50 protein-coding genes and 1 pseudogene (2 of these 51 running past the window's edge) are annotated in these 57,441 nt (G+C 70.5%); 21 read left to right on the top strand and 30 right to left on the bottom strand.

From position 1 onward, the window contains the following. Window positions 1-1,281: the 3' portion of a hemolysin family protein gene (locus ACILSK_RS13410; RefSeq protein ID WP_395727661.1), read on the top strand. The gene continues 6 nt to the left of window position 1, outside the view; the window shows 1,281 of its 1,287 coding nt (coding positions 7-1,287); the start codon falls outside the window, past its left edge; its stop codon occupies window positions 1,279-1,281. A 187-nt stretch (window positions 1,282-1,468) separates the two neighbouring features. Here ACILSK_RS13410 and ACILSK_RS13405 read toward each other — a convergent pair whose 3' ends face one another. Both ACILSK_RS13405 and serS read right to left on the bottom strand, forming a co-directional pair. Beyond that, a complete protein-coding gene (locus tag ACILSK_RS13405) occupies window positions 1,469-2,779 on the bottom strand; it encodes a DUF1254 domain-containing protein (RefSeq protein WP_395727660.1) in 1,311 nt (436 codons plus the stop codon). Between the two features lie 109 nt (window positions 2,780-2,888). After that, on the bottom strand, window positions 2,889-4,151 hold the full coding sequence (gene serS / locus ACILSK_RS13400) for a serine--tRNA ligase (protein ID WP_395727659.1): 1,263 nt from the start codon (window positions 4,149-4,151) through the stop codon (window positions 2,889-2,891). Window positions 4,152-4,216: 65 nt separating this feature from the next. On the opposite strand from serS, the gene ACILSK_RS13395 reads away from it, so the two are divergent. Beyond that, window positions 4,217-4,564 carry a metallopeptidase family protein gene (locus ACILSK_RS13395; RefSeq protein WP_395727658.1) on the top strand — a complete coding sequence of 116 codons (348 nt, stop codon included), beginning with the start codon at window positions 4,217-4,219 and terminating at the stop codon, window positions 4,562-4,564. 6 nt (window positions 4,565-4,570) lie between these two features. Here the strand turns inward: ACILSK_RS13395 and ACILSK_RS13390 are convergent. Further along, window positions 4,571-4,708 (bottom strand): annotated as a pseudogene (locus ACILSK_RS13390) (nuclear transport factor 2 family protein); the annotation flags it as partial. Between the two features lie 242 nt (window positions 4,709-4,950). Between ACILSK_RS13390 and ACILSK_RS13385 the strand changes: the two are divergent. The 4 genes from ACILSK_RS13385 to ACILSK_RS13370 all read left to right on the top strand — a co-directional run bounded on the left by ACILSK_RS13385 (window position 4,951) and on the right by ACILSK_RS13370 (window position 9,134). Then, complete coding sequence (locus ACILSK_RS13385) at window positions 4,951-5,904, top strand: PfkB family carbohydrate kinase (RefSeq protein WP_395727657.1); 954 nt, start codon at window positions 4,951-4,953, stop codon at window positions 5,902-5,904. Between the two features lie 281 nt (window positions 5,905-6,185). Next, window positions 6,186-6,776, top strand: a complete 591-nt coding sequence (locus ACILSK_RS13380; protein WP_395727656.1) for a TetR/AcrR family transcriptional regulator — start codon at window positions 6,186-6,188, stop codon at window positions 6,774-6,776. Window positions 6,777-6,786: 10 nt separating this feature from the next. Continuing rightward, complete coding sequence (locus ACILSK_RS13375) at window positions 6,787-7,605, top strand: maleylpyruvate isomerase family mycothiol-dependent enzyme (RefSeq protein ID WP_395727655.1); 819 nt, start codon at window positions 6,787-6,789, stop codon at window positions 7,603-7,605. A gap of 197 nt (window positions 7,606-7,802) precedes the next feature. Beyond that, window positions 7,803-9,134 (top strand): uracil-xanthine permease family protein, encoded by a 1,332-nt coding sequence (locus ACILSK_RS13370; protein ID WP_395727654.1) that lies wholly within the window; start codon window positions 7,803-7,805, stop codon window positions 9,132-9,134. Window positions 9,135-9,235: 101 nt separating this feature from the next. Here ACILSK_RS13370 and ACILSK_RS13365 read toward each other — a convergent pair whose 3' ends face one another. The 4 genes from ACILSK_RS13365 to ACILSK_RS13350 form a co-directional block, all read right to left on the bottom strand. After that, complete coding sequence (locus ACILSK_RS13365; RefSeq protein ID WP_395727653.1) at window positions 9,236-9,892, bottom strand: DUF1707 domain-containing protein; 657 nt, start codon at window positions 9,890-9,892, stop codon at window positions 9,236-9,238. A gap of 14 nt (window positions 9,893-9,906) precedes the next feature. Next, the gene (locus tag ACILSK_RS13360; protein ID WP_395727652.1) at window positions 9,907-10,689 is read right to left on the bottom strand and encodes a histidine phosphatase family protein; all 783 of its coding nucleotides are present in this window, start codon (window positions 10,687-10,689) and stop codon (window positions 9,907-9,909) included. Window positions 10,690-10,691: 2 nt separating this feature from the next. After that, a complete protein-coding gene (pheA, locus tag ACILSK_RS13355) occupies window positions 10,692-11,618 on the bottom strand; it encodes a prephenate dehydratase (protein WP_395727651.1) in 927 nt (308 codons plus the stop codon). 133 nt (window positions 11,619-11,751) lie between these two features. After that, a complete protein-coding gene (locus tag ACILSK_RS13350) occupies window positions 11,752-13,020 on the bottom strand; it encodes a polysaccharide deacetylase (protein ID WP_395727650.1) in 1,269 nt (422 codons plus the stop codon). Between the two features lie 180 nt (window positions 13,021-13,200). On the opposite strand from ACILSK_RS13350, the gene ACILSK_RS13345 reads away from it, so the two are divergent. Next, the gene (locus ACILSK_RS13345) at window positions 13,201-14,037 is read left to right on the top strand and encodes a CPBP family intramembrane glutamic endopeptidase (protein ID WP_395727649.1); all 837 of its coding nucleotides are present in this window, start codon (window positions 13,201-13,203) and stop codon (window positions 14,035-14,037) included. A 134-nt stretch (window positions 14,038-14,171) separates the two neighbouring features. Here ACILSK_RS13345 and ACILSK_RS13340 read toward each other — a convergent pair whose 3' ends face one another. The 3 genes from ACILSK_RS13340 to ACILSK_RS13330 form a co-directional block, all read right to left on the bottom strand. Beyond that, window positions 14,172-15,137: a DUF5926 family protein gene (locus ACILSK_RS13340; RefSeq protein WP_395727648.1), complete on the bottom strand. Its 966-nt coding sequence runs from the start codon at window positions 15,135-15,137 to the stop codon at window positions 14,172-14,174. Between the two features lie 77 nt (window positions 15,138-15,214). Beyond that, complete coding sequence (locus ACILSK_RS13335; protein WP_395727647.1) at window positions 15,215-16,207, bottom strand: DUF4328 domain-containing protein; 993 nt, start codon at window positions 16,205-16,207, stop codon at window positions 15,215-15,217. Window positions 16,208-16,240: 33 nt separating this feature from the next. Then, a complete protein-coding gene (locus ACILSK_RS13330) occupies window positions 16,241-16,570 on the bottom strand; it encodes a rhodanese-like domain-containing protein (RefSeq protein WP_395727646.1) in 330 nt (109 codons plus the stop codon). A 148-nt stretch (window positions 16,571-16,718) separates the two neighbouring features. Here ACILSK_RS13330 and sthA point away from each other — a divergent pair, with 148 nt between their 5' ends. Further along, window positions 16,719-18,149 (top strand): Si-specific NAD(P)(+) transhydrogenase, encoded by a 1,431-nt coding sequence (gene sthA / locus ACILSK_RS13325; protein WP_395727645.1) that lies wholly within the window; start codon window positions 16,719-16,721, stop codon window positions 18,147-18,149. Between the two features lie 114 nt (window positions 18,150-18,263). Next, window positions 18,264-18,830, top strand: coding sequence for a low molecular weight phosphatase family protein (locus tag ACILSK_RS13320; protein WP_395727644.1), 567 nt, complete (start codon window positions 18,264-18,266; stop codon window positions 18,828-18,830). 8 nt (window positions 18,831-18,838) lie between these two features. Here ACILSK_RS13320 and ACILSK_RS13315 read toward each other — a convergent pair whose 3' ends face one another. Further along, window positions 18,839-19,723 carry an Fpg/Nei family DNA glycosylase gene (locus ACILSK_RS13315; protein WP_395727643.1) on the bottom strand — a complete coding sequence of 295 codons (885 nt, stop codon included), beginning with the start codon at window positions 19,721-19,723 and terminating at the stop codon, window positions 18,839-18,841. A gap of 132 nt (window positions 19,724-19,855) precedes the next feature. Continuing rightward, window positions 19,856-20,779, bottom strand: coding sequence for an alpha/beta hydrolase family esterase (locus ACILSK_RS13310; protein ID WP_395727642.1), 924 nt, complete (start codon window positions 20,777-20,779; stop codon window positions 19,856-19,858). 246 nt (window positions 20,780-21,025) lie between these two features. On the opposite strand from ACILSK_RS13310, the gene ACILSK_RS13305 reads away from it, so the two are divergent. Continuing rightward, entirely contained in the window at window positions 21,026-22,054 is a 1,029-nt protein-coding gene (locus ACILSK_RS13305; RefSeq protein ID WP_395727641.1) for an NAD(P)H-dependent glycerol-3-phosphate dehydrogenase, read from the top strand. 4 nt (window positions 22,055-22,058) lie between these two features. Here ACILSK_RS13305 and ACILSK_RS13300 read toward each other — a convergent pair whose 3' ends face one another. Together ACILSK_RS13300 and ACILSK_RS13295 are read right to left on the bottom strand one after the other, a co-directional pair. Further along, the gene (locus ACILSK_RS13300) at window positions 22,059-23,390 is read right to left on the bottom strand and encodes a class I SAM-dependent methyltransferase (protein WP_395727640.1); all 1,332 of its coding nucleotides are present in this window, start codon (window positions 23,388-23,390) and stop codon (window positions 22,059-22,061) included. 354 nt (window positions 23,391-23,744) lie between these two features. Beyond that, on the bottom strand, window positions 23,745-24,704 hold the full coding sequence (locus ACILSK_RS13295; RefSeq protein WP_395727639.1) for an L-lactate dehydrogenase: 960 nt from the start codon (window positions 24,702-24,704) through the stop codon (window positions 23,745-23,747). A 315-nt stretch (window positions 24,705-25,019) separates the two neighbouring features. Between ACILSK_RS13295 and ACILSK_RS13290 the strand changes: the two genes are divergently transcribed. The 3 genes from ACILSK_RS13290 to ACILSK_RS13280 all read left to right on the top strand — a co-directional run bounded on the left by ACILSK_RS13290 (window position 25,020) and on the right by ACILSK_RS13280 (window position 29,975). Then, window positions 25,020-25,796, top strand: a complete 777-nt coding sequence (locus ACILSK_RS13290; RefSeq protein WP_395727638.1) for a hypothetical protein — start codon at window positions 25,020-25,022, stop codon at window positions 25,794-25,796. 12 nt (window positions 25,797-25,808) lie between these two features. Then, a complete protein-coding gene (locus tag ACILSK_RS13285) occupies window positions 25,809-27,959 on the top strand; it encodes an Rv1355c family protein (RefSeq protein WP_395727637.1) in 2,151 nt (716 codons plus the stop codon). 93 nt (window positions 27,960-28,052) lie between these two features. After that, window positions 28,053-29,975 (top strand): putative bifunctional diguanylate cyclase/phosphodiesterase, encoded by a 1,923-nt coding sequence (locus ACILSK_RS13280; RefSeq protein ID WP_395727742.1) that lies wholly within the window; start codon window positions 28,053-28,055, stop codon window positions 29,973-29,975. Window positions 29,976-30,018: 43 nt separating this feature from the next. Here the strand turns inward: ACILSK_RS13280 and pruA are convergent, their stop codons facing one another. The 3 genes from pruA to ACILSK_RS13265 form a co-directional block, all read right to left on the bottom strand. After that, window positions 30,019-31,650 (bottom strand): L-glutamate gamma-semialdehyde dehydrogenase, encoded by a 1,632-nt coding sequence (gene pruA / locus ACILSK_RS13275; RefSeq protein WP_395727636.1) that lies wholly within the window; start codon window positions 31,648-31,650, stop codon window positions 30,019-30,021. 42 nt (window positions 31,651-31,692) lie between these two features. Continuing rightward, the gene (locus tag ACILSK_RS13270; RefSeq protein ID WP_395727741.1) at window positions 31,693-32,640 is read right to left on the bottom strand and encodes a proline dehydrogenase family protein; all 948 of its coding nucleotides are present in this window, start codon (window positions 32,638-32,640) and stop codon (window positions 31,693-31,695) included. A 113-nt stretch (window positions 32,641-32,753) separates the two neighbouring features. Beyond that, window positions 32,754-33,254, bottom strand: coding sequence for a hypothetical protein (locus ACILSK_RS13265; protein WP_395727635.1), 501 nt, complete (start codon window positions 33,252-33,254; stop codon window positions 32,754-32,756). 73 nt (window positions 33,255-33,327) lie between these two features. Between ACILSK_RS13265 and ACILSK_RS13260 the strand changes: the two genes are divergently transcribed. The 3 genes from ACILSK_RS13260 to ACILSK_RS13250 all read left to right on the top strand — a co-directional run bounded on the left by ACILSK_RS13260 (window position 33,328) and on the right by ACILSK_RS13250 (window position 35,523). Continuing rightward, a complete protein-coding gene (locus ACILSK_RS13260; RefSeq protein ID WP_395727634.1) occupies window positions 33,328-34,089 on the top strand; it encodes an SDR family NAD(P)-dependent oxidoreductase in 762 nt (253 codons plus the stop codon). 116 nt (window positions 34,090-34,205) lie between these two features. Continuing rightward, the gene (locus ACILSK_RS13255) at window positions 34,206-34,772 is read left to right on the top strand and encodes a DUF6474 family protein (protein WP_395727633.1); all 567 of its coding nucleotides are present in this window, start codon (window positions 34,206-34,208) and stop codon (window positions 34,770-34,772) included. A 22-nt stretch (window positions 34,773-34,794) separates the two neighbouring features. Next, a complete protein-coding gene (locus ACILSK_RS13250) occupies window positions 34,795-35,523 on the top strand; it encodes a copper resistance protein CopC (protein ID WP_395727632.1) in 729 nt (242 codons plus the stop codon). Here ACILSK_RS13250 and ACILSK_RS13245 read toward each other — a convergent pair. The 5 genes from ACILSK_RS13245 to ACILSK_RS13225 all read right to left on the bottom strand — a co-directional run bounded on the left by ACILSK_RS13245 (window position 35,503) and on the right by ACILSK_RS13225 (window position 41,135). Next, a complete protein-coding gene (locus ACILSK_RS13245) occupies window positions 35,503-36,444 on the bottom strand; it encodes an SDR family NAD(P)-dependent oxidoreductase (protein ID WP_395727631.1) in 942 nt (313 codons plus the stop codon). The genes ACILSK_RS13250 and ACILSK_RS13245 overlap by 21 nt on opposite strands. 28 nt (window positions 36,445-36,472) lie before the next feature. Continuing rightward, a complete protein-coding gene (locus tag ACILSK_RS13240) occupies window positions 36,473-37,789 on the bottom strand; it encodes an AI-2E family transporter (RefSeq protein WP_395727630.1) in 1,317 nt (438 codons plus the stop codon). A gap of 56 nt (window positions 37,790-37,845) precedes the next feature. Beyond that, complete coding sequence (locus ACILSK_RS13235) at window positions 37,846-38,187, bottom strand: GNAT family N-acetyltransferase (protein WP_395727629.1); 342 nt, start codon at window positions 38,185-38,187, stop codon at window positions 37,846-37,848. Window positions 38,188-38,271: 84 nt separating this feature from the next. Continuing rightward, window positions 38,272-39,696, bottom strand: coding sequence for a diguanylate cyclase domain-containing protein (locus ACILSK_RS13230; protein WP_395727628.1), 1,425 nt, complete (start codon window positions 39,694-39,696; stop codon window positions 38,272-38,274). Window positions 39,697-39,737: 41 nt separating this feature from the next. Then, complete coding sequence (locus tag ACILSK_RS13225) at window positions 39,738-41,135, bottom strand: diguanylate cyclase domain-containing protein (RefSeq protein WP_395727627.1); 1,398 nt, start codon at window positions 41,133-41,135, stop codon at window positions 39,738-39,740. 378 nt (window positions 41,136-41,513) lie between these two features. On the opposite strand from ACILSK_RS13225, the gene ACILSK_RS13220 reads away from it, so the two are divergent. The 3 genes from ACILSK_RS13220 to ACILSK_RS13210 all read left to right on the top strand — a co-directional run bounded on the left by ACILSK_RS13220 (window position 41,514) and on the right by ACILSK_RS13210 (window position 45,159). Next, a complete protein-coding gene (locus ACILSK_RS13220; protein ID WP_395727626.1) occupies window positions 41,514-43,178 on the top strand; it encodes an FAD-binding dehydrogenase in 1,665 nt (554 codons plus the stop codon). Window positions 43,179-43,207: 29 nt separating this feature from the next. Further along, window positions 43,208-44,002 carry an LLM class F420-dependent oxidoreductase gene (locus ACILSK_RS13215; RefSeq protein ID WP_395727625.1) on the top strand — a complete coding sequence of 265 codons (795 nt, stop codon included), beginning with the start codon at window positions 43,208-43,210 and terminating at the stop codon, window positions 44,000-44,002. Window positions 44,003-44,214: 212 nt separating this feature from the next. Further along, window positions 44,215-45,159 carry an alpha/beta fold hydrolase gene (locus ACILSK_RS13210; protein ID WP_395727624.1) on the top strand — a complete coding sequence of 315 codons (945 nt, stop codon included), beginning with the start codon at window positions 44,215-44,217 and terminating at the stop codon, window positions 45,157-45,159. A gap of 19 nt (window positions 45,160-45,178) precedes the next feature. Here the strand turns inward: ACILSK_RS13210 and ACILSK_RS13205 are convergent, their stop codons facing one another. From ACILSK_RS13205 to ACILSK_RS13180, 6 genes are all read right to left on the bottom strand, one after another. Then, window positions 45,179-46,594 (bottom strand): GH1 family beta-glucosidase, encoded by a 1,416-nt coding sequence (locus tag ACILSK_RS13205; RefSeq protein ID WP_395727623.1) that lies wholly within the window; start codon window positions 46,592-46,594, stop codon window positions 45,179-45,181. Between the two features lie 20 nt (window positions 46,595-46,614). Beyond that, entirely contained in the window at window positions 46,615-48,900 is a 2,286-nt protein-coding gene (gene yicI / locus ACILSK_RS13200; RefSeq protein ID WP_395727622.1) for an alpha-xylosidase, read from the bottom strand. Between the two features lie 27 nt (window positions 48,901-48,927). After that, entirely contained in the window at window positions 48,928-49,863 is a 936-nt protein-coding gene (locus ACILSK_RS13195; protein WP_395727621.1) for a carbohydrate ABC transporter permease, read from the bottom strand. Beyond that, entirely contained in the window at window positions 49,860-50,801 is a 942-nt protein-coding gene (locus ACILSK_RS13190; protein WP_395727740.1) for a carbohydrate ABC transporter permease, read from the bottom strand. Before ACILSK_RS13190 ends, ACILSK_RS13195 begins: the two co-directional genes overlap by 4 nt. Before the next feature lie 136 nt (window positions 50,802-50,937). After that, entirely contained in the window at window positions 50,938-52,284 is a 1,347-nt protein-coding gene (locus ACILSK_RS13185) for an extracellular solute-binding protein (RefSeq protein WP_395727620.1), read from the bottom strand. A gap of 135 nt (window positions 52,285-52,419) precedes the next feature. Next, window positions 52,420-53,454, bottom strand: a complete 1,035-nt coding sequence (locus ACILSK_RS13180; protein ID WP_395727619.1) for a LacI family DNA-binding transcriptional regulator — start codon at window positions 53,452-53,454, stop codon at window positions 52,420-52,422. A gap of 473 nt (window positions 53,455-53,927) precedes the next feature. Between ACILSK_RS13180 and ACILSK_RS13175 the strand changes: the two genes are divergently transcribed. Then, window positions 53,928-54,191: a nuclear transport factor 2 family protein gene (locus ACILSK_RS13175; protein WP_395727618.1), complete on the top strand. Its 264-nt coding sequence runs from the start codon at window positions 53,928-53,930 to the stop codon at window positions 54,189-54,191. Between the two features lie 276 nt (window positions 54,192-54,467). Here the strand turns inward: ACILSK_RS13175 and ACILSK_RS13170 are convergent, their stop codons facing one another. Then, on the bottom strand, window positions 54,468-54,875 hold the full coding sequence (locus ACILSK_RS13170) for a hypothetical protein (protein ID WP_395727617.1): 408 nt from the start codon (window positions 54,873-54,875) through the stop codon (window positions 54,468-54,470). A gap of 289 nt (window positions 54,876-55,164) precedes the next feature. After that, entirely contained in the window at window positions 55,165-56,352 is a 1,188-nt protein-coding gene (gene xylA / locus ACILSK_RS13165) for a xylose isomerase (protein ID WP_395727616.1), read from the bottom strand. 72 nt (window positions 56,353-56,424) lie between these two features. Between xylA and ACILSK_RS13160 the strand changes: the two genes are divergently transcribed. After that, window positions 56,425-57,441, top strand: the 5' portion of a protein-coding gene (locus ACILSK_RS13160; protein WP_395727615.1) for an ROK family protein. It continues 204 nt past the right edge of the window; only the first 1,017 of its 1,221 coding nucleotides appear in the window; its start codon is at window positions 56,425-56,427; the stop codon falls past the right edge of the window.

The following is a 57,441-nucleotide window of genomic DNA, read 5'->3' as shown; positions in this document are numbered from 1 at the left end:
GTCTGGTTGAACCTGCTCGTCGTGCTGGCCCTGCTCGTCATCGGCGGGCTGTTCACCGCGACCGAGCTCGCGCTGGTGTCCTTGCGGCGGGGCGAATTGGACGAGTTGCGATCGCGGGGCAAGCGCGGGGCCCGGGTGGCCCGACTGGCCGGTCAGCCCACCCGGTTCCTGGGCGCCGTGCAGATCGGGTCGATCGTGGCCGGCTTCTTCGCCGCGGCCTACGCGACCGCGACGCTCGCCGAACCGCTCGGCACGCTGATGTCCGGGGATCTGGGTGACGGCGGTGGCGAGACCCTGGCGGTGCTGATCGTCACGCTGGCCACCACCTTCCTCGCGCTGATCATCGCCGAGCTGACCCCGCGCCGGTACGCAATGCAGCGGCCGATGCCGGTGGCGGCGTTCCTCGGGCCACCGTTGGACGTGCTCGCGTCGGTCTTCCGGCCGGTGATCTGGCTGCTGGAGAAGTGCACCAACGGGCTGCTGCGGGTGCTCGGCGTCAACCCGAACGACTCGCGGGCCGAGATGAGCATCGAGGAGGTGCGGGAGCTGGTGCTGACCCACGAGGAGGTGCCCGAGCAGGAGCGGGCGATCATCCGGCAGGTGTTCGCGGCCGGCGACCGCACCGTCCGGCAGGCCATGATCCCGCGGGCGTCGATCGACTTCCTGTCCGCGACCACCACCGGCGCCCAGGCTCGCCGGGCCGCGTGGGAGCACACCCACACCCGGTACCCGGTGCTGGACGGGGACGACGATCGGGTGGCGGGATTCCTGCACGTTCGGGACCTGTTCGCGCCCGAGCTGGATCCGAGCGCGCCGATCAGGGAGCTGATCCGGCCGATCAGCGCCTACCCGCCGAACAAGAAGCTGCTCACGGTGCTGAGCGAGATGCAGACGGGCGCGGAGAACATCGCCGCCGTGGTCGACGAGTACGGCGAGCTCAAGGGAATGGTCACCCTGGAGGACGTCGTCGAGGAACTCGTGGGCGAGATGTACGACGAGTACGACCGGATTCCGACCGCGGTGGCCGGGGGCGCCACGGTCGTCGATGGCCTGACCAGCCTGTCCGACTTCGCCCGCCGGATCGGCGTCGAGCTGCCGGCGGGCCGGTACGACACGGTCGGCGGCTACCTGCAGGCCGCGTTGGACCGCACCCCGCGGGTCGGCGACGCGGTCGAGGTCGGCGGGTACCGGTTGACGGTCGACTCGGTCGATGGGTGGCGGGTCGGTCTGGTCACGGTGGCGCGATTGACCGCCCCGGACCCGGAGCTCGGTCCGGCCTGAACCCAGGACGGGTCCGTTCCGGCGGCCCCCGGTCGGCGCGACCGGCGCACCACCGCCGCAAGTAAGCCGGTCACGCGCCGGTGGCCGAGGCCGGCCCGGTCCCGGTCCCGTCGAACCCGGTGCTCAACGGCCCGGCCGGCGCACACCGCCGGCCGGACCCGGCCGCTGTCAGCTGACGACCGCCCGCTCAGTCCGTCCGGCGGACCGCCGGCGGGGTCCATCGTCCGTCGAGGGCCTCCTCGGCCGGGGCGTACAGGCGCATGGTGATGCCGATCGGGCCGGCCGGGGCGGGTAGCCAGTTGGGCTCGCGTTCCGGGCCCGGGTTGGCGCGCTGGACGTAGATGTCCAGCGATCCGTCGGCCCCGTACGTCAACGGGTCCCGATCGCCGAGGGCGAACCGGTTCAGCTCGTTGGGGATCTGGAAACCCTCGGCGTCGTACATGGTGACCGACCAGAAGGCGTGCACGGGTGGCAGCTGGTCCTTCTCGAAGTGCAGCACGTAGCTGTGGTCACCATGGATCGGCTGCCCGTCGGAATCGGTGAGCAGCAGCGGGTAGATGGCGTCCTGGGCCGGGTTGGCCCCCAGCCCGGCCATGGTGACGGCGGCCCGGCGCAGGTACTCGTTGCCGTAGACGCCCACCGCGGTGGTCAGCACGACCCAGCCGTCCACCGGCACCCCGGCGTGCGCAGCGGTCGCCCGGATTTCCTCGAGCGCGGCACTCGCCCCGGCCTGGACCTCGGCCAGCTCGGCGTCGGTCAGGCCGCTCGCGTCGAACGGCCGGCCGGGCACGATGCCGAGCGGCGCCATCCGCATCAGCTGGGAATTGTCCGTCGGGTGCGGCGGATTGGTGGCCAGCACCTGGCTCGCCAGGGTGAAGAAGTCGATCGCGGACAGACCGTCGACCAGCCGCAACGGCTCCGTGGTGGTGTCGACCGCCGGATCGATCGCGGGGGCGGCCCAGCCGGCCGGTGGAGTGACCCGCCACCCGTCCTGGAACGCCTGCACCGCCGGGTAGTCGGCCGGGCCGTTGGTCTGGGACCGGCCGATCACCCAGACGTGCGGGGTGGGGGCGTGCACGACGTAGGTCGCCGACGGGACCTCGCCCCGGTGACCCGGGCCGACCACCGCGACGGTCTGCGGACCGGTGCCGGTGGTCCGCTTGCCCAGGGTGGCGAACACGTCGGTCCACATGTCCAGCATCGGCGCCATGTAGTAGCGATCAGCGCTGTCCGGCAGGTCCATCACCACCGGACCGCCGGTCAGGTCCAACCAGGCCGACGAGTACAGGGTGTCGAAGTTCGGCCGGACCACTGCCCGGAAGTCGGCCGGCGGGAACTGCCGGATGTGGTTGAACCCGTTGGCCGGTCCGAACGCCGGCTTGGTGCCCGCCGGGGTGTTCACCATCTGGCGCCGCGTCACCTCCATGGTGACCAGCGGGTACAGGTAGACGTACGCCTCCCGGCTCAGGGTCCGCAGGTCGCTTGCCAGCGTGCTCATTCATCCTCCAGGGTCGGGGAACCCGAGAGAATCACTCTCGGTTGACCCTCGAGAGTGGTCGATCACCCGATCGCCTGCGTCACCCGAACCGGATGAGCCGTCCGCGCGTTCAGCGGATCGGTTCGAGCACCTCGCGGCCGCCCAGGCCGGCCTGCAGCGCCTTCGGCACGCGCACCGATCCGTCCGCCTGCTGGTGGTTCTCCAGGATCGCGACGAGCCAGCGGGTGGTCGCCAGGGTTCCGTTGAGGGTGGCGCAGACCTGCGGCTTCCCGTCGTCGTCGCGGTACCGGACGCCGAGCCGGCGGGCCTGGAACGTGGTGCAGTTCGAGGTCGACGTCAGCTCGCGGTAGGTCGACTGGGTGGGCACCCACGCCTCGCAGTCGAATTTGCGCGCCGCCGACGAGCCCAGATCGCCGGCCGCGGTGTCGATCACCCGGTACGGCAGTTCCACGTTCGCCAGCATCTGCTCCTCGAAGCCGAGCAGCTGCTCGTGCTGGGCGGCGGCCTCCTCCGGGCGGCAGAAGACGAACATCTCGACCTTGTCGAACTGGTGCACGCGCAGGATGCCGCGAGTGTCCTTGCCGTAGGAGCCGGCCTCCCGGCGGAAGCACGACGACCAGCCCGCGTACCGCAGCGGCCCGCCGGACAGGTCGAGGATCTCGCCGGCGTGGTAGCCGGCCAGCGGCACCTCGGCGGTGCCGACCAGGTACATGTCGTCGGCCTCGAGCCGGTAGATCTCGTCGGCGTGCGCCCCGAGGAAACCGGTGCCCTCCATGGCTTCCGGCTTGACCAGCACCGGCGGGATCATCGGGACGAACCCGTTGTCGATCGCGGTGCTGACCGCCAGGTTCAGCAGGGCCCACTGCAGCTGGGCGCCGACGCCGCGCAGGAAGTAGAAGCGGGCCCCGGACACCTTGGTACCCCGCTCGATGTCGATCGCGCCCAACCGCTCGCCCAGCTCCACGTGATCGCGGGGCTCGAAGTCGAACTCCGTCGGCGCGCCGACCTCCTTGACGACCAGGTAGTCCTGCTCGCCCCCGGGCGGTGCGCCCTCGATGACGTTCGGCACGGCCAGGTGCGCCGCGGCGAGCACCCCGTTCGCTTCGTTCTCGGCCGCCTCGGCCACCTTGACCTGCGCGGCCAGCTCCTTGCCGCGCTCCAGCAGCGCCGGCCGCTCGTCCTTGGCGGCCTTGCCGACCGTCCGGCCGAAGGCCTTCTGCTCGGCCCGCAGCGAGTCGGCGGTGGCGACCGCCGCGCGCCTCGCCGCGTCCGCCGCCAGCAACCGGTCGACCGCTCCGGAGTCCTCGCCGCGGGCGTGCTGCGAGGCGCGGACACGGTCGGGGTCGTCACGGACGATGCGCAGGTCGATCACCCGGTGAGGGTATCCCGGGTGGTCCGGTCGGCCGGCGCCACCGACCGGGCCTGGACAATGGGCGGGTGGCCGTGCAGATGTCGAAAGGTGAGTTCGAGGACCTCGTCGCCGAGGCCCTCGATCTCGTCCCGGAACAATTCACCCGGGCGATGGACAACGTCGTCATCCTGGTCGAGGACCGGCACCCGACCCAGAACCTGTACGGGCTGTACCACGGGGTCGCGCTGACCTCCCGGACGTCCAGCTACTCCGGGCACCTGCCGGACACCATCACCATCTACCGGCTGCCGATCCTGGCGCACGCCCGGGACGTGGAAGGGGCCCGCGAACAGGTGGCCACCACCGTGATCCACGAGATCGCCCACCACTTCGGCATCGACGACGACCGGCTGGACGAACTCGGCTGGGCCTGACGGCGGTCAGCCGACGCCGGCAACCTCGCGGGCCAGCCAGGGATAGCGGTCGGTGTCCCGACCGGCGTAGTCGGGGTCCAGGTAGATGTGCAGCCGCTGGATCTTGAAGTCCCAGATCTCGAAGATATTGCAGAACCGGCCGGCGCCCCACTGCGGGCTGCCGGCCTGCCAGTCTGCAGGCGGTGCTTCGATCGGGACGCCGACGAGGCCGTGCTCGCCCTCACGGACCATTACCGGCGAACCGCGGACATCCTGGAGCGGGCCTACGCCCCGGACTGATCCGTGGAGCCGACCGGACCCGCGTCCGGCACCGGTCGACACGACCGGAACGGTGGACCTGGCCTACGCTCACCCCGGCCGGATGACCCATGCCCGAGGAGTGCGAGATGCCCACCATTGCCGTCGTCGGTGAAGTCGTCGCCGACGCCGTCCTGCCCCCGGACGGCATTTCCGCGGGCGTGGCCCACCTGACCGTGCACCCGGGCGGCGGGCCCGCCAATACCGCGGTCGCCCTGTCCCGGCTGGGTTCGACGGCGCGGTTCGCCGCCCGGATCAGCGGCGGCGCCCTCGGTGCGCTGTGCCGGGCCAAGCTCGAGGAATCCCTGGTCGATCTGAGCGCGTCGGAAAGCGCGGCGGAGCCGGCCACCCTGGCCATCGCCCGGCTGGACGCGTCGGGGGCGGCGTCGTACGAGTTCTACACGGACGGCACCGCCGACTGGGCCTGGACCGACGCGTCACTGGCCAAGTTGATCGACGGCCCGTTCGGCAGCCACTCCCCGCCCGTCGCCCTGCACACCGGTTCGCTCGCCCTGGCCCTACAGCCGTCCGGTGAGGTGATCGAGAACCTGCTGGCCCGGGCCCGGCCGACGATGACCGTCTCGGTCGACCCGAACCTTCGGCCGCTGCTGGTGCCGGTCGCCTCCTACCGGCTCTGGATCGACCGGTGGGCATCGCTGGCCGACATCCTGCGGCTGTCCGAGGACGACCTCGATCTGCTGTGGCCCGGTTGGACCCCGGAGCAGGCCGCGCTGCATCTGCATGCTTGCGGGGTCCCGCTGGCCGTGGTCAGCCTGGGCGGTGAGGGTGCGTTCGCCTCCCTGCGCGGTGAGCAGGTCCGGGTGCCGATTGCCCCGACCACCCTGGTCGATACGGTCGGCGCCGGCGACTCGTTCCACGGCGGGCTGCTGCATTTCCTGGCCGAGGGCGGTTATCTCGGCGGTCGGCTGGAGACCCTGACGACGGCCGCGCTCGCCCAGGCCCTGGCCTACGCCTCCCGGGTGTCGGCGATCAACTGCTCCCGGGCCGGCGCCAACCCGCCCTGGGCCGCCGAACTCGCCTGAGCGGACCGGTCACCGACCCGCCCCTGCCCTGTCCGCGCCGGTCCGCGCCTCTCGCGCCGGTCCGCGTCTCACGCGCCGGTCCGCACCGCTCTCGCGCCGGTCCGCGCCGCCGAGTGTGCAGCAACCGTCATCATCGGCAGAGACAAGAACGGGTTGCTGCACATTCGGGGCGGAAGAACACCCTTGACGCTGCCGTCGCCTGCGGTCACACTTGAACAGTGTTAGGAAAGACTACGAGCGTTTGGCAGGACCGTCGCAAGGAAGCGACCCGGTCGGCCATCGTGGCGGCAGCGTGGGAAGAGGCGCGTGAGCACGGCCTGGCGACACTGACGCTGCGGCAGCTGGCCGCCCGGATCGGCATGTCGGCGCCGTCGCTGTACACGCACTTCGCCGCCAAACACGCGATCTACGACGCGATGTTCGCCGACGCCTGGCGAGAGGTCGAGCGGCTGCAGGTGGCCATGGTGCTACCCGCGGAGCCACGGGCCGCGCTGCGCACCGTCGCCCGCACGTTCTTCGACTTCTCGACCGCCGACCTGCCCCGGCACCAGCTGATGGACTCCCGGATCATCCCGGACTTCACCCCGACCCCCGAGGCCTACGCGCCCGCGGTCCGCGTCATGACGAACCTGCACAAGCTGTTCGCCACGATCTTCGGCACCGCCCGGAACGAGGACGTCGACCTGTTCTCGGCGCTGGTCGGCGGCCTCATCGATGCCCAGTGGGCCAACGACCCCGGCGGGCAGCGATACGGGCGGTTGCTCGACCGGGCCATCGACATGTTCGCCGACGACATGGGTTTGCCGCCAGCACCGGCGTCCGGTCCTGCGCCGCAACCGGACGAACCGACCCCCGGATCCGATCAGGAATGAGGGAACATCGATGACATCGCCCAAGGGCACCCGACCCGCCATCGCGACGACCCAGCCGACCAATGCCGTGCGGCCGCGAGGTTCCGCCCTGGACCGGGCGACCGCGATGCGGCTGGCGGCTACCGAGTACCAGCGCTACAGCGACCTTCTCGCCGACCTGACGCCACCCGACTGGTCGGCACCGACCGACTGCCCGGGCTGGGACGTCCGGACGATGGCCGCCCATAACCTGGGCATGGCCCGGATGGCCGCCTCGCTCATCGAGACGATCCGGCAGCAGGTCAAAGCCGATCGCCGGGCCCGGAAGACCGGCGAGCAGATGGTCGACGCGCTCACCGCGATTCAGATCGCCGAACGGACCGCGCTCACCCCGGCCGAGATCGTCGCCGACTACCGGCGGACCGGGCCGCGCGCCGCCCGCGGACGCCGCCGGCGCCCCGGCTGGTTCCGGCACGCACGGTTACCCGCCGCCCAACGGGTGAACGGAACGGACGAGCCATGGACCTTCGGCTTCGTCATCGACACCATCCTGACCCGCGACTGCTGGATGCACCGCGTCGACACCAGCCGGGCGACCGGCCGCGACCCGGTCCTGACCGCCGACCACGACGGAGTCATCGTGGCGGACGTGGTGGCCGAATGGTCGAGCAGGTACCGGCCGGCCGGAACACTGGTGCTGACCGGGCCGGCCGGCGGCACCTGGACGTTCCCCGACCCCGGCGACACGATCACGCTCGATGCGGTCGAGTTCTGCCGGATCCTGTCCGGCCGGCCATCCACCCGCGACGCCGACGCGGCGGTCCTGGGCGGCTCCGAGGTCCCGTTCTGACCGCCGGCCGCCCCGGTCGGGCCAGGCGCCGCGAATCGGCCTGACCTCTTTCGCGCCCGCCCAGCGCCGGGACGGCACGGCGCGATCCCGCCCCTGCGTCGCCGCATCGCTTCCGGTGCCCTCCTCCCGTGTCGGATGGTGGCCTCGCCGGCTCGGCCAACTAGCGTCCGACCCAACGCACAGGTCGGGAGGCGCAGATGGCCATCGGTTGGAAGCCCGTCGGGATCGACACGCCGCTGCCGGTCGGTACGCCGGTCAAGCCGGACGAGCGGCTGTCCTGGCCCAAGACCATCGGCGTCGGCGCCCAGCACGTCGTGGCGATGTTCGGGGCCACCTTCGTCTTCCCGATCATCATGGGCCTGGACCCGAACCTGGCAATCCTGATGTCCGGGGTCTGCACGATCCTGTTCCTGCTGATCGTCTCGGGCAAGGTGCCCTCGTACCTGGGCACCTCGGCCAGCTTCGTGGGGGCGGTGGTGGCGATCAGGGCGGCCGGTGGCACCACCGCGAACGTCACCGGCGCGATCCTGGTCGCCGGCCTGACCCTGGCGATCGTCGGGATCGTCGTGCACATCGTGGGTGGGGCGGCGGTTCGCCGGGTGCTGCCTCCCGTGGTCAGCGGCGCCGTCGTCATGCTGATCGGCTTCAACCTGGCGCCGGTGGTCGCCGGGGTCTACTGGCCGCAGGACCCGGGCGTGGCGTTCACCGTCATGGCCTTCACCATCCTGGCCGCGGTCGCGTTCCGCGGGTTCTTCGCCCGGATCGCGGTGTTCCTCGCATTGATCTTCGGCTTCGTGCTGTCCTGGGTGCTGGACGCGGCCCTCGGCCCGATCACGTCGGCCACCGGGACCGGCGAGGTGACCACGCACCTGCGGGTGGACCTGTCCGGGGTGCAGGACGCCGCCTGGTTCGGTCTGCCCACGCTGCACGCGCCGCAGTTCCAGCTGCAGTTCATTCTGCTCGCGCTGCCCGGCGTCATCGCGCTGATCGCCGAGAACACCGGGCACGTGCGGGCGGTCTCGGAGATGACCGGCGAGAACCTGGACCCGTACCTGGGCCGGGCGCTGTTCGCCGACGGGTTCGGCACCGCCCTGTCCAGCGCGGTCGGCGGCTCCCCCACCACCACCTACGCGGAGAACATCGGCGTCATGGCCGCCACCCGGGTGTACTCGACCGCCGCCTACTACGTCGCCGCGGCGGTAGCGATCCTGCTCGGCCTGATCCCTAAGTTCGGTGCGCTGGTGAGCGCCACCCCGGGCGGCGTGCTCGGCGGCATCACCGTGGTGCTCTACGGCATGATCGGCCTGCTCGGCGCCAAGATCTGGATCGAGAACAAGGTCGACTTCGGCAACCCGGTCAACCTGGTGCCGATGGCCGCCGCGATCATCATCGGCATCGGCAACGTGACCATGACGTTCGGCGACGACTTCCAGCTCTCCGGGATCGCCCTGGGATCCATCGTCGCCATCGTCGCCTACCATCTGGCCCGGCTCGTCGCCCCCGCCGCACTGCGCGAACCGCTGGGCTAGCCCGCCCGAGTTGATCATGGCGATCTCTGCGCGACACGCCGACGACACGCCGGCGCGGCGACAGGGATCGCCATGATCAACTTCGAAAGGCGGGGGGCGAGTCAGCCCAACAGGTTGCGCAGCACACCCTGCTTGGGGTGCTTGATGATGATCGACCCGGACTTCTTGACGCCGGTCAGCACCAGCGTCATGCCCCGGCCGGCGGACCGCGGATCGACCTTGTTGTGCACGTGCCCGCCGCGCATCTGCAGACCGTCCACCCGGACGGTGGTGCCGACCGGCACGATCAGCTCGGCCGCCCCGCCGTAATTCGACCGGAACTCGACGGTCACCGTGTTCGATACCAGCTGGGCCTGGGTGAAGTCGAGCTTGGTGCTGGCCCCGGTGCCGCCCACCACGATCAACGGCGGGGCGTTCCAGTAGCCCTTGAAGGTTCGCGCACCCCAGCCGAGCAACTCCAGCACACCGCCGGCCGGCGACACGGCGCCGGAGTACCCCGGCCCGGCGGTCGGCACCGGCCGGGTCGCGGCGGTGGCGTCGTCGACCGACCGGCCGGCGATCTGCAGGCCCGGCAGATCGATCAGCACCGCGTTGAGGTCGCGCCGGGTCCGGGCCGCGATCACCTTGCCGCTGCGCTCGGCGTACTCCTCGATGTCGATCAGCCCGCGCCCGGTGGCCTTTTCCAGCAACGTCAGGACGTGGGCCCGCTCGTCGTCGGAGACCCGCAGGTCGCGGGGGTCGATCGGCGAGCCGGACATGCGGCCCAGGATAGTCAGACCCGCGTGGTCAACGGGCCGCGCGGCCCATCGGGAGTCGGGTCGTCGCTGGTGGGATCCCCACCCGTCGGATCCGGGCCGGTCGGCACCGCGCCGGCCGGATCCTCACCCGCCGGGCCGTCGGCGGCACCGACGTCCAGGCGGGCGCCACCGAGCGCCCGGCCGGCCCACGACTCCATCAGCCAGCCGCCGGCCGGCCGGCTGCTCATGACGATCATGCCGGTGTTGTGCAGCGGATTGAACCGTGCGAACAGGTCGCGGCGCACCGCTTCGTCCGCGCCGCGCACGGTCGACCAGGTGCGCAGGACCGCGCCGTGCGCGAACAGGGCCACCACGGCGTCGTCACCGGCGCGATCGACGACCATCTCGGTCAGTTCCGAGACGACGGCATCGAAACGGGCCACCACCTGCTCCCCTGTTTCACCTCCCGGTACGGCCACCTCGAGCTCGCCGTCCATCCACCGCCGCACGGTGCTCAGGTAGGTGCGCACCGCGTGCTCGTCACCGCGCATCTCCAGATCACCGGCCGGCACCTCGCACAGGCCGTCCCGGATGAGCACGTCCAGTCCGCGGGCCGCGGCCAGCGGCGCGGCCGTGAGCTGGGTGCGGGGCTGGGTGGAGGCGGCGATCAGGTCGATCCGTTGGTCGGCCAGACTGTCCGGCAGCGCGGCGGCCTGCTCCACACCCAGGTCGGTCAGCCCCGGCCCGGGCGGCGCGGTGTCCAGCAGCCCGAGCACGTTCGACGGCGTCTGGCCGTGCCGGATCAGCAGCAGTCGCACGGTCAGTCCCCCCGCTGCCAGCGGCCGACCTGCGCCGCGGCGTCCGCGTAGGCGGTCGGGGTGGCGAACTCGGCCGTCGGGTCGTTGAGCCCGGCCGCCCGCGGGTAGGACCCGAGCCAGCGCAGCAGCGCCTGCCGGCGGATCAACGCGGCGACGACGTCGGCCATCGCCGGGTCCGCGAGGTGCCCGTCGGCGTCGACAAGGAAGTAGTAGATGCCGAGCTTGGAACGGGTGGGCCGGGACTCCAACCGGGTCAGGTTGATCCCCCGGGAGGCGAACTCGGCCAGCACGGCCAGCAGCGAGCCGGGGTGGTTACCGACCGACAACACCAGCGAGGTGCGGTCGTTGCCGGTCGGGGCCGGCGGCCGACCGGGCCGGCGGAGCAACACGAACCGGGTGACGGCGTCCCGCACGTCGCCGATGTCGGCGACCAGGGTGTCGAGCCCGTAGCGGGCGCCGGCCACGGGAGCGGCGGCGGCCGCATCGAGATCGCCCGCGGCGACCGCGGCGGCGGCGGCGGCATTCGATGCGGTCATGACCGCCGCGGCGGCCGGCAACGACCGGGCGAGCCAGGGCCGGATCTGGGCGTGCCCGTGCGGGTGGGCCCCGACGGATCGAATGGAGGCGAGCGAGGTGCCGGGCCGCGCAAGCAGATCGAAGGTGATCGGCACGTAGGTCTCGGCGGTGATCCGCAGCGGAGCGCCGTGGGTGAGCTCGTCCTGGGTGACCGGCACGGCGCCCTCGACGGAACTCTCCATGGCCGCACAGGCGGCGTCCGCCCGGCCCGACCGCACGTCGTCAAGGGCGACCGATACGGTGCCGACCGGGTCCAGGTCGACCGCTGCCGCCGCGGCCAGGGCCCGCGCGGCCTGCTCGGTGAAGGTGCCCTCGGGTCCCAGGTACGCCCATCGCTCCGTTGCCCGACCCACGCCGTTCACCCTATCCAGACCGCTCCGGCCAACCCGGTTGTCCTTGTCACCGGAATCTGCGCAGGCCCGTTCACCGTGCTCGATCTCCCTTGCGAGCCCGGCCCGACTCGACGCCCCAATCGGGCCGCGGGAATCAGCCGCCGGAGCCGGTCTCCGGCGCCTGGGCCTGCAGCTGGGCCAGCCGATCCGGATCCTGCACGCTCATCCAGGCCAGCACGTCCCGGAACGGCACGCACTGCACGTCGGGCTGACCGCACTTCTCCAGGACGAACTTGGTCAGGGCGTCTTCGTAGGCATTGTTGTTCCACGCATTGAAGTGGTTCCCCAGCACGAGCGGCGCCCGGTTGCCGTTCCAGGTCGCGTTGAACATGTCGTTGTAGGTCTGGTACACCTGTTCGGAATCGGCCGCCGACTGCTCGGGCGTCACACCCTTGCTGTCGGCACCGCGCTGCGTGTAATAGAAGTTGTAATCCATGGTGATCTGCTGCTTCCCGGTGCCGTTGATCGGGAAGGTCGCCATGCCGAACTGCCAGATCTTGTACTGCTGCGACTGCTTCGGCCAGGAGATGCCGGTCTTGGTGAACGACGAGTCGTAGGTGATGCCGTGATCGACCAGGGCCGGGAACAGCTCCTCGGCCTTGCCCTCCAGACACGGGGTGCGCTCGCCGCGCACCTCCTGCTTCGGGTCGAAGGCCAGGGTGTCCATCTGCACGCCGGGGTTGTTCGCCTTGACGTTCGCGATCATCGAGTAGAACTGGTCGAGCTCGTTGTTCCAGTCGGCGGTCGACCACTGATTGCCGCTCGGCTCGGCGCCCGCACAGAAGTGTCCGTTGAAATGGGTGCCGATCTCGTTGCCCTCGGCGTAGGCCTGATTCAGGTCCTTGATCTCGATGGGCAGGTCGGTGGCGCTGTTCCAGTTGATCGACGAGTTGCCCGGGCTGTGCCCCGGCCCCTGGTAGGCCATCTTGGTCTCGTCGGAGAGCATGTAGGTGCCCGACAGGAAACCGGTGAAGTGGAACGGCACCTTGGTACCGACGTCGAACCAGTGCTGCCACTTCTCGTGCCAGCCGACCCCGTCGAAGCTGACGACGATGAACTGCGGAGGCTTTTCCCCCGGCTGGAGCTTCTTGGGCACGAACCCGGACGGCATCGCGACGCCCTCCTGGACCGTGCCGTCACCGGACTGGGTCGAGGCCGCGGAGGACGACGGGGCCGCCGACGACGACGCCGCGGGGCTGGAGGCCGCCGGCACGGAGGTTGCCGGGCTCGATTCCGGGCCGGCGGTCACGAAGCTGGTCACCGTGACGTCGCCGGCCGCGCCGGAATTGCCGCAGGCGGCCAGCAACAGGGCCAGCACCCCTGTCACGGCGATCAGAGCCTTGCGCCGACGTCCCACCCGCATTGAATCCTCCGCATTTCGCCACCCACGGCCAGCCCACAGCGCGCGCCCAGGGCACACGCGGCTTCTGACAGTACTGTCCGACAACTGACGTGCGGTCGAGGTGAAGGGTTGTGGCGCCGCCGGATTCGCGTCCGGCCGGATGACACGCACCCGACCGCACCGGCTCTAAGCTGCGCGGTCATGACCACCGGTGCCCCTCCACCGCCAAGCGGCCCACCTGCGCAAACGCCGCCGCCCCCGGATCCCGATGGTTTTCTGACCCCCCGGGCCTACACCCCGCGCTCGATGTGGGTCGAACTGGTCGTGGTGTTCCTGGTCACCCTCGGCAGTAGCGGGCTGACGTCGCTGGTCAGCCTGGCCGACGCGCTGCTGGCGCCGGTGCCGCTGGCGTCCCAGACCGTCGCGATCGTGGTCCCGCAGGCCCAGGCGTCGTACCTGGATCTGATCAAGCAGCTGCTGGCGATCCTGCGGGGGGTGGCCTGGGGGGCGTTGGGCCTGTACCTGCTGTGGCGCAGCGGGGTCAACCTGCGCCGCCGGCTCGGCCTGGACGCCCGGCGACCCTGGGCGGACCTGGGCATCGGTGTCGTGCTGACCGCGATCATCGGCATCCCCGGCATCGCGCTGTATCTCGGCGCGGTCGCCGCCGGCATCAACCTGACCGTCGCCCCGTCCACCCTGAACGACGTCTGGTGGCGGCTGCCGGTGCTGGTCCTGGCCGCGATCGAGAACGGCTTCCTGGAGGAGGTGCTGGTCGTCGGGTACCTGGTCACCCGGCTGGAGCAGCTTCGGCTGCCCGGCTGGGCGGTCATCACCGTCTCCGCCGTGCTGCGCGGGTCCTACCACCTGTACCAGGGCTTCGGCGGCTTCCTCGGGAACGCGGCGATGGGCGTCGTGTTCGCCTGGTGGTTCCGCCGGACCCGCCGGCTCTGGCCACTGGTCATCGCGCACTCGCTGCTCGACATCTTCGCGTTCGCCGGATATGCCCTGCTCAAGGGCACCGTGAGTTGGCTGCCCTGACAAGCCCGGCCGGGCCGGGTAGTGCCGGGCCCCGGACCGGGCCGGAGGGGGCCCGACGGGGCCGGGTAGTGCCGGACCGGGGCCGGACCGGGCCGGAGGGGGCCCGACGGGGCCGGGTAGTGCCGGGCCCCGAGTCAGCGCAGGGTGAACTGGCGGCCCAGGATGCCGTCGCGGGCGCGGCGCTCGGCGTCGGTCAGCGGCTCGTCGACGGCCAGCGCCAGCGCCAGCCGCTCGGCGAACGCCAACGCGGGTGCGTCCCACTCACTGGCGTGGGCGTCCCGGTCCAGGTCCCAGACCGGGACCAGCCGGCCGTGCGCCCGGAACGACCCGACGTACCGGGTGCCATCGCCCAGGTCGAGCCGGTCGGCCACGGCGAGCCGGGCGAGCGCGGCCATCAGCGGCGGTTCGTCCTCGGGGCGGACCCAGCGCAAGTGCGCCCGCTCGCCGGCGTCCACCCAGTAGGCGCCGGGCAGGTCGGCGACCCGCGCGGTCGGCATGATCGCGGCGTTCGCCCGCTCCAGCGACAGCGCGACCTCGCTGCCGGGTTCGACCTGCTCCTCCAGCCACCACGAGAAGTCCTCGTGCACCGTGACGTGCAGCGGTTCGTCCACGATCAGGTCGCCGTACCGGTTGCCGATGCTCGCCCGGCCGACCACGGACAGCACCGACGACGGCTGCGCCGCGAGCGCCCACTCCAACGCGGCCGCCAGGTCCCGGGACAGGTCACCGGTGTGCGTCTGCACCTGCATGCCCAGCATGATCGAGCCGTCCGACCGGGTGAGCGCAGCGGCGGCACCGGGCAGCACGCTGGCGAGCACGACCGACGGCACGTCGTCCCGCGGTTCGATCAACGTCAGCGGGGCGCTCGCCGACGGCAGGAATTCGCGCAGGGCGATGAGCTCGGTCTCCGCGGCGAGCCCGGCGAACGGCCGGGTGACGATCAGGTCGGCCGCGTCCGCCGACCCGTGACAGGCCTTGTAGCGGCGGCCGGAGCCGCACGGGCACGGGCGGCGGGGATTCACGGACTCCGCGGGCCCGGCGGCAGATCCGGATTCGAGGACGGCGGTGGATCCCCCGGTACGGCGGCTCTTCTTCGACACCCGGCCACGGTAGCCGACCGCCGTCCGGGGACGGCCGCTCGACGCCGCCCGAAGGGTCGGAGCCGGCGGGACAACGATCAGCCCGGTGTGCCGGCCCGGGGGGCCGGCTCGGCCCCGCGGGTCGGCGCCGGCTCACGGACCACCCAACCGGCCGGGATCGCCGCCCGCCGGCGCAACAGCCGAGCGAACCGCCAGAGCATGGCCGCGCCCAGTCCGGCGCAGACCGCCGCGGCGAGATCGACGGCGATGTGCAGTTCGACGGTGTCGGCGATCGCCTGCAGGCTGCCACCGAACCCGCGGGCCAGCGCCGCCGCGACCAGTGCGGCCGAGACGATCCAGCTGAGCCACCAGCACACGGTCAGCCGGGACGCTCGTCCTCGGCTCTCCGCGGCCCGCTCGGCGCCGAGCATCCGATCGATCTCGGTGACGATCTGCCCGGCGCCGTACAGGTTCCATCCAGGCACCAGCAGGCGGGCCAGCACCGCGACCCGGGACCGGGCCGGGACCCGACCGAGGCGCAGCGCCGCCACCGGATGGGTCCGGACCAGGGCGACCGCCGACACGAGCAACGCCGCGACGGCGGACGCGACCACGCCGGCGCCGGCCGCGGCCACGAAGACGTCGCTGCCCCACACGGTCGCGGCGGGCAGCACCTTCGTCCGGCCGTCGAGCAGCAACACGAAGCGCCAGGTCTCGGCCGCCGCCGCGACCAGGGCGAGGACGGCCGTCACCGCGGCGATGACGGCCGCGGTCCGGAGCACTCCGGATGGGTCGGCCGGCGGCCGCTCGTCGCCGGCGCCCGCCGTGTCCGCCTGCCACACGACCGGCGGGAAGGACCACCGCGGCGGACGGCTGCCGTAGGACGGCGGACCGGTGTACGGCGGCTCGGCCGGCGGCGCGACCGTCCGCGGCGGTCCGCCGGGTGGCGGGTGCGCGACCCAGCGATGCCGGGGCAGCTCACAATTGGCGCAGCGCGGCCAGCCGGCGTCGATCTGCCGGACCCGGCAACGCGGGCACACCCAGGTGCGGGACGCACCCGACGGCGGCGCGAACGCGTTCGGCCCACTCATGCCCGGGGCCCGCGACCGCCCGGGGCCCGCGGCTCAGATGACCTCGGGGACGGCGTCACCGTCGGCCTCCATCGGCCGGCCCGACCGGGCCCAGCCACCCATCCCGCCGGCGACGTTCACGACGTCCCATCCCTGCTGGTTCAGGTACGCCGTCGCCCGCGCGGATCGGCCGCCGGAGCGGCAGATCACGTACACCGGGTTGCCGTCGGGGATGTCGTCGAGTCGCTCGGCGAGCTGGGTCATCGGCACGTGGACCGCGCCGGGGGCTCGCCCGGCGGCCCACTCGTCGTCCTCCCGCACGTCGAGCAACACGGCGTCCGCCGGGACCTGATCGATACTGACCTCTGGAATCGAAGCGCTCACCGGCCCATGATTCCACCGGAACCGGTTGGACCGAGCGGCCGGCGTCAACGACTGTTCACACGGTCGACGCACCTCATCAACATCCTGCGCGCAGCATGGCAACGGCCTCGGCGGTCGGGCCGGGCCGCCGCCGACGAAGGGCACTGCCATGGACACCTTCGACCTGGTCGTCATCGGATCGGGACCGGCCGGGCAGAAGGCCGCGATCGCCGCCGCCAAACTCGGGCACCGGGCCGCAGTGGTGGACCGCGGGCACATGATGGGCGGCGTCTGCATCAATACCGGCACGATCCCGTCCAAGACATTGCGCGAGGCGGTGCTGTACCTGACCGGCCTGAGCCAGCGCGAGCTGTACGGCGAGGCCTACCGGGTCAAGGACGAGATCACCATCGGTGACGTCGCCGCCCGGATCGCCCACGTGGTGAACCGCGAGGTCGACGTCGTCCGCAACCAGCTCACCCGCAACCATGTCAGCGTGCTGCCGGGCACGGCCCGGTTCACCGACCCGCACACGATCCGGGTCCAGGCCGGCGACGGCACCAGCCGGTTGATCCGCGGAGAGAAGATCGTCATTGCGGTGGGCACCAAGCCGGCCCGCCCCGGTTCGGTGGACTTCGACGGCGAGACGATCGTCGACTCCGACCAGATCCTGAACATCCAGCGGGTGCCGGCCTCGATGGTCGTGGTCGGTGCGGGCGTCATCGGCATCGAGTACGCGTCCATGTTCGCCGCGCTCGGCACCAAGGTCACCGTCGTCGAGTCCCGGTCGACGATGCTGCCGTTCTGCGACGACGAGGTCATCGAGGCCCTGAAGTACCAGCTGCGCAGCCTGGCCGTGACCTTCCGGTTCTCCGAGACGGTGGCGGAGGTGCAGAAGCACCCGGCCGGCACGCTCACCATCCTCGAATCCGGCAAGAAGATCCCCGCCGATACCGTCCTCTACTCGGCGGGACGGCAGGGCGTCACCGACGAGCTGCACGTGCAGGCGGCCGGTGTGCCTGCGTCCAACCGGGGCAAGGTCGAGGTCAACGAGAACTTCCAGACCGAGGTCGCCCACATCTATGCGGTCGGCGACGTCATCGGCTTCCCGGCCCTGGCCGCGACGGCGATGGAACAGGGTCGCCGGGCGGCCTACCACGCCTTCGACGAACCGGTCGGCAAGCTCGGCGACCTGCAGCCGATCGGCATCTACTCGATTCCGGAGATCAGCTTCGTCGGGCGTACCGAGACCCAGCTCACCGCGGCCCGGGTGCCGTTCGAGGTGGGTGTCGCCCGCTACCGGGAGCTGGCCCGCGGCGCCATCCTGGGCGACTCGTACGGGATGCTGAAGATCCTGGTGCACGCCGAATCCCGGGAACTGCTCGGCGTGCACGTGTTCGGCACCAACGCCACCGAGCTCGTGCACATCGGGCAGACCGTGATGGGCTGCGGCGGCACCGTCGACTACCTCGTCGACACCGTCTTCAACTACCCGACGCTGGCCGAGTCCTACAAAGTCGCCGCGCTCGACGCGGTGAACAAGATGCGAGCCATCGCGAAGGTCACCCAAACCGGTCTGTACCGACCCCTTCCGGAGTAAATAATTCGCCCGAATCGGACATCTCTCGACTACCAACGGTAGGGTCGGCGCCATTCGGGTCGACGGTGCTGGCCGTCGCGGTCATGGGGGTGCCGGTTGACGTTCCGGGTGTTGATGGTGTGTACCGCCAATCACTGCCGATCACCGATGGCGCAGCAGATGCTGGACCACGCGGCGACGGGTCGATTCGGCGAGGGGCACTGGGCGGTCGATTCGGCCGGAACGAACATTCCCGGGCCGTGGCCCCTGCACGAGCACGCGGCCACGGTGCTCGCGCGGCGCCTCGGCGGGGTCGCCCCGCACACGTCGCAGCCGCTGTCCAGCGCCGTGATCGGCGAATCCGACCTCATCCTGACCGCATCCCGCCGGCAGCGCGGCATCGTGGTCAAGGCGGTCCCCGCGGCCATCGGCCGCACGTTCACCATCCGGCAGTTCGCGCGACTCAGCGACGCCGTGCCGGCGCCCCTGAGCGAGCCGGACGATCCGACGGGACAGGGCCGCCGGCTCGTCACCGAGGCGAAGCTCGCCCGTTCGTCGCTGCAGCCGGTGCCGGGTGCCGATGAGGACCTGCCCGACCCGATGGGCGGTTCGCTGGCCGACTTCGAGGTGTGCGCCGACCGCCTGCAGGACGCGATCGACCGGATCCTGCGACCGCTGCCGACCGGCCACCGCACCGCCTGAGGCGGGGCCTACTTCACCAGGCGGGACAGGCGCCGATCGGCCAGCTTCCGGCCGCCGGTCTGGCAGGTCGGGCAGTACTGGAAGGACCGGTCCGCGAAGGACACCTCGGCGATCACGTCACCGCAGACCGGGCAGGGCAGCCCGGCGCGGGCGTGCACCCGGAGCCCGGTCCGCTTCTCGCCCTTCAGCCGCGCCGCCTCACCGCCGACCGACCGCAGCACGGCGTCGGTGAGCACCGTGGCCATGGCCTCGTGCAGCCGGTCCAGCTCGTCCGGACCCAACCGGCCGGCGGTGGCGTAGGGCGAAAGCTTTGCGGTGTGCAGGATCTCGTCCGAATAGGCGTTGCCGATGCCGGCGATGATCCGCTGGTCGGTGATGACGTTCTTGATCCGCCCGGTCTGGCCACCCAGCACCGCGGCCAGCGCGGCCCGGTCCAGGTCGAGGGCATCCGGGCCGAGCCGGGCGACACCGGGGACGGCCTGCGGGTCGGTGACCACGGCCGCGGTCACCGACTTGCGCGTGCCCGCCTCGGTGACGTCGAACCCGCCGCCACCGCTGAGCACCACCCGGAGCGAGATCGGCCCGCCCATCTTCGGCGGCCGCGGCGAGATCGCGTCCGACCAGCGCAGCCAACCGGCCCGGGCGAGGTGGAGCAGCAGGTGCAGCTCCGGCGGCGCGTCGTCGGGCGACGTCGGGCCGGGCGCGGTGGTCAGGTCGAGGAACTTGCCGTGCCGGCCCACACCGGACACGGTGCGACCGACCATCGCCGACGCCGGCGGGTCGAAGGTGGTCAGCACGTTGAGCGAGGCCACGGTCAGCGCGGCGATCGTCTGCCCGCCGGCGTGCTCGGTCAGGAACGCGGCCAGCGCGGTGACCTCGGGCAGCTCGGGCATGGGGCCCAGTCTGCCGGACCCCGCCCCGGACAACCATCGGCGCAGGTGTGGGTCGGCCTCGCCGGGCGGCCGGCCGGGCCGGCTCGAACCGGTCGCGGGCCGCCGGTGTGGCCGGCGGCGGCCGTCCGCCGATCAGCGCGGCGGGACGCGCCCCCGATCGCGATGGGCCAGGAAGAACCGGACGATCTCCACCGAGGCGTCCGGACCGGCCGGGTCGGTGTAGCTGCCCGCCGGTTGCCCGCCGAACCAGGCATGACCACCGCCCTGCACCACCCATGATTCGACGAGCGGCCGCCCGTCCGGATCCTCGTGCGTCGTCCGGGTGTACCCCTTCGCGGCGTCGGAGGCCGGCACCACCGTTGTCGTGCCCGGCGGCGCCGAGGCGGCGCCGGCGAGGGCCGCCCGCACCAGTTGCTCGGCGTTCACCGCCGCGACGGTGCCATCCGCGGTCCCGTGGAAGACGATCAGCGGGACCGCGCCGTGCGGCGCCGGGGCACCGCCGCCGCCCATCGCACCCAGGGCCGATCCGATATCCGTGGCGGCGCGATAGCCGACCCCGGAATGCACCCCGGCGCCCGCGAACATCTCCGGATAGGCGGCAGCCATCACCGCCGCCATCGCCCCGCCGGCGGACAGGCCGGCCACGAACACGGCGCCGGAGTCGATCGGCAGCTCACGGCAGACTTCCGTGACGATGCCGGCGATGATCGCCGGTTCGCCGGCACCGGCCGATTGGTCCTCGGGCCGGAACCAGTTCCAGTAGCCACCCGGATTGGCCCGGCGGGATTGCTCGGGGTAGACCACGACGAACGAATGGTGGTCGGCGAGGGCGTTCATGCCGGTGCCGGCGGCGAAGTCGGCCGCGTCCTGCGTGCCGCCGTGCAGCATGACGACCAACGGCACCGGCCCGCCGTCGAGAGCCGGCGGGACGTACACCAGGTAGTCGCGGGTCCCGTCGAGGCCCTGGAAGGTGCGCCGCTCCGGCTCACCCAGGGCCGCGCCCCGGAACGGAGCGACCGGCACCCCGGGCTCGGCCGGACTCGCCGGCGCGGTCATGTCCGGATGCGGCAACCCGGCCGCCGGGTCCGCGATCGACCGATCGTCATGAGTCGCCTGAACCTCTCCATCGGCTTGTCGGCCACGATCAGGTACCCGTTCGCCGGATGCCCAACCGGTTCACCCTCGCACGGCCCGGCGCCGGTGGCCGGTGACGCGTCCGGAGGCCGTGAGAGATGCACGGTCACGGCGACTGCAGCACACTGCTGACATGACCGATTTCGCCGCGCTGAGCGCGACCAGCTGATGGCCCGCACGGTGCTCCGTCGACAGCCGAAGGTGGCGGTGATCGGTTCCGGATCCTGGGGCACCAGCGTGGCGTCGATCGTGGCCCGGCATTCCCCGACCACGATCTGGGGCCGGTCCGCCGAGGTGGTCGAGCAGATCAACACCGGTCATACCAACGAGCGGTACCTGCCCGGCTTCGAGCTCGCCCCGGGGCTGATCGCGACCACCGATCTGCAGCAGGCCGTCGAACCCGCCGACATCTTGATCATGGCGGTGCCGTCGCACGGGTTCCGTGGCGCCCTGGACGACCTCGCCCCGTTCCTGCGCCCGTGGGCGCCGGTGGTCAGCCTGGTCAAGGGGCTCGAGCAGGGCAGCCGCAAGCGGATGACCGAGATCGTCGACGAGGTCCTCCCGGGGCACCCGGCCGGGGTGCTGGCCGGCCCGAACATCGCCCGCGAGGTGGTGGCCGGCTACGCCGCCGCGGCCGTCATCGCGATGCCCGACCCGCATCTGGCCGCCCAGTTGGGCGAGTTGTTCCGCACCACCTATTTCCGGATCTACTCGTCCTCCGACGTCGTGGGTGTGGAGATCGCCGGCGCGCTGAAGAACGTCTTCGCCATCGCGGTGGGGATGGGCGACGGGGTCGGCAGTGGGGACAACACCCGGGCCATGGTGATCACCCGATCGCTGCGGGAGATGACCCGACTCGGCACGGCGGTCGGCGGGCAGGCCGAGACGTTCGCCGGGCTCGCCGGCATGGGCGACCTGGTGGTCACCTGCACCAGCAAGCACAGCCGCAACCGGCACGTCGGCGAGCTGATCGGCCGGGGCGTTCCGCTGGCCGAGATCCTGGCCGGGATGAAGCAGGTGGCCGAGGGCGTCAAGACCGCATCGGTGGTGCTGAAGGTGGCCGCCGACGTCGGCGTCGACGTCCCGATCGCCCGCGAGGTCGACGCGGTGGTCAACCACGGATCCACCCCCGAACGGGCCTACCGGGGGCTGCTGAACGAGGCCCCCGGGCACGAGGTGCACGGCGACAGTTGGTGACGGCTCACTCGCGGGCGAAGCCGATCTGCAGGTCGTCCAGGTAGTCCGCGGCGAATCCGGCCTGGGAGTACGCCAGATAGAAGTTCCACATGCGGACGAACGTCTCGTCGAAGCCCAGCTCGAGCACCTCGGGCAGCCGGTCGTTGAACGAGTGCCGCCACTGCTCCAGCGTGGGCACGTAGGAATGGCCGAGGCGGCGGGTCTCCTGGATCCGCAGCCGGGTCTGCCCGGTGACGACCTGGTCGATCGCCGTCAGCGAGGGCAGCGCGCCGCCGGGGAAGACGTACTTGTGCACCCAGGTATAGCCGTTGCGGGTGGCCAGCAGCCGTTCGTGGGCCATGGTGATCGCCTGCAGGCCGAGCCGACCACCGTCCGCGAGCATCCGGTCGATCGCCCCGAAGTAGTCGGGCCAGTAGCGTTCGCCGACCGCCTCGATCATCTCGACGCTGACCACTGCGTCGTAGCTGCCTGCCTCCCGAACGGCGTGCTGCCGGTAGTCCTCGAGCAGCACGTCGACCCGGTGGGACAGACCCGCATCCGCGATCCGGCGCAGAGCCAGGTCACGCTGCGCCTCGGACAGGGTCAGCGTGGTGACGTGCACGTCCCGGTCCTGGGCGGCCCGCATGGCCAGGGCGCCCCACCCGGAACCGATCTCCAGGACGCGCATGCCCGGCCGGACCCGGGCCAGGTCCAGGACTGCATCGATCTTGCGCACCTGCGCGGCCGGCAGGTCGTCACCCGGCTCGAACCAGGCCGCCGAGTAGGTCAGACTCGGGTCCAGGAACAGCGCGAACAGCTCGTTCGACAGGTCGTAGTGCCGATGGATGTTCTCGCGTGCCCCGGTCGGAGTGTTCTCCTCGACCGCCGGCAGCCGGTGCTGCCACATCCGCCGCAGGACCTGCAAGGGACGCGGCACCAACACCGACATTCGGTGCGCCAGCACCTCCAGCACGTCGGCCAGCTCATCGGTGGCCGCATTGACCAGGTCGGGGTCGAGCGCGCGGGGGTCGGTTCGCGCCTGACCGACCGGCAACTGCCAGCCGCCGGTCGTCAGCTCGCCGGTCATCCAGGCCTCGCCGAAGCCGATCAGGCCGTCGGCGCCGAGACGGGCGAAGAAGCGGTCCGGCCGGACCACCTCCAGGGTGGGCCCGCCGGCCCCCCATCGGGTGCCGTCCGGGAACAGCAGGGTCATCGGGAGAGTGCGGACCGCCGCCGCGGCCAGCCGGCGGGCGATCGCCGCGTGCACCGGAACGCGGGGCACGTCGAACAATCCTGGCCACACGCCCGCCGCGGGCCATGGGGTCAGATGACGCCGAGTCGGGGTGAGCAGAGCCATCGAGCGCAGGTCCTTTCACGTCGGAGCGTCCGGCCGAAGCACGGATCCGGTTGCCCATCATTCGGGGCCGGCAGGCCCGCGGATGGTTCCCCGGGGAATGCCGACCCATTCTGATCGACTACCGCTCGTGACGCCCGGGCGGATTCGCCTCCGGCCAGATCGGGATCCTGGTGTCGACGGCCCGGACCGGAGCCGGCCGGACGGCCGGCTCCGGTCCGGGCGCCGCGCTGAACAAACCAGGCTCCTGCGTCGCCCGATTGCCTGCGCCCGGTCCTACTGCCATATGGCGGCCAGCACCCGAGGGGTGCCCTGGGGCGATGCGGCGACGAAGGAGCCGGCTTGTTCAGGGCACCCCTACAGGCCCAGCGACGAGGCGACCGACTTGACCTCGGCGGCCGACGCCTTCAGCAACTCCACCTCGCGGCCGGACAGGGGCACGTCGAGCATGCCGCCGATGCCGTCCTTGTTGACCAGCGAGGGCAGCGACAGGCACACATCGGAGATCCCGTGGAAGCCGTCGAGCAGCGACGACACCGGCAGGACGCCGTTCTCGTCGCGCAGGATCGCCTCGATCACCCGGGCCCCGGCCAACCCGACGGCGTAGTTCGTGGCCCCCTTGCCCTGGATGATCGCGTACGCGGCGTTGACGACGTCGTGCGCGATCTGCGCCTCCTGATCCTCGTCCAACCGCGCCCCGCCGGGCGAGACGAACTCCAGCACCGGGACCGTGCCGATGCTGGCGGTGCTCCACAACGGAAACTCCGAATCGCCGTGCTCGCCGGCGATAAAGGCGTGCACGCTTTGCGAAGCCACACCGAGCTTGCGGGCGATCACCTGGCGCAGCCGCGCCGAATCCAGCACCGTGCCGCTGCCCAGCACGCGGCCCTTCGGCAGGCCGGAGAACTTGAGGGCGGCATAGGTCAGCACGTCGACCGGGTTGGTCACCATCACGATGACCGCGTCCGGGGCGACCGCCAGCAGCTTCGGAATCAGCGCCCGGCAGATGTCCACGTTGATTCCGGCGAGCTCGAGCCGGGTCTGCCCGGGCCGTTGCTTGGCGCCCGCGGTGATCGCGATGACGTCGGCGTTGGCGCAGACGGCCACGTCGTCCGAACCGTCCACATCAGCGGGCGGACAGAACTGCAGACCGTGCCGCAGATCGAGCACCTCGGCCTCCACCTTGGCGGTGGCCATGTCGTACAGCACGACGTCGTGGGCGATGCCACGAATCAGACATGCATAGGCGAGGGTGGCGCCGACCGAACCGGCCCCCACAATCGCAACCTTGTTCCGTCTCAGAGAAATATCAGTCATGGCCAAACCGTAACGATCGGCCGGCCCGGCGGCAGGGCCAAAGGTCACGAGACCGCGGCCCGGCCCGGCCCCCGCACTACGTGCCCGGAGGCCGGTTCGGGACTGGGCACATCGAGTCCGCGGACCCGGCGCCGTTTCCCCCGGACGGCAAAAATGCCGCACCGTCTCACGCAACGTGACCGTGCATCAGCCGAATGGAGCCCAAAAGAGTGCGCTGACCGGACATATCAGCCGGTTCGGATTAATCGGACACTACTGTGTGATTGTGATCACCACTCCAGAGTGCATTCTAATGGCTCCAGTGGACTAATACGCATGGCCAACTATCATCAGCTGGTGAACGTTGCCACGCTAAGCATGGGCCGGCCGGACCTAAAGTTGCCGTTTGACCGTGAGCTCATTACGCTGCGTAGTTATACGATCACCGGAACTCCCTACTCGATCGTGGTCGCCCGCCCCGACGCCGAGCCCCAGTTATGGGAGGACTACCTTTCCGGCGCGCTCAGCAGTTATCGCAAGTACGGCGTCGAGCGGGTGCTCGAATACGAGAAGGTGGCACCCGGAGAAACGACCACGCTGTTCATGCCCATCGTCGACCCGAATGGTGCAGTGGTCGGTGGCGTGCGAGTCCAGGGTCCGTACCAGGACCCGGACGAGGCCCATGCCCTGGTCGAGTGGGACGGGCGGGCGGGAGCCAGGGCCCTGCGCCGGCACCTCGCGTCAAGGGTCCCCGCCGGGGTCGTCGAGATGAAGACGGGGTGGGTCAGTGACGACATCCGCGCCAAGCACATCCTCGCCGACGCCATCGCGCGAACGCCGATGCACGCCATGCATCTGCTCGACATCCGCTTCGCCCTGTGCACCGTCGCCGATCATGCCGTGCGCCGCTGGTGCGCGAGCGGCGCGCAGTGCAGCGAAGACGTCCGCCCCGTCGCCTATCCCGACGACCGGTACCAGACCGCGCCGATCTGGTGGGACCGGGCCACCGTGCCCGCCCGGATCGAGAAAGACCATCTGGTGTCGCTGCTCGACGAGCAGGTTCAGCTCGGCCTGCCATACGGGCTGGCCGGATCCCGTCCTGCCGCCGCGTGAGATCATTGCGGCGTGCAGCCGGTTGATCACCCCGCGTATATCCCCATCCTCCTGGACGACCGAGATCCGGAACAGGCTCGCCAGCTCTCCGACCTGATGTCCGATTCCTCGGTGGCGGTCGTCGATCACCTCCCCGAGATGCGCCGGGAACTGGCCGCCCTGCTCCCCGAGCCGGCGGCCGGGATCCTGACCGAGCCCGCCCGCTGGGCCTATTACCCCTGGCACCGGACGGTGCTTCGGATCCTCGGACCCGACGCCTTCGCGCGGCTGCGACTGGATCGAAACCGGCTCAAGATCAAGGCATCCGAACAGGCCCGGTTGCGCCGCCTCCGGGTGGGCGTCGTCGGCCTGAGCACCGGCCACGTCATCGCCCACGGGCTGGCCGTCGAGGGCCTTTGTGGTTATTTGCGGATCGCGGATTTCGACAGCGTCAGCCTTTCGAATCTCAATCGCATCCCTGGCACCATCTTTGATATCGGGCTGAACAAGGCGGTCGTGCTGGCGCGGCGGATCAAAGAGATCGATCCGTACCTCGCTGTCGACATCGAAACCAGGGGCGTCGACCACAGCAACGTCGACGACTTCGTTCGCGGGCTCGATTTGGTGGTCGAGCAATGCGACTCCTTCGACATGAAGCTGTCGGTGCGACTGGCCGCCCGGCGGTACCGGATTCCGGTAGTCATGGAGACGAACGACCGCGGACTTTTCGACGTGGAGCGATTCGACCTGGAGCCGAACCGACCAATCTTTCACGGCCTGCTGGGCCCGGTCGAACCGGCGGACCTGCACGAGCTGACTATGGAACAGAAGACTCGTTACCTGCTGCAGATCCTCACCCCCGATCAGCTGTCGGTGGGCGCCGCCGCGTCGATGGTCGAACTCGATCGAACGATCGCCAATTGGCCGCAATTAGGTAGCGAGACCCAGATCGGTGCGGCGACGGTGGCGGCCGCCGTGCGCCGTTTCGGATTGTCGTTACCGTTGCCTTCGGGCCGGATTCGCGTCGATCTCGAGGAGAGCCTGGACCACCTGGCCGACGGGTTGAACGCGACGGTCGTTTCCGGGAACGACACGGCGGACGTCGACGACCGATCCGGCGAGAACCTCGCGGCTGCCATTCCGGACTCACCCATGGAGGCAGTCATCCATGCCGCCCGAATGGCGCCCTCCGGCGGCAACAGTCAGCCATGGCGCATCGAGGCCTCTGCCGATCGGGTGCGAATCAGCGTCTCCACCGAGTCGACGACGACCATGGACGTGGCCGGGCGGGGCAGCCTGGTCGCGCTCGGCGCGGCGGCCTTCAACGGCCGAGTGGCCGCCGCCCGACATCGGGTGCTCGGCCCGGTCACGGTGCACACCGGGCCGGCCGCACCGGCCGTCGAGATCGCACTGAGTCCCGGGGAAGACAGCGCTCTCGCGTCGTTGTACCCGGCGATGATCCTGCGGATGTCGAATCGGACCGACGGCAAGGGGCTGCCGATCTCCGATGAGGTGGTCGGCCATCTCACCGCGGCGGCCCGGGCCGAGGGCGCGCGACTCCACCTGATCACCGAGGACGCGCGCCGGGACCGGCTGGCCGCCATCCTGGCCGAATCGGACCGAATTCGTTACCTCACGCCGCGCTTGCACCGTGAGATGATTTCCGAACTGCGCTGGCCCGGGTCCGGTGAACTTGATCGAGGGCTCGATGTCCGAACCCTGGGCCTGACCGCGAGCCAGCGCCTGCTGCTGCCTATGCTGTCTCGCCCGGAGGTGATGACCAGGCTCACTCCGGAGGCCGATCTCGGTTCGGCACTGGGAAAACCGACGGCCGACCGGATCCGGTCCGCATCCGGAATCGCGATCATATCGGTCGACGGCCAATCCACCGACGACTACATTCGGGGCGGCGCGGCGGTGGAGCGGGTATGGGTCACCGCGCAGCACGATGGATTGGGGGCGTACCCGGTGTCGCCCACCTTCATTTTCGCCAGGAGCGAGGCTGAGTTGATGTCCTTGTCCCCGGACCATGCGGAATACTTGGGCCGGCTGCAGGCCGAATTCGCCGAAATCGTCGAGCTCGGGTCGGCCGCGCCCGCATTGGTACTGCGTTTGACCCATGAACCGGCGGAGGCCGAACGCAGCCGCCGGTTGGCACGGTCAGTGGTGATGGCCCGGCCCTGACCGGCCGGGCCACGTGGACGAACGGGAGGAGGTGGGTTGGTGCAGGTGAAGTTGACGCTCGAGGAATTGGTCACCCAGGCCGCCACGGATCTGATGGGTGTGACCGCCCCGACGATGCACGCCGACGTCCAACAACTGCTCCGGTTACTCGTGGAGTATTTCGGCGTCGACAACAGTTTCCTGCGACGCAACGATCATGTGAAACACGCGACCATCCTGGTCGCGGAATGGCCGCCGCGAGATAACGTGCCCGACCCCGACCCGCTCGGTGTCGTCGAGTTCAAAGGCGCCGAACCGACGTTCGCCGCTTCCGAGCACCTGACGTCCGTGGTGATCATCCGGCCGGGCACGTTCGACGCCGCGCCGATCGACGATACCGAGTATCAGGACCGGATCCGGCGGGCGTCCGGCGTGGAGGGCGGGGTCTCGCTCGCGGTCGTTCCGCTGCTGGGTGTCGAGCAGACGATGGGAATTCTGGGGTTCGTCAAGCACGGCGACCGCGAATGGGATGTCGCGGAGATCAACGCGCTGCGCGCGGTGGCCGGCCTGCTCGCGCAGCTCCAGGCGCGCATCGCGGCCGAGGAGCGCCTGCGCTATCTCGCCTATCACGACGAACTGACCGACGTCGCCAACCGCCGATCGCTGATCGACCACCTGACCGAGCGGTTGCAGCCGGAACAGCCCGGTCCGGTCGGCCTGATCTTCATGGACGTCGATCGGCTCAAGGCCCTCAACAGCTTCTTCGGGCACGCCGCCGGCGACCAGTACCTGCAGACCCTGGCGAACCGGCTGCACGACCGCACCGATCCCATCCATCTGCTCGCCCGCCTGGGTGGCGACGAGTTCGTCCTCGTGATGGCCGGGTCGACCGACGAGGCGACGGCCCGCGCCAAGGCCGAGGAACTGCGCGCGATCGCCAACGAGTCGATCCTGGTCGGCGGCGAGGAGGTCAGCCGGGCGGTCAGCATCGGCGTCGCCCTCGGCTATCCGGGTCTGTCGACCGCCTCCGAGGTGATGGACCAGGCCGATCAGGCGATGTTGGAGGCCAAGAGCCGCGGCGGCAACGAGATCAGCCTGTTCTCCGCGCAGATGCGCCAGGCCAACGAGATCCGGACGGACATCGAGCTCCACATCGGATCCGCCATCCGGGACGGCTCGCTCGTGTTGAACTACCAGCCTGAGGTCGACCTGCGCAACGGACGGATCCTGGGCGTCGAGGCCCTGGTTCGCTGGCCGCATCCGACCCTTGGCCTGTTGCAGCCCTCCGCGTTCATCGACGTCGTCGAGGCCACGAACCTCGCCGGCGAGCTGGGGCGCTGGGTCCTGGGCCAGGCGTGCCGCCAACAGCATCTGTGGCAGCAGCGTTTTCCGGACCACCCGCTGAACATGGCGGTGAACATCTCACCGGCCCAGCTGATCACCCTCGACTTCGTGGCCACCGTGGCCCGGGTGCTGGACGAGCATCAGGTGGATGGTCACCGGCTGACCCTGGAGATCACCGAACAGGCCCTGGTCCGGGACACCGACCAGGCCCTGGCCACCTTGCGCGGGCTCCAACAGATCGGGGTCCGGGTGGCCATCGACGACTTCGGCACCGGCTACAGCTCTTTCGCGCAGCTCAAAACGCTGCCGGTGGACACCTTGAAGATCGATAAGGGGTTCATCCTCCAGCTGGGCGCCAACCCGGACGATCTGGCCATCGTCCGCTCGATCATCGGTCTCGCCGGATCCCTCGGCATGGAGCTCGTCGCCGAAGGCGTGGAAACCGAGATCGCCGCCTCGATGCTGGTCGATCTGGGCTGCACCCACGCACAGGGATTCCTGTTCGCCGGGCCCCGACCCCCGGCCGACATCGAACTGATCCTGGCCGCCGGAGGGTGCCCACCGAAGGCCGGTCCGGGCTGCCCCCCCGGGGTCGACGGCCCGGCCGCAGGACCGCGCACCACGTCCGGGTACGGCGACCTGACGGCACCGCCGACCCGCAACGGGCGGCGGTTCCGGCCCGCCGAACCCTGAGCCACTCCGCGACCCGCGCGCGCCGGACGGCCGGGACCGCCGCTCAGCGCAGGTGCTGATGCGGGTAAGCCACCGAGGTCGCCGCGACGAACGTCTCCTTGATCGACCGCGGCGAGGTCCAGCGCATCAGATTCGCCGCCGAACCCGCCTTGTCGTTGGTCCCGGAGGCCCGGGCCCCGCCGAACGGCTGCTGGCCGACCACCGCGCCGGTGGGCTTGTCATTGATGTAGAAGTTCCCGGCGGTGTACCGCAGCGCGGCCGCGGCCGTGGCGACGGCAGCCCGATCCCGCGCGATCACCGACCCGGTCAGCGCGTACGGGGACGCCTGATCGACCTCACGCAGCACCGCGGCGAACTCCGAGTCCGGGTAGACGTGCACCGACAGGATCGGTCCGAAGTACTCCTGGCAGAAGATCTCGTCCCGCGGGTCGGTGCCCTGCAACAGGGTGGGCCGAACGAAGTAACCCTGTTCGCCGTCATAGCGGCCGCCGGCGAGCACGGTCACCGAGTCGGTGGCGTGCGCACGGTCGATGGCCGCCGTCAGCCGGCCGAACGACCGGTCGTCGATGACCGCGCTGGTGAAGTTGCTCAGGTCCTCCACCGACCCCGTGGTGAGCGCGTCCGTCTCCCCGATCAGGCCGTCCCTCATCGTGCGCCAGATCGACTCGGGAACGTACGCGCGGGAGGCCGCCGAGCACTTCTGCCCGGAGTACTCGAAGGCGCCGCGGACCAGTGCGGTGCGTAGCACGTCAACGTCGGCCGAGGGGTGCGCGACCACGAAGTCCTTACCCCCGGTCTCCCCCACCAGCCGCGGGTAGCTGCGGTAGCCGGCGATGTTCGCGCCGACGGCCGACCAGAGCTGCTGGAAGACCCGGGTGGAGCCGGTGAAGTGGATGCCGGCCAGATCCGGATGGGCGAGCACCACCTCGGAGATCTCCGGACCTGTCCCCGGCAGCATGTTGATCACTCCGGGCGGCAGGCCGGCCTCGATCAGCAGGTCCATCGTCAGCGACGCGGCCAGCTGTTGCGTGGTGGACGGCTTCCACACCACCACATTGCCCATCAGCGCCGGGGCCGTCGGCAGATTGCCGGCGATCGCGGTGAAGTTGAACGGGGTGACGGCGTAGACGAAGCCCTCCAGCGGCCGGTGATCGGTCCGGTTCCAGATCCCCGGCGCGTTGGCGATCGGCTGGTCGGCCAGGATCTGCCGGGCGAAATGCACGTTGAACCGCCAGAAGTCGGCCATCTCGCACGCGGAGTCGATCTCCGCCTGGTAGGCCGTCTTGGCCTGGCCGAGCATGGTCGCCGCGTTGATCCGAGCCCGCCACGGCCCGGCCAGCAGGTCGGCCGCCCGCAGCAGGATGGCCGCGCGCGAGTCGAAATCCATCGAGCGCCAGGCCGCGGCGGCGGCGAGCGCGGCCTCGATCGCCAGGCGCGCATCGACCTGCAGCGCATGTGCGCTTCTGCCCAGCACGCGGTGGTGGTCGAACGGCGCGACCACCTGGAACGGCTCGCCGGCGGGCTCGTGGCGCTCCCCGCCGATCACCGCCGGGAGATCGAGCGGGGCCGTGAAGCCGGCCAGGGCGTCGATCAGCGCGGCGCGCTCGGCCGAGCCGGGGGCGTAGTTCAGGACGGTCTCGTTGACCGGCTGGGGGGGATGGGTGACGGCGTCCATGGGTGTCCTTTCGACAACTGTTCCGGACTGCGGTCGAGCGGGTCAGGACTTGCTGGTCAGGGAACGCAGGAAGAACAGCATGTTGGCGGGTCGCTCGGCCAGCCGGCGAGTGAAGTAGCCGTACCAATCGGAGCCGTAGGGAACGTAGACCCGAACCGTTCTGCCCGCGGCGACCAGCCGGCGCTGCTCGTCCGGCCGGATCCCGTACAGCATCTGGTGCTCCCAGCGGTCGGCGGTGCGGCCGGCATCGGCGGCCAATCTGTCCGCGATGGCCACGATCCGCGGGTCGTGCGAGGCGATCATCGGGTAGCCCTTGCCGTGCATCAGCACCTTCATCGCCCGCACATAGGCCAGATCGATCTGCTCCGGATCGGTGTAGGCGACGTCGGCGGGTTCGTGATAGGCGCCCTTGACCAGCCGCACCCGGGACCCCGGGCCGGTGAGCTCGGCCAGGTCCGCGGGAGTGCGCAGCAGCATCGCCTGGATCGCGACGCCGACGTCGGGATGGCTGCGCCGCAGCTCGAACAGCACCTCCAAAGTCTGGTCGATCGTCGTATGGTCCTCGATGTCCAGATTGACCCGGGCCCCCGCGGCGTACGCGGCGTCGGTGATTCGCCGGACGCCGTCCAGTGCGTACGCGTTGCCGCCGGCGGGCAGCTCCGGCGAAGCAAGCAAGGCCTGGCCAACCGCGGAGAGCTTGACCGACAGCTCCGTCCCGGCCACCTGCCCCGCGGCGGTCAAGGCCTCGAGCACGTCCAGATACGCCGCCACCGTCGCATCGGCGGTGGCGCGGTCGGTGGTGTCCTCGCCGAGGTGGTCGAGGGTGACCTGCAACCCGGCGGCGCGCAGTTCGACCACCGCGGCAACGGCGTCGGCACTGGTCTCACCCGGGATGAACCGGTCGACCACCGACTTGGTGATGGGTGTGGACACCAGGGCGTCCCGAACCGCGCGGTTGCCGGACAGAGCCAGGATCGGCTTGCGCAACAGGAACATCGTCGCCTCCTCCGGACCTGTCCGCCGACGCCGGATCGGGCCGGCGGGCGGATACCCCGGTCGTCGTTCACCATCTCAGCACGTGCCGGCGAGCTCCGTCAGTCCGGTCATCGGCGAAGGCCGACGGATCCGACGATCAGCCAGATCGCGCCGGCCGCGCCGAGCACGGCGGCCGGGGTCAGCACCAGGTAGGTGGTGTTCCGGGTGCCGGCCGCCGCCCCGGCGAGCACGGCGACGACCAGCACCACCAGCAGGGCTGCTCCGAGCGCGACGATCCACCGGATGCCGGCTCGCCCCGGCGACCGGCCGGCGGCGACGGCGGCGCCGAGGCAGCCCAGCCCGACGACCGCGAGCAGCAGGAACAGCCCGCTGGGCAGCGCCGGCACCGCGCCGCGCACCAACTGGAGCAGGGTGTACTGCTCGTCGGGATCCTTGCGGTGATGCACGATGACCAGCGGGGTCACAGTGGCCAGCACGAGCAGCGTGACCGGGGCGAGCGGCAGCGATCGTCGCCGGGCCCGCGCCAGCTCCTCGACCTGAACCGCGATGGCGGTCAGCCGCCGCGCGGTGGCCGCCTCGGCCGGGGCGGAATTGAATTGGTTCGGCATACCGTCGAGATTGGACGGCGGCCCTGAACGGCCGCTGAAGGTCCGCTCAAGATCATCCGCCGCTGGAGGCGACATGGAACTCGCAGGATCGTCCGCTCTGGTCACCGGGGCCGCCTCCGGGCTCGGCGCGGCGACCGCAACGGCGCTGGCCGGAGCCGGGGTGGCGGTGGTGGGCCTGGACCTGGCGACCGCCTGGGACCGGGCGGCGGCCCCGCCGGCCGGCATGACGGCGGCCTCCGGTGACGTCACCGACCCGGACGCCGTGCAGGCGGCGGTCGACGCGGCGGTCGGTGCGGCACCGTTGCGGATCGCGGTGAATTGCGCGGGGCTGGGGACGGCCGGACGGATCCTGTCCCGTTCCGGTGTGCACGACCTCGCGCTGTTCGACCGGGTGATCCGGGTCAACCTGGTCGGCACGTTCAACGTGCTCCGGCTGGCCGCCGCGGCGATCGCCGCCACCGAGCCCGTGGATGACGCCGGTCAGCGCGGGCTGATCGTGAACACCGCCTCGGTCGCCGCCTTCGACGGGCAGATCGGGCAGGCCGCCTATGCGGCCTCCAAGGGCGGCGTCGTCGGGTTGACCCTGCCGGCGGCCCGGGACCTCGCCCAATTCGGCATCCGGGTCGTCGCGATCGCGCCGGGCATCATCGATACCCCCATGCTCGCCGGCATCACCGAGGAGTTCCGCGTCGCGCTGGCCGCCGGGGTGCCCCATCCGTCGCGGCTCGGCCGTCCCGACGAGTACGCCCGGCTGGTGCTGGCGATCGCCGATCTCGACTACCTCAACGGTGAAGTGATCCGGCTCGACGGCGCGCTGCGGATGCCGCCGCGCTGACTGTCCGCACCGGGCCTGACCGGCCCAGCACGCCCGGCCACCGTGCCGGATGGCGAGGCTGGCCGGGACCACCCGGGCGCCGCACCAGATGCGACCGGGGCGAGGAGGGAGCAGGCGTGGCGCTGCGTCGCAAGTCCCGCACGAAGGCGGCGAGATCGTCGGGTTCGGCCACCGGTAGTTCCACCCCACCGGCCAAAGGAAGTCCGACCAAGAGCGGCCGGGGCAAGGCGGGCACCGGCGGCATGGTGGCCCTGCTGAGCGACCCGCGGGCGATGCGCCGCATGCTGCTGGCCGCCAAGATCGTCGGACCGGCGGTGGCCGCCGGCGCGCTGCGCGCCTCGACCGGCGTCCGCGGTGTGCTCGACGAGCGGCGGGCCAAGCAGCTCGGGGTGCCGATCGACGACGTCGCCGAGTACCGCGGGGCGGCCGGAGCAGCACAGGCCCGGATCGCCGGACTGCGCAACGCGCTGGGCGACCTGCGTGCGCGGCGGGGCACCGACCCGAAGGTCGCCCGCTTCGTGGAGAGCACGACGGCCCGGCTCGGTGAACTGTCGGCCGCAGCGGCGGCCACCGCCTCGATGCCGACACCGACCCGGCGGTCGGCCCTGCGCGCCGTCTCGGCCGATCTGGACGACGTCGACTCCCAGCTGATGTCGTACCTGGTCGGGCCGCGCGCCGCGTGATTGGCCCGACCCGAGGACGTTCATGACGCGGCGCGGGGCCGGCCGGCCGGCGCGGGTGGTGCTCGTCCTTGCCCTCGCACTGCTCGTGACCGTCAGCTTTGCCGGCACCGCCTCCGCGCACGCCACGTTGATCGGCAGCGACCCCGCCGACGGAGCCACGCTGTCGACCGCCCCGACCACGGTGACCCTGACCTTCGACGACTCGCTCGAGAACTTCGAGCCGGTCGTCTCGGTGACCGGACCGGACGGCAGTCAGTTCCAGGCGGGTGAAGCCACCATCGATGGGGCCACCCTGAGCAGCCGAGTGCTTCCGTTGACCGCGCCAGGCACCTACACGATTGCCTACCGGGTGGTCTCGGACGACGGTCACCCCGTGGAGGGTCAGGTCCGCTTCGACCTCGCGGTCCCACCGCCAGTCGACCCGGCGTCGACCTCGGCCCCCGTCACCTCGGCCCCCGTCACCTCGGCCCCCGTCACCTCGGCCCCCGTCACCTCGGCCCCCGTGACCTCGAGCTCCGGCACGTCGCCGGCCCCGGCGTCGTCCGCGTCGGCGTCCTCGCCGGCCGCAGCCACGGTCACGTCAGGTGCGGACACCGCTGCGGCGGCCTCGTCGAGCGGATGGTCGACCTGGCTGTGGCTCGGCGTCGCGGTGCTGCTGTTGTTGGCGTTCGGCGTGTCGATGATCGTCCGGCGGCGGCTGGCCGCCCGGGCGGGGGCGCGTTCCGACGACTCAACCGGCGCGGACGGCTGATTCGGCGCCGGGCAACGGCTCCACGCCGGTCAGCTCGGCGGAGCGGCCCCACAACCAGCCCGCCTCGGTCGAGTCGGCCATCGGACGCGGAGCGGACCGGGAGGTCGGCGCGCCACGGACCAGGAATCGCGGGCCGACCACGGCGCCCCCGCTGACCCCGGGCGCGGTCGCCGCCGCGACTTCGGACCGGGCGCCGGCGGCCGGTGAGCTGCCCAACAGCGCGGTGGCCCGCCGCGACAGGACGACGAACCGACCGGCGCCGTCGTCGGGTTGCGCGACCGCGGTGGCCGACCAGCCCGGGTGGGCCAGCACGCTCACGACCCGCGCACCCGCCGCCTGTAACCGGCGGTCCAGTTCGACCGCGAACAGCCCCACCGCGAGCTTGGACTGGCTGTAGGCGCCCATCGGGGTGTACTCGCCGGTCAGGCCGAGGCCGTGGTCCAGCCGGCGGGCACGACGCGCGGCGAGCGAGGTGACGCTGACGATGCGCGCCGCCGGCGATCGCTCGAGCGCCGGCAGCAGGCGCGCGGTCAGCGCGAAGTGTCCGAGGTGGTTGACCCCCATGTGCAACTCGAAGCCGTCCGCGGTGAACTCACGGCGCGGCACCAGCATCACCCCGGCGTTGTTGACCAGCAGGTCGAGCGGCCCGGCGGCGACCTGCGCCGCGGCGAAATCGGCGATCGAGTCCAGGCTGGCCAGGTCCAGGTGGACGACCCGCACCGAGGCGTCGTCGAACTCCTGCCGGATCCGCAGGGACGCTGCGACACCCTTGTCCAGGTCGCGCACGGCCAGGACGACCTCGGCGCCGGCGCCGGCCAGCAGCCGGGCCGCGGCGAACCCCAGTCCGGTGTTCGCACCGGTCACGATCGCCCGGCGGCCCACCTGGTCGGGCAGTCCGATGCTGTGCCATCGCCCCTTCACCGGAGCCATTCGACCCCCCGGCCATCCGTCACGAACGCTCCTGTATCGGCATGATCACTTCGCGGACGATCAGCATGATCGCCGCCGCCACCGGCACGGCCAGGATGGCCCCGGTGACGCCCAGCAGCGCCCCACCGATCAGGATCGCGACCACCACCCCGCCGGTGGAGATGTTCACGGTTCGGCGCATCACCCGCGGGTACAGCCAGTAGGCCTCGAACAGATGCTGGCACAGGTAGAACCCGCCCGACACGATGCCGATGGCCACGCCCTGGGTGAAGCCGATGAGGGTGATCGAGATGCCGACGATGATCGGGCCGACGACCGGGATGAAGTCGAGCACGGCGGCACCGAGACCGATCGCCCAGGGGTAGGGCAGGCCGATGATCGCCGAGAAGGTGCCCGCGACGAGTCCGGCCTGGACGGCGATGATCGTCGCGCCGGACAGATAGCCGCCCATCTGCTTGAGGATGCGGTCGCTCAGGTCCATCACCCGCGCCCGTCGGGAAGCGGGCACCAACCGGTAGGCCGCGGCCTTGATCCGGGCGAAGCCGGCCAGGAAGTACAGGGTCAGCACCAGCACGATGAACAGCTCGGCGAACACCGCCGCCACCGTGAACCCCGCCGACAGGATGCCGCCGGCCGCGCCGCTGCCGACGCTCTGCACGATGTTGGAATTCCGCAGCGCCTCCAACAGACCGAACCGCTGATCGAGATCGTGCACCGTCTCGTTGGTCTGCAGGTTCGTGATCAGGGTCGGCACCGACTCGACGAACGATCCGACCTCGTTGACGATCGGCGGGATGATCGCGTACACCGCGGCGGCGATGACCAGCAGCAGTCCGAGGAAGACGACGGCCACCCCGGCGCCCCGCCGCAGTCCGCGCCGGGTCATCATCGAGACCAGCGGGTCGAGGCCGATGGCCAGCAGCGTGGCGATCGCGATCATCACCAGGGTGTCCCGGATGCTGTCGAGCACCAGGAACGTGATGTAGGCGATCAGCACGCCCAGGCCACCGAAGAATCCCCACTGGAAGGGGGACGCCCGGCTACGGGCGACCCGATCGCCAGCCTCCGCGGCAACCGGCGATACCGCGTCGGGGGTGGCCGCGGCCGTCGCGGCACGGTCGGCCACCACCCGGGCGGACAGCGTGTGGATCGCGGTGCGGAGACCGGCGCGGCTGCGCCGCCATCGCTCGGAACGGGCCGCCGAGGCGTCCGTCGATCCGTCGACCCGTTCGTCGGCTTCGCCCGCCGTCAGCTGGTCACGGGCCAATTCGGCCAGGGCGTCGTCGATCGCGGCGTCCAGGGCTTCATCCGTCGCGTGCCGATCGTCGCCCCCCACGCCGGGATCGGGTGACGGCTCCGAGGCTCCCGAACCACCCGGGCGGGCTGCCGCCATCAGGTCGTGACGAGATCTTCGTAGTCGGGATGGTCGCCGATCCACCAGGACACGTACGGGCAGGTGGGCACGATCTTGACGCCCTCCTCCCGAGCCGCGTTCAGCACCTCACGGACCAGGTCGGAGGCGACCCCGTAGCCCCGCGAGGCCGGCTCGGTGTAGGTGTGCACGATGTTCCACTTGCCGGGCAACCGCCGGTAGTCGGCCACGGCGACCTCCCGCCCGTCGATCTCCAGCACGAACCGGCCGTGGGACTTCTGGTGCTCGATCGCCCGGGTCCGGGTCGGTCCGGCCCCGAGAGGTTCGAGGTTGGTCAGGTCCTGGGTGCTCTGATCGGACATCCCGACCCCTTCTGCAATGGTCTGACGGCGTGAGTCGCAGCCGCTGGCATCGTGGCACATCCGCGCCACGCCGCTCGCCGAGGGTCACCGGGCGGGCGCGGCCTGCGCACCCCCATCATGCGCCGGGAGTATGCCCGCCTGCGCGCCGGTCCACACCGGATCCCAGCCGGTCCCGGTGGCAGCCGACCGGGCCATCCGCTCCTCAGGGGCGTCAGCGCCGGTCCCGGCGGCCGGCCCGCCGGGGCAGGTGTCCGATTCAGTCCCGTCGAACCCGTCCGGGCAGCCGGTCGCGGCGGCCGGCTCCGGCGCCCCGGTCCGGGCCGGCCGGGCCGCCTTCGCCGCATACAGGCGGGCGTCGGCCCGCTGCAACAGCGCCATCGGGTCGGTGTCGCGCCGGTCGGCCTGCGACCAGCCCACAGTGATCCCCACCCGCACCGAGCGACCGGGAATCTCGACCGGGCGCGCGACCGCAGCCCGGATCCGCGCGGCGACCTCCTCCGGCTGCGGCTGTCCCGAACCGCCGGCCAGCAGCACCGCGAACTCGTCACCGCCGAACCGGGCGATCACGTCGGTGGATCGGATGGCGTCCGCCAACCGGCGGGCCACCTCCACCAGGACGCGATCCCCGACGAGGTGGCCGAGCTCGTCGTTGACCTGCTTGAACCGGTCCAGGTCGACCAGCAGCACCATCACCGGGTGCCGCTCGATGTCGTGGGCCGACAACCTGGCGGTGAGCTGACCCAGCAGGTAGGCCCGGTTGGGCACCCCCGTCAGCGGATCCGTGCCGGCCTGCGTGGTGCGCGAGGTGACGGCCCGCAACCCGGCCAACGCCGCGATCATGGCAATGGCCAGAAGCGGGAGCAGCACGGGCTGGGTCGCCGCCAGCACCGCCGGGATCGGCGCGGTCAGGTCGAGGGTGCCGATCGTCACCTGCCGGCGCCAATCGGTCAGGTAGGCCCTCGGCGTGGTGGCCCGGGCCAGCACCTGGGACGTCAGCACCAGGAGGACGTTCAGTCCCTCGATAACGACGGTCAGTACGACGGTGATCGGCAGGATCGCCCAGCCCGGAACCTGGTCCGTCCAGGAGAACCAGTGCCAGATCACCGCCAGCACCCCGGCCGCGGCCAGCCCCTGAATCCCCCACAGAGCGGTGTTGAGGACCACCCGCCACCAGCGCATCCGCAACGCCAGCGTCATCGCCAGCCCGGCGATCACGAAGACAATGGCCGAGTGTGGGCCATACACCATCAGTGCCGCGATCGCCAGGGGGGTGGAGAAGATGAACTCCCCGAACGGGTTCGTGTCCCGCATCCACGGCAGGGTCGGGTAGAAGTCGGCCAGCAGGATCAGCGCCAGCAGCAGGAGTGCGCCGGGCTCGCGGATGATCGCCGCGAGATCGGGACCCGGCGCGAAGGCGTGCAGGGCGCCGAACCCGGCGCCGAGCGCGAGCACGCAGCCGGCCAGCCAGCAGCGGAACCGGACGGGTGTCCGGCGCAGTGGGACGGTCATCGGCCCGGCGACCGGATTCGGCGGGTCCGGCTTCCCTCGCCTCATCGGAGCGGCGATTCCCGGAGCACCGACGGGGCGCCGTCGACGGGCGTCGACGACCAGTAGACCCCCGGCCAGCCGCCCGTCGGGGTCGTGGCGGCGCCCTGCAGGCTCAACGAACACAGCGGCTCGAACGCCGGGCGCGGGGGCGCCGGATCCGTTGCTCGGGTCAGTCGGGACCGTTGGCCGTCGCTGCGTCGCTTGTTGCGGTACATGTCGAGGTCGGCCTGGGCCAGCAGGCCCAGCACGTCCATGGCCGGATCGTCGGTCGTTGCCACGCCGACCGAGCCGCCCACCACGATGGGCAGGCCATCGACCGTGATCGGCTCGACCAACGCCGACCGGAAGGCCTGGACGCCCGCGCGCACCTGCTCGGCCGCCATCCCGGGAGCCAGCACGACCGCGAACTCGTCACCGCCGTATCGGGCAACCACGTCGTTGCGACCGGCGGTCGCCTGCAGCCGGGCCGCGACCTGGCACAGAACCTGATCCCCCACCAGATGGCCGTGGGTGTCATTCACCTGCTTGAACCGGTCCAAGTCGATCAGCAGCAGGGTGACCGCGTCGTCGGCACCGACGTCCGCGATCCGGCCGGACAACACCCGGATCAGCCGCAGCCGGTTCGCCAGCCCGGTGAGCGGGTCCGTCCGGGCCGCGGTCGTGCTGCGGTACATCGTGCTGGACAGCTGGTTCAGGGAGATGATCACGATCGCCATGGACGGCAGGGCCCACCAGCCGTCCAGGGCCAGCGCGGCCAGCAGCGGCGCCGCGATCAGGCTGACCCCCCAGATCCGCACGCTCCGGTTGAACCAGGCGCGTTGCGCGCGCCAGGTGTTCACGCCCAGCTCGATCTGCGCCCATCCGGTGAGGCCGGCCGCCAGGGCCACGACCAGGGCACCCATCAACAGGCCCCAACTGGCCAACCGCCATCCGCCCGCGGGCATGAGCGGGTCGAAGGTGTCCGCGTACCGGGCCAGGGCGGCCATGGTCAGCCCGATCAGCCCCATCGCCACCATGTTCAGCGCGATCAGCCACCATCGGCCGGCCCGCCGGGAATAGGCCGCCGTGAACCCGGAGACCAGGAAGAGGACCGAGGCGGCCGGCCCGAACGCGAGGACGGCGGCCAGCGACAGAGCCGCCGACCAGGAGAAGGTGACACGGCTCCGGACGTCGCGCATCGACGGGACGAGCGGATACAGATCGGCGAGCAACACCAGCGCCGTCAGCAACAGGAATCCTGGTGCGGCCAGGACCCGCGCCGGACCGGGCTCGACCGAACGCCGGAACAGCACCGCGTACCCCACCAGCACGACGATCCCGCCGGCAGCCAGCAGCAGGCGAAACCGTCTCGGGGTGGCCCGCAATGGTGCCCAGGCGATATCCGGCGTCGATCGACTCACGTCCCCTGCCCCTCCCCGGGCCTGACCACAGATCGTACTCGTCTGGTCGCAACCTGAACTGTCGAACGACAACGGCCGACCACCGTCACGATCACCCGGCAGCGGGCCCCGGCGCGGTAGCCGGTCAGGACCCGACCCCGGTCGAGATCGCATTGATCGACCACGTCGACCCCCTGAGGGTTCGGGTCGACGACCTCGCTAGCCCTCATCGGCGTGGCTCGACCCACATCACACCCGTGGGAGTGGCATCGACTCGTCGGTGATACCCGCCTGAGCGGATCGGCGGTCGAGGGCGATACCGGTCGGCCGTCGCCACCAACCGCATCCGCTCCGGGGCTGCCCGGCGCGTCGCCGGCCGGCGTGTGGCAGGGTCGATCCATGGCGGACGCGGACATCATCGTGGTCGGTGCGGGGCTGGCCGGTCTGGTCGCGGCGATCGGGGCCGCCGACGCCGGACGTTCGGTGCTGGTGCTCGATCAGGAGGGTCCGGAGAGCCTGGGCGGGCAGGCGTGGTGGTCGTTGGGCGGGCTGTTCCTGGTGAATTCGCCCGAGCAACGGCGCCTGCGGATCAGGGACTCGGTGGACCTGGCCTACGAGGACTGGATGGGTTCCGCCGGCTTCGATCGGCCCGAGGACCACTGGCCGCGGGAGTGGGCCAAGGCCTATCTCGATTTCGCGGCGGGCGAGAAGCGGGCGTGGCTCAAGGACATGGGCATCGGGTTGTTCCCGGTGGTGCAATGGGCCGAGCGCGGCGGATACGAGGTCGGCGCGCACGGCAATTCGGTGCCGCGATTCCACGTGACCTGGGGGTCGGGACCCGGGGTGGTGGATCCGTTCATCCGCCGGATCTCCGAACTGGAGCGGGCGGGCCGGGTCACGGTGCGGTTCCGGCACCGGGTGACGGCCCTGACCGTCGACGGCGGCCGGGTGACCGGCGCAGCGGGCGAGGTGCTGGAGCCCACGACGGGCGAGCGGGGCGAACCGTCGTCCCGGTCGGTGGTCGGCGACTTCTCGCTCACCGGCTCGGCGGTGATCGTGGCGTCCGGCGGGATGGGTGCCAACCACGAACTGGTGCGCCGGTACTGGCCCGGCGGGCCCGGGGCGGCACCCGCCGAGCTGCTCTCCGGTGTGCCCGACGGCACCGACGGCCTGATGCTCGGGGTGGCCGAGCGCGCCGGCGGCCGGACCATCAACCTGGACCGGATGTGGCACTACCCGGAGGGCGTGCGCAATCACTCGCCGGTGTGGACCGGGCACGGCATCCGGATCCTGTCCGGGCCGAGCCCCCTGTGGCTGGACGCCTTCGGCCGGCGACTGCCGGCACCGCTGTTCCCCGGCTTCGACTCGCTCGGCGCGCTGCGGCACATCCTGACCACCGGCCGGTCGCACTCCTGGTTCCTGCTCGATCGGCAGACCGTCGGCCCGGAGTTCGGTCTGTCCGGCTCGGAGCAGAACCCCGACTTCGCCGCCAAGTCGGTCAAGTTGGTGCTGACGACGCGGGCCGGCGGGAAGATCACGCCGCCGGTGCAGGCGTTCCTGGACAAGGGCGTCGATTTCCTCACCGCGCCGACCGTCGCCGAACTCGTCGGAAAGATGAACGCGCTGGTCGGCGAGGACCTGGTCGACGCCGACGCCGTCGCCGACCTGATCCGGTTGCGCGACCACCAGGTGCGGACCGGCCTGGGCAAGGATCCGCAACTGGTAGCCACGGCCGGCGCCCGCCGGTACTTCGGTGACCGGCGGATGCGGGTCTCCCCGGCGCACGAGTGGCTCCCCGACGAGTCCGGGGCCAAGAACGGCCCGCTCATCGCGGTTCGGCTGTCCGTGATCACCCGCAAGACTCTCGGTGGGCTGGAGACCGATCTGTCGGCGCGCGTGCTGGGCGCGAACGGCGAGGTGGTTCCCGGCCTGTACGCGGTCGGTGAGGCGGCCGGATTCGGCGGCGGCGGCATGCACGGGTACCGGGCCCTGGAGGGCAGCTTCCTCGGTGGCTGCCTGTTCTCCGGCCGGACCGCCGGTCGGGCCGCCGCCGGAGCGGTCTGATGGGCCACCGGCGGGATGGGAACAATGGCATGACGCCGTCGACCCGGCCGATCCGCCTCGGCATCCAGCTCCAACCGCAACACGCCGACTACGCCCGGATCCGCGACGCGGTGCGGCGCGCCGAGGACCTGGGCGTCGACGTCATCTTCAACTGGGACCACTTCTTCCCGCTCAACGGCGACCCCGAGGGAAAGCACTTCGAGTGCTGGACCATGCTGGGGGCCTGGGCCGAGCAGACCGAACGGGTCGAGTTCGGTGCCCTGGTGTCCGGCGGCGGCTACCGCAATCCCGACCTGCTCGCCGACATGGCTCGCACGATCGACCACATCTCCGGCGGGCGGCTGATCTTCGGTATCGGTGGCGGCTGGTTCGCCAAGGACTACGACGAGTACGGGTACCCCTTTGGCACCCCGGGCAGCCGGCTGAACCTGCTGGGCGAGAACCTGCAGCGGATCACCGATCGCTGGGCCCGCCTCAACCCGCCGCCGACCCGGCCGATCCCGGTGCTGATCGGTGGCGGCGGCGAGCGCAAGACCCTGCGTCATGTCGCCCGGTACGCCACCATCTGGCACGCGTTCGGCGGCCCGGACACCCAGGCCCGCAAGGCCGCCGTGCTCGCCGAGCATTGCGCCGCGATCGGCCGGGACCCGGCGCAGATCGAACGGTCCACCGCCATTCCGTCCGGTGGGGTGCCGGCCGCCGACCAATTGATCGACCTGGGGGTCTCGCTGTTCACCATCGGGGTGACCGGACCGGACTACGACCTGGCGGACGTGCCGGCGTGGATCGATTGGCGCGATCGGCGCAACTCGGACCGCGTGTGACGCGTTCCGCCGGGGTTCATCAAAAAGTCACGTCACAGATCGGTATCGACACGCCGTGTACCCCCCTCTGGTGCGCATATAAAGGCTGAGTGAGTCGTGCGCGCCCACGACGCGACGTCCCCGTCCGGGGTCGTCGATCTGGGTTCGCCGGTTCCGCGGGGTGAACGACTGCCCGCCGGATGGTCGGCGGGTCGAGGGGACGAAAGATCACGATGACGGCACTGCACGAGGCTCGCCTCCAGCCGGACGTTTACGACGACGACGACATTCTGCTTCCGTTGCTGGAGCACGCTCCGCACGCGGCGCTGCGGCTGCCGGACGGCCGGGCGATGGCCTGGGCCGAGTACGGGAGTTCACGCGGCCTGCCCTGCGTGCTCGTCCCCGACACCGGCTCGTCGCGGCTGGCACCGGGGTGGCTCCTGCACGACTCCGCCCTGCCGGCGGCCATCCGGTTGCTGGCGATCGACCGGCCGGGGATCGGCGCGTCCGACCCGATCGGCTTCGGTGGTACCGAACAGCCCGCGGAGGATCTGCGGCGGCTGGTGGAGACGCTCGCCGTCGGCCGGGTCGCGGTGATCGGCATCGGTCGCGGAGCCGATGACGCTTTCGCCTTCGCCGCCCGCTACCCCACCCTGGTGTCATCGGTGTCCGCGGTGTCGGTCCGGTTGCCTGGTACGGAACGCAGTCGACGCTCGCTCCGGCACCCGATCCGGGCGCCCCGGGCCTCGTGGTCCGGCCCGCTGGCGTGCTGGGTGCAGACCGCCGGCCGGGACGCCGATCTGACCCTGGAGTGGACCTGGCGGCGGATGATCGACCGGCTGCCCCAGACGGCGGCCGAGGTCCTCGGCGACCGGTGGATGGAGTCGGACTTCCGGGAGGCGGTGGCCGCCGATGCGGCGCTGATCAACCCGGCCTGGACCGCGCCGGCCCGAGCCGGTGAGATCCCGACGTGGGCGCTGGACCCTGCCGCGGTGCGGGTTCCGGTCGAGGTCTGGCACGGCAAGCACGAATCCGGCACCACGCTGGCCGCCGTGGAGGAGTTCGCGGGCGGCCTGCCGGGGTGGACGGTGCGCCCGGCGGCGGGCAGCTCGGCGGTGCTCGGGGCCTGGACGGACATCCTGGCCGGGGCGGCGCGGGGGTTCGCCGCCACGAATTGACCCCCGGCGCGCCGGCGGGTCAGACCGGCGGCAACTGGTTCGTCGCGATCAGCCGGGAATACCACTTCGCGGAGTCCTTGACCGTCCGCTCGAGGTTGTCGAAGTCGACGCGCACGATGCCGAACCGGCGGTCGTAGCCCCAGGCCCACTCGAAGTTGTCCAGCAGGGACCACAGGAAGTAGCCGCGGACGTCGGCGCCGGCGTCGACGGCCTGCCCGACTGCGTCGATGTGGTCGTGCAGGTACGACGTCCGATCCGCATCGGGCACCGAGCCGTCCTCGGCCACGGTGTCGTAGAACGCCGCGCCGTTCTCGGTGACCATCAGCGGCAGGTCCGGGTAGCGCCGGCTCATGTCGGTCAACAGCTCGACCATGCCGGATGGGTCGATGTTCCAGCCCATCGCGGTGTACGGCCCGGGCTGTGTGCGGAACTCGATGTCGTCGGCGCCGACCCACGGGCTGTGGCCGGTGTCGCCATGCCCGTCGGCGTGCTCCATCGGCCCGTCGCCGGTGTGCCGACGGGCCCGCGACGTCGAGTAGTAGTTGATGCCGAGCACGTCCAGCGGCACGGCGCAGGTCGCCTCGTCGCCGTCCTGCACGAACGACCAGTCGGAGACCGACTTGGTGTCGTCCAGCAGGTCCTTGGGGTAGGCGCCATCGAGCATCGGGCCGAGGAAAACCCGGTTGCCGATCGCGTCCAACTGCCGGATGGCGTCCCGGTCGGCCGCGGAGTCGGGATCGTCCGGCCGGGTGACGTGCAGGTTGAGCGTGACCGAGAGCTGGGTGTCGGCGCCGAGCGCGTCCCGGACCGCCCGGCCGGCCAGTCCGTGGGCCAGGTTCAGGTGGTGCGCGGCCTTGAGCGCGGATTCCGGTTCGGTGCGCCCCGGTGCGTGGATGCCCGAGGCGTAGCCGAGGAATGCCGAGCACCAGGGTTCGTTCAGCGTCGTCCAGGTCTCCACCCGGTCACCCAGGACGCCGGCAACGTGCGTGGCATAGTCGGCGAACCGGAAGGCGGTGTCCCGGTTGGTCCAGCCGCCCCGGTCCTCGAGGGCCTGCGGCAGGTCCCAGTGGTAGAGGGTGACGACGGGTCGCACGCCGCGCTCGAGCAGCCCGTCGACCAGCCGGGAGTAGAACTCGTCGCCCTTGGCGTTGAAGGCGCCGGAACCGTCCGGCTGGATGCGCGGCCACGCGATCGAGAACCGGTACGCCTGCAGGCCCAGGTCCTTGATGATGTCCAGGTCGGCGGACCACCGGTGGTAGTGATCGTCGGCCACGTCACCGGTGTCGCCGTTCATCACCTTGCCGGGGGTGTGGCTCAGGGTGTCCCAGATCGACGGGCCCCGGCCGTCCTCGGCGACCGCACCCTCGATCTGGTACGACGCGGTCGCCGACCCCCACAGGAAGCCCTCGGGAAAAATGCGCGGCGAGCTGGTCATGTCTGGGTCCTTCCGGTGGGTCACTGAGCGGCGTCGGGCAGCGTGAGGGTGACGGTAGCGGACAAGCCGGGCTCAGTGGAAGCGCTTCCACCGCTTTTTTCATCCGCTTGCCGGACGATCGACCACGCCTTTCCGGCCGGATCCGGGCCGCGGACGGTGACCTGCCGACCGTCCCGACGCACCGTGAACTCCACGTCACCGACGCGCAAGGATGCCTCGGTCAGGTCCGCCGGCTCGTACAGGTGCAGCGCGACGCCGTCCGCGTAGTCGTATTCCGGGCCGGCGTCGTGAGCGCCGATCGGCAGCACCGTGCCCGGCCGGACGAGCACCGGCAGGCTGTCGAACCCGTGCACCTCGTCCACCCACCGCGGTCCCTCGACGACCCGACCGTCCAGCAGCCCGGTCCACCGTCCGGCCGGGACGTAGTACCGGACATGCCCGTCGGCGTGGAACACCGGAGCCACCAGCAGCGAATCGCCGAGCATGTACTGCGTGCTCAGGTAGTCGGTGGCCGGATCGTCCGGGAACTCCATGGCCATCGGCCGGATCATCGGGGTGCCGTGCGCGACGACCTGGTCGGCCGCGCCGAGCAGGTATGGCATCAGCCTCATCCGCAGCTTGGTGAACTTCCGGGCGACATCGACCGCCTCGTCGTCGAACGCCCACGGCACCCGGTAGGAGTCCGACCCGTGCAGCCGGCTGTGTCCGGACAGCAGGCCGAAGGCGAGCCAGCGCTTGAACACGGCCGGGTCCGGGGTGCCCTCGAAACCGCCGATGTCGTGCGACCAGTAGCCGAACCCAGTGGACGCCAGCGAGAGGCCGCCGCGCAATGTCTCGGCCATCGAGACGAAGGTCGAGTCGTTGTCGCCGCCCCAGTGCACCGGGTACTGCTGACCGCCGGCGGTCGCCGACCGCGCGAACAGCACCGCCTCGCCGGTCCCCCGGCGCCGCTCCAGCAACTCGAAGACGGTCCGGTTGTACAGGTGGGTGTAGTAGTTGTGCATCCGCTGCGGGTCCGACCCGTCGAACCAGACGACGTCGGTCGGGATGCGCTCGCCGAAATCGGTCTTGAACGCATCGACCCCCTGATCCAGCAACCGCTCCAAGTGTCCGGCGAACCACTGGGCCGCGGCCGGGTTGGTGAAGTCGACCAGCGCCATGCCGGCCTGCCACAGGTCCCACTGCCAGACACTGCCGTCAGCCCGGGTGACCAGGTATCCCTTGGCCTTTCCCTCCTCGAACAGGCTGGACCGCTGCGCGATGTACGGATTGATCCACACGCAGATGCGCAGGCCCTTGGCCTTGAGCCGGGCGAGCATGGCCTCCGGCTCGGGAAAGGTCTCCGGGTCCCATTCGAAGTCGCACCAGCGGAACTCGCGCATCCAGAAGCAGTCGAAATGGAAGACGCTCAGGGGTATGTCGCGCTCGATCATGCCGTCGACGAAGCGGTTGACGGTGGCCTCGTCGTAGCTGGTGGTGAACGAAGTGGTCAGCCACAGGCCGTAGGACCACTCGGGCACCCGCGGGGGGCGGCCGGCCAGTGCGGTGTATCGCGCCAGGATCTGCTTGGGCGACGGGCCGAGGATGACGAAGTACTCGAGGCACTCGCCTGGTACCGAGAATTGGGTGCGGGACACCGCCTCGGACCCGATCTCGAAGCTGACCCGGTCCGGATGGTTGACGAAGATGCCGTAGCCCCGGTTGGTCCAGAAGAACGGAACGTTCTTGTAGGCCTGCTCGCTGCTGGTGCCGCCGTCGGCGTGCCAGATGTCGACGGTCTGGCCGTTCTTGACCAGCGGGCCGAACCGCTCGCCGAGGCCGTGGACGACCTCGCCGACGTCCAGGTCGAGCTGCTGGAAGACGTAGGGCCGGCCGGCCGGATCGGTGACCAGGCCGATACTCGTGGCCCCGCCGCCGGTCAACGACCGGCCGCCGGCGCTGAAGTCAAGGCGAAGCGGCCCTTCGCGGCGCAGCCGCACCGTCAACTCGCCGGTGCGGAGCGTTGCATCCTGGTCGTCGATCTCGATGACCGGTCGGACTTCGCGCGCGCCCGGCAGGGCGAAGTCGGGCCCGGGGTTGCGCCCGCCGGTGTGATGGTCGATCCGCACCCGGACGATCCCCTCGGCGGGGCTGGACAGGGTGATCGTGGCCGTCGGAGTGTTGAGCGTGTCGCCGCGAGTGGCGATGACCTTCGTCGACGCCAGCACCGACAGTTGCAGGTCGGTGACCTGTACGTCACGGGCCTGCCGGGGGTGGCGGACCTCGAAGCCCTTGCGCACCATCCAGTAGCCGTCACTGAAATGCATATCGGTCCCCTTTGAGCGTCTGAGTGACTACTTGATCGCGCCGGCGGTGACCCCACGGGTCAGCGTGCGCTGGAAGATCAGGAAGAAGATGACTGCCGGGATGAGGCTGATCAGCGCGCCGGCGTTGGTCGTCGGAGCATCCATCAGCCGGTCGCCCTGCAGGCTGGCCAGGGCCACCGGAATGGTCTGGGTGTCATTGTCGATGAGCATCACCAGGGGAATGAAGAACTCGTTCCAGGTCCAGATGAAGAAGAAGATCAGCAGCACGGACAGGGTGGGCCGGACGATCGGGAAGACGACCTTCCACAGGATCTGCCAGCGGTTCGCGCCGTCCAGCGCGGCCGCCTCCAGCAACGCCTTCGGGAAGGTGCCCAGTACGGAGGCGAGAAGGTAGGTGCCGAAGGCGCTCTGGATCACGACAAAGATGATGATCACGACCAGCTTGGTGTTGTACAGGCCGGCCTGCTTGGCGAAGAAGTACAGCGGGTAGACCAGCGCCTCCTGCGGGATCATGTTGCCCAGCAGGAAGAGGGCGACGATCCACAGCCGGCCCCTGACCCGGCCGACCCCGATCGCGTACGCGTTGAGCAGCGAGACGAGCACCGCGACGACGGCGACCGCCCCGGCGATCAAGGTGGAGTTCCACAACTTCTGCGGGTAGTCCACCTCGGTCCAGTAGGTGGTCAGACCCTTGGTGTAGAACTCGGTCGGCCAGGACAGGGGGCCGTTGGTCGAGTAGTCGGCCGGCGACTTGAACGCGTTCAGCACCATCAGTGCGAACGGCACGAGCATCAGCAGGGCGGCAGCCGCGACGAGGGCCAGCACGACCCAGCGGCCGGCGCCGCGGTGGAATCGGTCGCGGGCCTTCATCGCTCGCTCGTCGGCCTTGCGCTGACCGGCCGACCGGGCCGGGGTGCCGCCGTCCGGGTGAGCGACGGGGGTGGTGAGCACCGGAATGCTCATGATCCGCTCAGCTCCTTGCGCTCGGAGTGGGCCTGCCACCGCATAATGCCGACGGCGACGAGCACGATGATGATCGTCAGGACGGTGGCGATGGCCGCCCCGTACCCGACGTCGAGCTTCTTGAAGAACGTGTAATAGGCGAAGTACGAGGGCACGTTGGTGGCGTTCTCCGGTCCGCCCCGGGTCAGGGCGTAGATCGGGCCGAAGACCTTGAGCGCGGCGATGGTGCAGGTCAATGCGACCACGAAGGTCTCCGGTCGGATCTGCGGCAGCGTGATCGCCTTGAATCGGGCCCAGTAGCCGGCCCCGTCGATCTCCGCCGCCTCGTAGATCTCCGGGTCGATCCGGCCCAGCGCCGACATGAAGATGACGACGGGATAACCGATCTGCACCCAGACCATCACCAGCATGACCATCGGCAGGGCGGTGTTCGGGTCGCCCAGCCAATCCTTGGTGAAGCCCTGCAGGCCGATCGCGTCCAGGAAGGCGTTGAACGCGCCGTCCGGCCGAAGGATCCAGCCCCAGACGATGCCGGCGACGACCACCGGCAGCACCTGCGGTAGGTAGAACACCGCGCGCAGCACGCTGATGCCGGACGAACCGAACCGCTTGCCGAGGTAGTCGAACAGCACGGAGGCCAGGAGCAGCCCGATCACGGTGGGGATGACCACCATCGCGACGATCATCGCGATGGAGTTCTTGAACGACGTCCAGAAGACGCTGTCACCGAGCAGCCTGATGTAGTTGTTGAAGCCGATGAAGCGCGGGTTGCCGACCCCGGACCACTTGGTCAGGGACAGGTACACGTTGTAGACCAGCGGCCCCAGGATGACGGCGACGAATCCGATCGCGCCGGGCACCAGATACCACCAGTAGCCGCCCGTCCGGGTCCTCGGCGCGGACCGCTTGGCCGGTGCTTCGGTGACGGGTTGAGCCAGATCGGTCACGGTCGATCTCCTTTCACCGGAGCCCGGCGCCCGCGCGGATCAACATCGCCGGCGCGGATCAACTGACGCGGAATGTGACCGGTGGGACCGGAGTTGACGAGTTCATCCGCGCGGGACCGGGTCACGGTCAGCCGGCCTGGACGGCCGCGACGCCCTCGGTATACGGGCCGGAGATCTGGTCCATCACCTCGGCCGGGGACTTGGACTGGTTGATCAGGGACTGGAACCCCGAGACCAGGACGTCGTAGAAGCCGGGCACCGGCCAGTCCGGGTAGAAGGCCAGTCCGTCGTTCGCCGACAGCGTGTTGAAGTTCTTGATCAGCTCGGCGGTCTTCGGGTCGGTGATCGCCGATGGGTCGGCCGCGACCGGGATGCCGCCGGAGTTGCCGAGCAGGTTCTGGATCTCCGGGCGCATGGTGATGTCGATGAAGTCGTACGCCAGCTCCTTGTTCTTGCTGGCCTCCGGCACCACCCACAGGTTGCCCGACGAGCCCAGGCTGAGCTTGCTGCCCGGGAACAGGAACGTGCCCCAGTCGAACGCCTTGATCTCGTCGGCGAGCCGGCCGAACCACCAGCTGCCGGAGATCATGACCGGGCACTTGCCGCCGATGAACGCGGTCCCCATGTCCTCGGCCTTGAGCGAGGCGGAATCCCCAGAGATGTAACCTCTCTGGACCCATTCATTGAACATCTCGGCACCCTTGGCGGTGGGCCCGTTCTGGAAGTCGACGGGATTCTTGTAGAGCTGGTAGTTGTCGACGAACGACCGGTCGGCCTGGCTCAGTGCCAGCTGATACCACAGCTGGCCGGCCGGATACTCGGCACCGGCCATGCAGACCGGGGTCGTCCCGGCGGCGACGAAAGTGTCCATGGCGGCCGTGAACTCGGGCAGGGTGGTCGGCACGGCGATGTTGTTGGCGGCGAACGCGTCCTTGTTGTAGTAGACCATCACGTACTCGCCGTAGTTCGGCACGCCGTACCAGTTCCCGGAGCCCATCACCCCGTGCTCGTCGTACCGGGCGGTGGTCTGCAGGCTGGGCGAGAGCTTGTCCGCCCAGCCGCGGCTCTGCGCCTGCTCGGTCAGGTCGGTGAGCAGGCCCTGCGAGGCGAGCAGCCCCGCGGTGGCGTTGCCCTTGTTGTACTCCATGATGTCCGGCCCCTCGTCGGACGAGAGGATCATGCCGGCGTTCTGCTGGATCTGTTCGAACGCCTTGCGTTCGAAATCGACGGTGACGCCGGGATGCTCGGCCTTGAAGGTCTCGATCGCCTTGTCCCAGGCGATACCCATCGCTCCATTGGCACTTTCGTAGTGCCACAGCTTGAGAGTGCCCTCCTGGGTGGCGGCCGATCCGGAGGCACCGGAGGCGCCGGACGCGGTGTCGCTCGATCCGCCACATGCGGCCAAGGTGAGCGAAACCGCAGCCACGGCGGCGACTGCCGCGACCTTCACTGCTCGATACCGGCGACGAAACATCTGTCCTCCTGGGCTGGCGACCCCCTCGGTGGGGTCGGGTGCGGGTGCGGCGGGGCGTGCGCCATCGCCGTCGAGGTGCGGTCGAACCACCGTCCGGGCGGACGGCTGGTCGGTCGTATGGGTGTCGGGTCCGGCTCAGCGAAGCCGGTGGGGGTCCGGCGGGACGGGTCCCGTGCTGAGGCCCGCCTCCCACCGGCAGGGCAACAAGGTCGGCGCGTCGGCCGGCCGGCGCCCGTCGAGCTGGTCGAGCAGATTCCGTACGCCCAACCGGCCGAGGTCGGCCCCGGGCGAGTGCAGGGTGGTCAGCTGCGGCTCGACCATCTGGGCCATCAGCGGGCTGGTCACGATGGACAGCACCGAGAACGTCTGCGGCACGACGTGGTCGTGCGTGGCCAGCCCGCTCATCGCGCCGATGACCGCGTTCTCGTTCATCGCGACCAGGGCGGTGGTCTGCGGATGGGTGCTCATCAGCTCGTTCACGGCGCGACGACCCGCCAGTGGGGTCTCGTCGCACCAGAGAGTGTGACCGACCAGCCCCCGGCGGGCCATCGCCCGGTCAAATCCGTCGGCGATGCGCACGGTCGGCCCGTAGCGTCGATCGCGGCTGGCCGCGGAATGATTGAGCAGGGCAATCCGGGTGTGCCCGAGGGCCGCCAGGTGGTTCACCGCGGTCTCCGCGGTGATATCGAAATCAATGTCGACGGACCGTGGATCGGCGCTGTCGTCGGCCCGTCCGATCATCGTCAACGGGATCTGGTGCGCATCGAGCAGGCGGACCCTGGGGTCGTCCCGGCGGACCTCCATGACGATGACCCCATCCGCCAGGCCCTGCCGGCTCATCTGCAGCATCTCGTCCGCCTGGGTCGCGGCGTAGGGCCAGACGACCAGATGGAAGCCACGCTCGCGGGCCACCTCGGCGGCGCCGGTGACGAATTCCATGATCGTGCTGCCGAGCGCGTTCTCGGTTCCGGGGAAGGTCAACGCGAGGATGTTGCTGCGCCGGCTGGCCAGGCTCCGGGCGATCTGGTTGGGCCGGAAGTCCAACTCGCGCATCGCCCGTTCGATCCGCTCGCGGGTGGCGGCGGAGATCGGGCGGGTGTTGTTGATGGCGTAGGACACCGTGCTCAGCGAGACCTGCGCCAGCTTGGCGACGTCCTGCATTGTTGCCATGCGACTCTCCCGCCTCATTGCTCGTCGGTGTCAACAGCTTATCGAAGCGCTTCGACATCGGGTCCGCGAACCTGGCGGTGCGATCCGGTGCGGTACTGCGCAGGGTGCCACGGCGTGCGGCTCCTGGCCGGCACGATGCCTGCGCCGGCTCGAATCTCCGTACCCGTCAGGAGCTTCGGCTGATCGCCGCCCCTGCGTGGGTCCGATCGTCGAAGCGCTTCGATGGGTTTGATTATTGGACGAACAAACCACCGCCGTCAAGGGGTGAATTGTCTCAGCTTGGTAAAGCGTCGGTAGCGGCCAGCCCGGGTCCTCGCTGGGCAAAGGGGCGGGGGGCCCGGTCGACCGGATTCGATTCGCCGCGCCGGGCGGCGAGCCGTCCGCTCGAGCAGGACGAAGCGGTTCTTTAGACAGGCGAACCGTGACCGAGCCGGTGAACTTGCCCGGTTCATCCCTTACGAGAGGATCGACTGATGACGTCGAACACCGATCAGGCCAGGGAACGTTACGAGAGGTTCGTCCGGGGCGATCTCGAAGGCGCGCTCGACATGTGGGCCGAGGATTTCGTGTGGGACGGAGACTCGGTCGGCCTCCCCTGGTCGGGTCGGACCGAAGGCCGTGACGCGGCGAAGGGAGTGCTCGTCCGGACGGTGCAGGCGTTCGACACCTTCTCGCTCATCCCGGACGAATACCTCGGCGACGGCGACACCGTCGCCTCCTGGGGCACCTCGATGTGACCAAAGCCGACCGGTCGGGACGGATCATGTTCGTTCACGTCCTGCGCTACCGCGGGGATGAAGTGCGAGAGCTGCGGGTGATCGCGGACTCGTTGGAGAGCGCCCGGGTTCTGGGGCTGGCCTGAACGGAGCGCTCCCCGCGGCCGCGCCACTCCCGGGTGGATCGCCGCGGCCGGCCTCCGTCGTGGCGACGACCACGCCCACTGGCACGACCGAGCCCGACCGAACCGGGGGTTGCGCACACGCGGACGCCCAACCCCCGGTTCAGGCCGCGGATCAGGCGGCGACGACGACCACGTTGCTCTCGGCGTTGATCGCCACCGGCAGTCGGGGCGTCAGGGTGACCACCGCGCGGATCTCGTCATCGGTGTTGCCGAGCAGCGGGACGTTGTCCTCGTTGAGGTTCGTGAACGGGAAGGTGAACGAACGCGTCCGGGAGGTCGAGGCCTGCCCGTTCGCGCTGAGCAACACCGAGAAGGTCAGTCCGATATTGATCGGATCGTCACCGGCGGGGCCGGTGTCGCCGTCCTGACCGGTGTCGTCGCCGATGAACCGGATGCTCTCGGCGTACTGCAGGTTCGATGCCTGATCGAACGCACTCCAGTTGACCGTGTACGTGACGGTGGCGTTGGCGTTGGCCACGTCCCGGACGATGGACAGGCTGACGTTGCTGGCGGTAGCCATCTTTCGAGTCCCCCTTTGGACTGTGGGCCGGTGACGCCGTTGGCGTCAGGAAGCCGGCTTGTCCAGGAGTACGGGGATAGGTCCGAATCGGTTCGCGTCCGTCCTCAGTTGATTTCGGCAGCCCGGGCGGCGGACGCCACTCGGGCTCCGGACGTCGGACGGCGCCTTCGGGCCGGTGCGACGGCCCACCGGCCCGCGCGGATGAACTGGTTGACTCCAGCCCCGTCCGTCACATCGCCGGACGGTGGGCCCGCGCCGACGCAGTTGATCCGCGCGGGTCAGCAGGCGGTCAGCGGGCGCCCAGCGCGTGCTCGACGGCGAGTTGGTTCAGATGCACGAAGGCGTAGGAGTGCTCGGCGGCCTTGTCCGCGTCGTAGTCCTCGAACGCGGACCGGTCGGCCATCAGGTCCTCGACGGTCTCGCCATCGGCCAGCGTCGGGACGGCCAGCTCGGCCAGCCCGGACGCTTGCATCGCGGCCTGCACCTCGGGGTCCGCCCGGAACGCCAGCGCCCGCTCCTTCAGGACCAGGTAGGTGTTGATGTTGGCCTGCGCCGAGGCCCAGACCCCGTCGAAACCCTCGGTGCGGGAGGGCTTGTAGTCGAAGTGCCGCGGACCGTCGTACGTCGGACCGCCGTTCGGGAAGCCGTTCTCCAGCAGATCCACGGTGAAGAATGCCGACAGCAGATCGCCGTGGCCGAACACCAGGTCCTGGTCGTACTTGATCGAGCGCTGCCCGTTCAGATCGATGTGGAACAGCTTGCCGTTCCACAACGCCTGGGCGATGCCATGGGTGTAGTTCAGACCGGCCATCTGCTCGTGCCCGACCTCCGGGTTGAGGCCGACGATGTCGCCGTTGTCCAGCTTGGCGATGAAACCGAGCGCGTGCCCGATGGTCGGCAGGAAGATATCGCCGCGGGGTTCGTTCGGCTTCGGCTCCAGAGCGATCCTGATGTCGTAGCCCTTGCTCTTGATGTAGCCGGCCACGGTGTCGACGCCCTCGGCGTACCGGTCGAGCGCCGCATTGACGTCCTTGGAGCCGTCGTACTCGGCGCCCTCCCGGCCGCCCCACATGACGAAGGTCTTGGCGCCCAGTTCCGCGGTCAGATCGATGTTGCGCAGCACCTTGCGCAGGGCGAACCGGCGCACCGACCGGTCGTTGGAGGTCAGACCGCCGTCCTTGAACACCGGGTGGGTGAACAGGTTGGTGGTCACCATTTCGATAGTGATGTCGTGCTCGACGCAGGCATCGCGGAAGCGGGACAAGTGGTGGGTCCGGCCCTGCTCGTCGGAGCCGAACGGCACCACGTCGTCGTCGTGGAAGGTGACGCCCCAGGCGCCGACCTCGGCCAGCTTGCCGATCGCCTCCACCGGATCGAGGGCCGGTCGGGTGGCATCGCCGAACGGGTCGCGACCCTGCCAGGAAACCGTCCACAAGCCGAACGAGAACCGGTCCTCCGGTGTTGCCTGGCGCACCATGTGCTGACTCCTTCGTCGCGACGTTTTGTTCTGTGAGTGAACTTATCGGACACGGCCGCTAAGGTCAACCCCATGGCCCCCCGCTCGCCCGTCCCGCGCGGCGCTTCCGCGATCCGGCAGGCCAACCTGCGCGAGCACAACCTCGGCCTGGTGCTGCGGATCATTGTCGACGCAACCACGCCGCATTCGCGAGCGGACATCGCGGCCACCACCGGGCTGACTCGGGCCACGGTGAGCTCGCTGGTCGACGCGCTGATCGAGGCCGCGCTGGTCACTGAACTTCCTCCGGTGATGTCCCAGCGCGCCGGCCGGCCCGCGGTTCCACTCGTGCCCGCGGCGGGCACGATCGCCGCGGTGGGCATGGAGGTCAACGTGGACTACCTGGGTGTTCGGATGATCGACATTTCCGGCGCGGTCCTCGACCAGGAGGTGCGGGACGGCGACTTCCGGGGCAGTGACCCGGCCCGGGTCGTGCCCGAGTTGGTCGGCCTGTACCGGAAGGTGACCGGCTCGGCCGATCGGGCGCTACGGATCGCGGGTGCCGGCCTCGCCTTGCCCGGCCTGGTCGACCGCACCGCCGGACCGGTCCGGCTGGCGCCCAACCTCGGCTGGCGCGACGTCGACGTCGCGGCCATGTTCCGGACCGAGCTGGCCGGATCGGGCGACGCCCCGCCGATGCTGCTCGACAACGAGGCGACGCTGGCGGCCCGCGCCGAGTGCGATGCGCTCCGCGGGCACGGGCTGCACACCTTCCTGTACCTGTCCGGCGAGGTCGGGGTCGGTGGGGCACTCGTGCTCGACGGTTCGATCTTCGGCGGCCGGCACGGGTGGAGCGGCGAGATCGGGCACACCGTCATCGATCCGGACGGGCCGCTGTGCCGGTGCGGGTCCACCGGTTGCCTGGAGCAGTACGCGGGCAAGGACGCGCTGATGCGGGCCGCCGGCCTGGACCTGAGCCTGCCGATCGATCACCTGCAGCGCGCGGCCGCCGCCGGTGATCCGGCCGCCGTCGCCTCCTTCGACACGGCCGCCCGCGCGTTGGGCACCGCGATCGCCAACGCGGTCAACCTCATCGACGTGGAAACCGTG

Origin of the sequence: Nakamurella sp., assembly GCF_044224575.1 — a bacterium.
In the GTDB taxonomy this organism is placed as follows: Bacteria; Actinomycetota; Actinomycetes; order Mycobacteriales; family Nakamurellaceae; genus Nakamurella.
The sequence above is the reverse complement of the archived record's forward strand: the minus strand, read 5'-3'. Positions and strand labels throughout refer to the sequence as shown.

Bases quoted from the DNA above. Each gene is read 5' to 3' on its own strand.
- ACILSK_RS13405 (WP_395727660.1), bottom strand. From the start codon at position 2,779: ATGAGCACGCTGGCAAGCGACCTGCGGACCCTGAGCCGGGAGGCGTAC.
- ACILSK_RS13385 (WP_395727657.1), top strand. From the start codon at position 4,951: ATGCCCACCATTGCCGTCGTCGGTGAAGTCGTCGCCGACGCCGTCCTG.
- ACILSK_RS13375 (WP_395727655.1), top strand. From the start codon at position 6,787: ATGACATCGCCCAAGGGCACCCGACCCGCCATCGCGACGACCCAGCCG.
- ACILSK_RS13370 (WP_395727654.1), top strand. From the start codon at position 7,803: ATGGCCATCGGTTGGAAGCCCGTCGGGATCGACACGCCGCTGCCGGTC.
- ACILSK_RS13365 (WP_395727653.1), bottom strand. From the start codon at position 9,892: ATGTCCGGCTCGCCGATCGACCCCCGCGACCTGCGGGTCTCCGACGAC.
- ACILSK_RS13350 (WP_395727650.1), bottom strand. From the start codon at position 13,020: ATGCGGGTGGGACGTCGGCGCAAGGCTCTGATCGCCGTGACAGGGGTG.
- ACILSK_RS13345 (WP_395727649.1), top strand. From the start codon at position 13,201: ATGACCACCGGTGCCCCTCCACCGCCAAGCGGCCCACCTGCGCAAACG.
- ACILSK_RS13335 (WP_395727647.1), bottom strand. From the start codon at position 16,207: ATGAGTGGGCCGAACGCGTTCGCGCCGCCGTCGGGTGCGTCCCGCACC.
- sthA (WP_395727645.1), top strand. From the start codon at position 16,719: ATGGACACCTTCGACCTGGTCGTCATCGGATCGGGACCGGCCGGGCAG.
- ACILSK_RS13320 (WP_395727644.1), top strand. From the start codon at position 18,264: ATGGTGTGTACCGCCAATCACTGCCGATCACCGATGGCGCAGCAGATG.
- ACILSK_RS13315 (WP_395727643.1), bottom strand. From the start codon at position 19,723: ATGCCCGAGCTGCCCGAGGTCACCGCGCTGGCCGCGTTCCTGACCGAG.
- ACILSK_RS13310 (WP_395727642.1), bottom strand. From the start codon at position 20,779: ATGACCGCGCCGGCGAGTCCGGCCGAGCCCGGGGTGCCGGTCGCTCCG.
- ACILSK_RS13305 (WP_395727641.1), top strand. From the start codon at position 21,026: ATGGCCCGCACGGTGCTCCGTCGACAGCCGAAGGTGGCGGTGATCGGT.
- ACILSK_RS13300 (WP_395727640.1), bottom strand. From the start codon at position 23,390: ATGGCTCTGCTCACCCCGACTCGGCGTCATCTGACCCCATGGCCCGCG.
- ACILSK_RS13295 (WP_395727639.1), bottom strand. From the start codon at position 24,704: ATGACTGATATTTCTCTGAGACGGAACAAGGTTGCGATTGTGGGGGCC.
- ACILSK_RS13290 (WP_395727638.1), top strand. From the start codon at position 25,020: ATGGCCAACTATCATCAGCTGGTGAACGTTGCCACGCTAAGCATGGGC.
- ACILSK_RS13280 (WP_395727742.1), top strand. From the start codon at position 28,053: ATGGGTGTGACCGCCCCGACGATGCACGCCGACGTCCAACAACTGCTC.
- pruA (WP_395727636.1), bottom strand. From the start codon at position 31,650: ATGGACGCCGTCACCCATCCCCCCCAGCCGGTCAACGAGACCGTCCTG.
- ACILSK_RS13265 (WP_395727635.1), bottom strand. From the start codon at position 33,254: ATGCCGAACCAATTCAATTCCGCCCCGGCCGAGGCGGCCACCGCGCGG.
- ACILSK_RS13260 (WP_395727634.1), top strand. From the start codon at position 33,328: ATGGAACTCGCAGGATCGTCCGCTCTGGTCACCGGGGCCGCCTCCGGG.
- ACILSK_RS13250 (WP_395727632.1), top strand. From the start codon at position 34,795: ATGACGCGGCGCGGGGCCGGCCGGCCGGCGCGGGTGGTGCTCGTCCTT.
- ACILSK_RS13235 (WP_395727629.1), bottom strand. From the start codon at position 38,187: ATGTCCGATCAGAGCACCCAGGACCTGACCAACCTCGAACCTCTCGGG.
- ACILSK_RS13230 (WP_395727628.1), bottom strand. From the start codon at position 39,696: ATGACCGTCCCACTGCGCCGGACACCCGTCCGGTTCCGCTGCTGGCTG.
- ACILSK_RS13220 (WP_395727626.1), top strand. From the start codon at position 41,514: ATGGCGGACGCGGACATCATCGTGGTCGGTGCGGGGCTGGCCGGTCTG.
- ACILSK_RS13215 (WP_395727625.1), top strand. From the start codon at position 43,208: ATGACGCCGTCGACCCGGCCGATCCGCCTCGGCATCCAGCTCCAACCG.
- ACILSK_RS13210 (WP_395727624.1), top strand. From the start codon at position 44,215: ATGACGGCACTGCACGAGGCTCGCCTCCAGCCGGACGTTTACGACGAC.
- ACILSK_RS13205 (WP_395727623.1), bottom strand. From the start codon at position 46,594: ATGACCAGCTCGCCGCGCATTTTTCCCGAGGGCTTCCTGTGGGGGTCG.
- yicI (WP_395727622.1), bottom strand. From the start codon at position 48,900: ATGCATTTCAGTGACGGCTACTGGATGGTGCGCAAGGGCTTCGAGGTC.
- ACILSK_RS13195 (WP_395727621.1), bottom strand. From the start codon at position 49,863: ATGAGCATTCCGGTGCTCACCACCCCCGTCGCTCACCCGGACGGCGGC.
- ACILSK_RS13185 (WP_395727620.1), bottom strand. From the start codon at position 52,284: ATGTTTCGTCGCCGGTATCGAGCAGTGAAGGTCGCGGCAGTCGCCGCC.
- ACILSK_RS13180 (WP_395727619.1), bottom strand. From the start codon at position 53,454: ATGGCAACAATGCAGGACGTCGCCAAGCTGGCGCAGGTCTCGCTGAGC.
- ACILSK_RS13175 (WP_395727618.1), top strand. From the start codon at position 53,928: ATGACGTCGAACACCGATCAGGCCAGGGAACGTTACGAGAGGTTCGTC.
- ACILSK_RS13170 (WP_395727617.1), bottom strand. From the start codon at position 54,875: ATGGCTACCGCCAGCAACGTCAGCCTGTCCATCGTCCGGGACGTGGCC.
- xylA (WP_395727616.1), bottom strand. From the start codon at position 56,352: ATGGTGCGCCAGGCAACACCGGAGGACCGGTTCTCGTTCGGCTTGTGG.